Here is a 57132-nt window from a genome sequence, read left to right on the forward strand (position 1 = left end):
CGCGCACTAGCGCCGGGCGCACGCAACGCTCGGTGCTCTGCATGCCGCTGTTGCGGGGCGGATCGCTGGTTGGCGTCGTCTATCTGGAGAACAATCTCGCGCCTGGCGTCTTTGACCCGAGCCGCGTCGCCGGCCTTGAAGTGCTCGCGCCGCAGGTCGCGGTTTCCCTCGAAACCGCCCGCCTGTACGAAAGGCTCGTCGAGGAAAGCGAGCACCGCCTGAATGCGGAAGTCAGCCTGCGCTACGCGCGCGACGAACTCGCGCGCACCTCGCATCTCACGGTCATGGGCAGCGTCGCAGCCTCCATCGCCCACGAGGTGAACCAACCGCTCTCCGCAATCGCCACTTCGGTCGACGCCAGCCTGCGCTGGTTGCAGCGCGCCACGCCCAATCTCGAGGAAGTCGCGGCGGGCCTCGACCACATCAAGAGAACGAGCTTGCGTGCGGTCGAAATCATTCGCGCGCTGCGCGCACTCGCCAAGCAGGCGCCCGCGATTCTCGCGCCGCTACGCATGGACGACGTCGTGCGCGACGTGCTGGACCTGCTCCAACCGGAAGCACTAGCGCAGCAAATCCGCGTCGTCACCCAACTGGAAGCCGGCGACGCGATCGTTCAGGCGGATCGCGTCCAGCTGCAGCAGGTGGTGCTCAACCTGTTTACCAACGCCGTGGAGGCGATGAGCGAAACGGTGCTGGAAACGCGCACGCTTGCGATCTCCACGAGAGTGAGTGAGGGAAAGGTCGTGATGTCCGCGCGTGATCGCGGCACTGGAATTCCGGCAGACGTCCTCGAGCGGATATTCGATCCGCTCTATACGACGAAGGCGTCGGGCATGGGGATGGGCCTGGCGATTTGCCGCTCCATCGTCGAGAGCCATCACGGGACGCTCGATGCCTTTAACGTGGAGGACGGCGCCGAGTTTGTCATGACGCTGCCTATCGCCTGGCACGATGTCGCACCCCGGCGCGCGCGCAGCATTAACATTCAAGACTTTCCCGGTTACGCGCGTTAGCCTCCTGTCTGTTCGGATCCCACGCAATCCGGGTTGAATCGTGAAATCAGCGACATTCTTGAACCAAGAGCTAGCCAGCGAAGTCTTCACGGTCTATGTCGTCGAAGACGACATAGTCATGAACGAGGCCATCTGCCTGCTTGCGCGCTCCGTTGGCGTCGATGCACAGGGCTTTCTGAGCGTGCAGGACTTCCTCACTTGCAAGCGCAGCACGGGGCCGAGTTGCCTCGTGCTCGACATTCGACTGAGGGGAAGCAGCGGGCTTGCGCTGCAAGACCTGCTCAAATCGGAGCATGACCCGATTCCGGTGATTTTCGTCACCGGTCATGCGGATATTCCCATGAGCGTGCGGGCGATGAAGGCGGGCGCCATCGACTTCCTCACGAAGCCGTTTCGCGATCAGGATCTGCTCGACGCCATTGCGATCTCGCTGGAACGCGACGCCGCAAGGTTGACCCGCGAGCGGCACGATAACGATGTGCTCGCGCGCTTCGAAGCGATGATCGAGCGCGAGCGCGAGGTGATGGCCGCCGCCGCGGCCGGTAAATTGAGCAAGCAGATCGCGGACGAGCTTGGCATTAGCGAAGTCACCGTGCGCGTCTACCGCAGCAGTGCGATGCGCAAGATGCGTGCGCGTTCGTTCGCAGAACTTGTCATTCTCGCGCATCGGCTGGGGATCGTCGTGAAGGACGACCGGACGCGCCTGAATTGAAGGCTGAAGCGTGTCGGCCAGTCGTCACGCGCTTTCGCGCCCCATTCGCGACGCGCAGCAAGCGAGCACCCCAAGCAGCACGAGGGGCAAGATGAGCGCCCAGAACGAGCCCATCAACCAGCCCAGCGCCCCGCCGCCCGCGCCCAGCGCGAATGCGAGGACCGGCGGCAGCGTGCGCACGAGCCGCGTGCGCGCTTCGCCCCGGTCAATGTGCGCCGTGCCGGGCGCGAGCAGATCGAATGCGTCGATCACGGCCTGCGTGACGTTGCCCGTCATCACCGTGTTCGCGGCCACGCTGCGCGTCGCGAGCCGCGCGTGGGCGTTCTGCACGCCCATGCCGGCCGCGCCCAGCAGCCCGCAAACGATGGTCAGCGGCGCATTCGCGTTCGTGATGGGCGCAGCGAATAAGCCTGCGAGCATGAAGGCAACGAGGAAAGCGATCTGCAAGAGGTAGAGGCCCACCGCGCGTGTGCTTTCGGGGCGCTCGCGCAGTGTGTCGTCGAGCAGGCGCGCGACAACAATGCCGCTCACGAACGCCGGAAACGCCAGCAGCTTGATCGAAAGGCCGTTGCCCGCACCCGCGAGCCCTGAACCGATCAGGATGAAGTTGCCGGTGACATGTGCGGTGAAAAGACCGTAGAGGGCCACGAAGCCGAGCGTGTCGACATAGCCCGCGATGAAAGCGAGCATGCCGTTCTCGCCCAAAAGCGATTCGAGCACGCTTCCCGCGAAGCGCGCTCGCGTGTTTAGTGTTCGTTGTTGCACGATGATTCGCTCGTGAGTGTGATGGATTTCATGGACGACATGTCGCGTTCTCCAAAAAACAGCGCGGCCCCTGCATCCTCTACTCCAGCCAGGGCGAACCCAGTATCTGCCCGCAAAAATTGATGCGGCGATAGTTGGGGTCGATCCGGTCCAGCACGTCGGCGCACTGATTGCCCACGGTGGTCTGTGGCCGAAAAGCGATGCCGCGCCCGAAGGCGCGAATGACTTCCTGCTTGTAGCCTTGCCCGCGAGGAAACGCCGCAAGCACGCTTGCCCGCTCGTGCTCCGTGTACAGATGCAGGTTCGCACCGATCAGATCCGTGCGAACCGCCGCCGCGAGCAGATCCGAAAGCGGCGTCACCCGCGCCGGAATGCCAGGCGATGTATGCAGGGCGATCGCCAGCCACGCGTCATGCTGCTTCTGGCTGTTCACGCCGTAGTGATGCAGCAGATGCCGGGCCGCGTCCGCGCTGTCGATTTCATAGCGCAGCGTCGAATGCGAATACGCGGGGCTCAGGCCCATGTTCGCGTACATTGCACTGACGTAAAGCGAATCCGTGTCGCATTCCATGCCCGAGCGCTGCGCCCTGAGCATCGCGAACATGAACACCCGGTTGGCGTGCCCGAGCAGAATGGGCGGCAACGTGGCCCATGCGCTTTCCACAGCCGCGGTCGCCACGGGCGTGCGCGGAATCCGCACGCCAGCGACTTCGCTGACGGTGCACCACGACGCTGTTTGCATAGAAGTCCTTCCGGATGTCCCGATCGTTATTTTCGGTGGTTGACGCAAGCGCGGCGCGAGTGACGTCGATGCGTTTCATCTCAGCGTGCTCCCGTTCAAAACGCGAAGCAACTGCAACCCAGCGCGCCCCAGAACCCGTTCAGGTCCGATACCGGGGCGTTGCTGCTCCACGCCCGGCCATGCGCGTGCTGGTGAATGCCGCACAGGTTCACGCAAGCATCGCTGCACGACTGCGCGGGCACGGCGGCATGAAGCGCGGTTGCCGGCTTGTAGCGCGCATAGCTGCCGAATTCGGCCACGGGCGACCACGACGGGCTCACCGGCAGCGCGGGCGGGCTCAGTGCGTCGAACTCCGCGGCGGCATAAACGATGCGTCCGCCCACGACCGTCAGCACCGAAGTCAGATGCTTGATCGACGCTTCCTCGATCGTGAAGAAGTCGTCGCTCAGCACGGCGAAGTCGGCAAACTGGCCCGGCACGAGTGCGCCCTTCCTGGTTTCGTCGTTCGAGAACCAGGCGCTTCCCACCGTGTAGCGGCGCAACGCTTCCATGCGCTCGAGCCGGTCGCGCTGCGCGTACATCGGCGTGCCGCCCACCGTGCGCCCCGAAACGAGCCAGTAGAGCGAAACGAAAGGGTTGTAGCTCGCCACGCGCGTGGCGTCCGTACCCGCGCCCACGGGCAGGCCCGCTTCCAGCATCTTGCGTACGGGCGGCGTGTGGGCCGCCGCTTCGGCGCCGTAGCGCGCGATGAAATACTCGCCCTGGTAGGCCATGCGATGCTGCACGGCAATGCCGCCGCCCAGTGCCGCAATCCGCTCGATGTTGCGGTCCGAAACCGTTTCGCAATGGTCGAAGAACCAGCGCAGGCCGTTGAAGGGCGTGTCGGCGTTCACGCGCTCGAACACGTCGAGAAAGCGGCTGATCGACTCGTCGTAGGTCGCGTGCAGGCGCCACGGCCAACGGTTCTGCACCAGCAGGCGCACCACGCCTTCCAGTTCCTTCTCCATCTCCTCGGGCAGATCGGGGCGTGGCTCCAGGAAGTCCTCGAAGTCGGCGGCCGAAAAGACCAGCATTTCGCCCGCGCCATTGACCTTCAGGAAGTCGTCGCCTTCGCCTGGGCGCGTGGCCTTAACCCAGCGCGCGAAGTCCTCGATCTCGCGCTTCGCGTTCTGCGTGAAGAGGTTATAGGCGATGCGGATCGTGAGTTGCTCGCGGCGCGCGAGTTCCATGATGACGGCGTAGTCGTCGGGGTAGGCCTGGTAGCCGCCGCCCGCGTCGATCGCGCTCGTCACGCCGAGGCGGTTCAACTCGCGCATGAACTGGCGCGAGGAATTCATCTGGTCGTCGATCGGCAGCTTGGGGCCCTTGGCAAGCGTGGCGTACAGCAGGCCCGCATTGGGTCGCGCGATCAGCATGCCGGTGGGGTTGCCGCGACGGTCGCGCTGGATCTCGCCGCCCGGCGGATTGGGCGTGTCGCGCGTGTAGCCGACGGCGCGCAGCGCAGCCGCGTTCAGCAGCGCGCTGTCGTAGAGGTGCAGGATGAATACCGGCGTGTCCGGCGCGATAGCATTGACCTCTTCAAGCGTGGGACCGCGCTTTTCGGCGAACTGGAATTCGTTCCAGCCGCCTACCACGCGCACCCATTGCGGCACGGGCGTGCGCGCGACCTGCGCGCGCAGCATCTCCAGCGCGTCCTGCAACGAGGGCACGCCATCCCAGCGCAACTCCATGTTGAAGTTCAAGCCGCCGCGAATCACATGCAAGTGCGAGTCATTCAGGCCGGGAATCACGGTGCGGCCGCTGAGGTCGATGCGGCGCGCGTCGTCGCGCGCCCATTGCATGACGTCGCGCCCGTTGCCGGACGCGACGATCTTGCCGTCGGCAACCGCGAGCGCCGTGGCGAACGAGCGGCGCTCGTCCTGCGTCGCGATCTTGCCGTTGTAGATCACCAGGTCGGCAATACGCCGAGGTTGATCGGATGCGCTCATCGACGCTCTCCTGTGTCTTGAGGGAGTTCTTTTGCAGTCCGAATATCGCATCCGAAAAATCGTTGCGTCTTCAAGGACTTCGCAGGCACCCCACTCTATGGAATCTGCAACTGAAAGTCCTGTGTAAAACCTGAAGATTTATGACGGCTTTTCGAAGCGCGAGGCGACGCCATTCAAGCCGCGGCGCATAGGCGGCGCGGCTTGAATCACTTTCCCTTCTGCTTCTCAGGCAGGATCGTCAGGCCTTGAGGAAGGCGAGCAGATCCGCGTTGACCTGATCGACGTGCGTGCTGCACATGCCGTGCGGCGCGCCCTGGTAGATCTTGAGCGTGGCGTTCTTGACGATCTTCGCCGAGAGCTTCGCCGAGTCGTCGATCGGCACGATCTGGTCGTCGTCGCCGTGCAGGATCAGCGTGGGCACGCTGATCTTCTTCAGGTCGTCGGTGTAATCGACTTCCGAGAATTGCTTGATGCACTCGTACTGGCCTTTGATCGAGCCGGCCATGCCTTCGCGCCAGAATTCCTGCACGAGACCTTGCGAGACCTTCGCGTTCGGGCGGTTGAAGCCGTAGAACGGCGTGGCGAGATCGAGGTAGAACTGCGAGCGGTTCGCGGCCACGCCAGCGCGAATGCCGTCGAACACCGACATCGGCAGACCGTTCGGGTTGTTGGCCGTCTTCACCATGATCGGCGGCACCGCGCCGATCAGCACGGCCTTGGCCACGCGCTTTTCGCCGTGGCGGCCAATGTAGTGCGCAACTTCACCGCCGCCCGTCGAATGGCCCACGAGCATCGCGCCCTTCACGTCGAGCGCGTCGAGTACGGCGGCCAGGTCGTCGGCGTAGGTGTCCATGTCGTTGCCCTCGGAGGGCTGGCCCGAGCGGCCGTGCCCGCGGCGGTCATGGGCGATCACGCGGTAGCCCTGGTTCACGAGGAAGAGCATTTGCGCGTCCCAGGCGTCGGCGCACAGCGGCCAGCCGTGCGAGAACACCACCGGCGTGCCCGTGCCCCAATCCTTGAAGTAGATCTGCGTGCCGTCCTTGGCGCTCACATAGTTGCCGCCGTGATGATGGCCCGTGCCGTGCGCATGCGCGGGCGCCCCGGTCGTGGCGGCCGCCGCGGCCGGCAGGCTCGACATGGCGGCCATGGCGCCGGCCACGCCCGCGCCTGCGGAAAGGATGCGGCGGCGCGAGGTGAGAATGGTATTCGTATTGATTTGTTGCGTAGTCATGTGTTCTCCGTCGTTGCTTCGCCGCGGAAGGCCCGGGCGAGCTCACTGCGTTCAGGCTGATGAGCGATGGGCGCACAGACCCTGAAACGTCGAACGGTCTGCACCCCGATTTCGCTACCGCAGCTTAGCGACGCGGAAAAGCCATGTCTTTTGTGAAACCTGAATAATCCTGAAACCGCTCTTCAGAAAGCCGAGTGCGCGTGTTACCCACGCGCTACATGGCGTCGGCCATGTCGACGTCACGCAGCCCCGGCGTGTCGAGCTTGCGGCGCAGCGCGGCCAGCTTGCGCATTTCGGGCAGGCGCGGGCCTTCTCCCTGTTCTCCCTGCGCCGCTTGCTCGCCGCCGAAGCGCTCGAACGGCGCGAGCAACGCATAGGCATCGCGAAGCGCGCCCTCCTGCACCATCGACTCGCCGAGATCGAGCGCCGCGCGCAGTTCGAACAGCCATGCGCCCTGCTCGCGTGCGAGCGCCATCGCTTGAGCAAGCTTGCGATGCCCCGCGTCGATGAGGCGCGCGCGCGTCTTGTCGCCTGAAGCGTAACCCGCCCGCGCACGCGCGAGGTCCACCTGGGCGCTTGCCCGCATCAGTTCGGCCTCAAACGCGTGGTCGCCATCCGCGGCAGTGCGCCGCTGCGCCTCGTCGATTGTCGCGAGCGCCTCGTCGAGCCGCCCTTCCAGCAACAACGCTTGCGCGAGCGAAACCGTCAGGGCCGAGGTCAGCCTGCGGAACCCACGAGCCTCCAGGCTCGCCAACCCCGCTTCGAGCCGGGCGAGCCCTTCTTCGCGGCGGCCCGCCTCCAGCGCCAACTGGCCCGCGAGGCATTCGCCGTAGTCTTTCCACACTTCGAAACGGTTGAGCGCCGCTTGCGAGCGCAGCAACGCCAGATGGCTCGCCGCGAGATCCGACTCCCCGCACGCCAGCGCAATGGGCACCGCCACGACCGCAAGCAGATGGCACAGCGAAGGCTCGAGCATGTCCGCGCGCACGAGGTTGATCGCGCGTTCGATCAGGTCGAGCGCGAGCGCGGTTTGCCCCTGCATCCACGCGATGCGCGCGAGCGTGCCCGTGCCGAAGATGCGCGGATCGATGCCGAGGTCGGTGTCGGCGCGGCTTTGCGGCCCGCTCAGCTCGAGCGACGCGAGCGTGCGCTCCAGCCGGTCGCGCGCCTGTTCGTGTTCGCCGAAGCAATGCAGCGATGCCGCCAGCGTCGCGCTCGCGCAAAGTTTTTGCCACGCCGAACCGCCCCGCAATGAGCGCGCCTCGAAACGCGTGGCGAAGCGCAGCGACGCATGAATGTCGCCCGCGGTCATGGCCGCATTCCACAGGCCCCACATGGCGCGCGTCTCGAAGACGGCGTCCGCACAACCCGTGGCCCGCTCCAGCACCCGGCGCCAGAGCGCGGCGGCGTCGGCCGCCGCGCCATCCGTCATCAGGAGCGCGGCCGCGTATGCGGAGCACACGCGCATTTCGCAGGTGGCGTCCACGGCGCCCTTGGGCAGCGCGTCGAGCGTTTCGAGCGCCCGATGGGCGCGCTCGCGGCATTCGTGCACCAGCGAGGCGTCGAGCAGCGTGCCCACCAGTGAGCCCGCCAGCGCCACACCCAGCGCCGCATCGCCATCGGATGAAAACGCCCAATCCCACGTGCTGCGCGCCGCGTCGAGCGAGGAATGCGCTTGCGCGCTCTTGCTTCGATGCGGCACGAGGGCCGAGCGATCTTCGATCTGACGCTGCAAATAACGCAGATGGCGCTGCGCGACGCGCTGGACCTCTCCTTCGTCGTGGAGTTTTTCCATTGCATAGGCGCGCGTCGACTCCGTGAGCCGGTAGAGCGCGATCGCACCATGAAACTCGACCGTGAGCAGCGATTTCGCGGCCAATTCGCCGAGCGCCGTAATGGCCACCGCGATCGGCACGCCGGGTTCGGTGGCCACGGCGCAAACGGCGTCGAAGGCGAATGTGCCGGTGAAGAACGCGAGGCTGCGGAACAGCCCCTTTGCCTCAGCGTCGAGCAGCGCATAGCTCCAGTCGAAGGTGGCACGCAAGGTCTGGTGGCGCGGCAGCGCAAGGCGCAAGCCGCCGCTCAAGAGATCGAGCCGGTCATCGAGCCGCGCCGCCACGCCTTCGATGCCGAGCGTCGCCACGCGCGCCGCCGCAAGTTCGATCGCGAGCGGCAAGCCCTCCAGTTGACGGCAGATGTCCGCCACCGCCCGGACGCTGGCCTCGTCCCCCGCGCAACGCGGCGCGATATCACGCGCGCGCTGAAGAAATAGCTGAACCGCGCCATGATCGAGCATGGCTTCGACGGTATCTTCCGTAGCGGGCACGGCCAGCGGCTCGACCCGATAGACGGTCTCCGCGCGGATGGTGAGCGGCTCGCGGCTCGTGACGAGCACGCGCAGCCAACGCGCATGGGCGACGAGATTTTCGACAAGCTCCGCGACTTCATCGACCACATGCTCGGCGTTGTCGAGCACCAGCAGCACGCCCTCCGGCGGCATTCTCGCGAGCAGCGCGCGCGTGTCCTGCAAGACTTCGGCGGGGCTCACCTGAAGGGCCAGTGCCATCGTAGCGAGCATGGACTCGCGTGAATTCGCGGAGGCCAGTTCGACGAAGCAAACGGTATGGGCGAACTGCGCCTGCGCGACCTCGGCGATGCGAATCGCCAGCGCGGTCTTGCCGATGCCGCCTGCGCCGACGAGGGTGACGACGGCCGACTCCGCCAGCTTCGCGACCACGTTTTCGACATCCGCGTCGCGGCCCACCAGCGCGGTGGGGCGGCCCGGCAGAGTCGAGGCGAGCGCGCCCTGCGGCGCCAGCGGCGCTTGAGGAATGAGAATATAACCGCGGCCCGTGACAGTTTTAATCAGCTCGCGATCGGCCTCTAACGCCTTGCGCAACGCCGCGATGTGCACTTGCAGGCGGTTTTCCTCGACGATCTGGTCTGGCCAGACCGAGTCGATGATGTCGTCTTTGGTCACGATCGAGCCATTGGCCCGAAAGAGCACTTCCAGAATGTCGAACGCGCGCGCGCTTATACGCAACGGCAAGCCGTTGCGCAGAATCTCACGTTGCTCGAAATTCACGAGCAATGCGCCAATTTTGATCATGGACGTTCCCTTGAGCCGCCGGACGGTGCGGCACGATCACTGCCAATTCTGCCTGGCCGAGCTTGCCATCAAAGATCACACGACCGGATTGTAAGCATGATGTAACGCGCGAGTCTTGAAGAAAAATGCACACCGGGCGGCGAGCGCGCTTTGCATGCCAACCCGCTTGAAACAGGGGATAAAATCATCGTATGCACCGTTTTGACGCAGAATTTGATGACTTTTGAACAAGGCGGCTCCAACGCCGTCTTATCCGGCTTCCGAGACACATTAAAAATCAACAGGATGGATCCGGCTTAAGATGGGTCCGAACTGCGTCGCCACAAGGCCTGACTTGCTCCCGATTGCCTCCCGTCCCAATCGAATCGGTTTATTGGACTGCATTTAACGTGGCTGCTCTAATTAAAAAACTTTAATCTTCAGACGTGTTTTAGCGCCCGCAACGCCAATCGCGAGTTCCGATATAATCGACCCGAGTTATTTTTGACTTACGGCGAATGCCGCGAGCGCGGTGACTTCACGCCGGTTGCGCCACCGTACGAGCCATTCCGCACGAGGATCCGCCCAATGCAGCTCGCTAACGAAATCAGCCCGTCTCGCGCCGCTGCGCCAGTCAAGCGCGACGGGCTCGGCTGTACCGCGAGCCGGTTGCGCAAGGACCTGCATATCGGCAGCGGCGACCTCCAGATCTACCGAAAGGGCATGGACGACGCCCGGGCGGAGCGCGTCTCGACCGAGGCCTGCGATCGCGGCTTTCTGGCCGGCATTGCGTTGCAGGGCGGGCATCGGCGCAATCTCTTTCGCGGCGCACGCAGCGAAGAACGTCGCTTCGATTCGAGCTCGATTTATATTCGCGATTTTTCCGAGCCGTATTCCGCTGAACTTCACGGCGATTTCGATTTCGTTCTCGTCGAGTTATCGCCCGAATTCCTCGCCCGTCTCGCCGACGAACACGGCAGCCCCGTGATCCGCGGGCTCACCTGCTCGCCGCGGAAAAAAGACACTGTCCTCTATCACCTTGCGAGCGCGCTGGCTACAACCACCGGCACGTCCGGGCCGTTGAACAAGCTGTTCGTCGACCACGTCGGCCTGTGCATCGGCTTCCATCTCGCGCGTCAATATGGCGACTTCGCGCATCACGAAGCGCAGTCCAAAGGGACGCTCACGCCCGCACAGGAAGCCCGGGCGAAGGAGCTTCTGCTGCTGCGCTCGGACAGCGGCAACTCGATCGCCGACATTGCGAGCGAGTGCAATCTCTCGCGCGCCTATTTCATTCGTGCGTTTGCGCGAACCACGGGTCGCACGCCGCATCAATGGTTGCTCGAACAGCGCATTACCGAAGCGCGCGTGCTAATCGAAACCACGGAAAAGTCGCTCGCAGAAATCGCCATGATCTGCGGCTTTTCGGATCAAAGTCACCTGAGCAGGGTGTTCCTCAAGATGTGCGGTGCGACGCCCGGCGCGTGGCGGCGCGCCGCCAGGACCTAGGGCCTGCTCGCACGCGGTAAGTTGCGCGCCACGCAATCTGGTGTTGCGCGGTCATGGCATTCTGTTCCCACGCCTTCCCGTATAGCCTCCATACGACGCATTTTTGTCTGGAGCACGTTTCGTGGAACGCACACAACTCGTACTTGCGTACGACTTCATATGCCCCTGGTGCTGGATCGGCCATCGCAACCTGAAGGCCGGCGCAAAGATAGCGGATTGCGAGAATCGCTACGACACCATCTTTTTGCCTTTCGAACTGAACCCGGGAATGCCGCGTGGCGGCATGAACCGCCGCGCCTACCGCACGCGCAAGTTCGGCAGCCTCGCCCATTCGGACATGCTCGATGCGGCTGTGACGGCGGCAGGCGTGGCGGCCGATGTCCATTTCGACTTCAGCCGCATCGAACTCACGCCCAATACGCGCCTCGCCCATCGCCTGATCCATCACGCACTCGGCGCGGGCACGCCTGGGCAGGCCGAACAGCTCTACGACGCCATCTTCGGCGCGTACTTCGCGCAGGGCCGCGATATCGGCGAGCTCGCCACGCTGGTTGATCTCGCGGCGAGCGAGGGCTTCGACGCCGACGCGGCACGCACCTACCTCGACTCCGACGCGGGCGACATCGACGTCAAGGCCTCGCGCGTGAAAGCCGACGCACTCGGCATTCGCTCGGTCCCGACGATACTCGTCGACAAATTCATCGTGAACGGCGCACAACCACCGGTTGTTTTCGCCAAGGCGCTTCAAGGGAGATTCGCATGAGCCGTGATACCCAACCGCACGCCGTCGTGGTAGGCGGATCGCTGGGCGGACTCGTCACCGCGGCGGCGCTGCGCGCGGCCAACTGGGACGTGACTGTGTACGAGGCCTCGGCGCATGAACTCGAAAGCCGCGGCGGCGGCGTCGTGTTGCAGCCCGATGTGACGCATGCCTTCGAATTCGCGGACGTCCCCGTGCCGCATCCGCCGGGCGTGCTTTCCGGCGACCGGATCTACCTCGACGAATCGGACCGCATCGTCAGCCGCTTCTACATGCCGCAAATGCAAACGTCGTGGAGCCTGCTCTACAAGGCACTCAAGCGCGCGCAGCCGGACGGCACGTTGCACGCTGGCGAGCGATTTACCCGCTTCGAGGACGATGGCGAGCGCGTCACGGCGTACTTCCAAAGCGGCCATCGGCACACGGCCGACCTGCTGATCGGCGCGGATGGCGTTCGATCGACGCTGCGCACGCTGCTCGAACCCGACACGAAACCCCGCTATGCCGGCTATGTCGCGTGGCGCGGACTGGTCGACGAACCGGACCTGGCCGCCTTCGCCGCCGACACATTGCGCGATCGCTTCGCGTTCTCGGACGGCGTGGGACACTCCGCGCTCGCCTACATGGTGCCGGGCGAGGACGACTCCACCGAGCCCGGCCGCCGCCGCTGGAACTGGGTCTGGTACCGCCGCTACGACACCGATGAACTGCAAGACCTGCTCGTGGATCGCAACGGCGTGCAACGGCCATTCTCGCTTCCGCCCGGGACTGCCAAACAAGTGGACATCGACCGCCTGAAGGATGAAGCGCAAACGCTGCTCGGGCCGACGTTCCGCGCGCTCGTGCATGCCACCGACATTCCGTTCATGCAGCCCATTGTCGACGTGCAGACGCACTCGATGCGCTACGGCCGGGTGCTGCTCACCGGCGACGCCGCTTCGGTTCCGCGCCCCCACACCGCCGGCAGCACGGCCAAGGCGGCCGCCAACGCTTACGCCATGGCGCGCGAACTGGAGGCGGCGCAGCAGCCGCAGCACACGGGCGAAGGCGCGCTCGACCGGGCGCTCTCGCGCTGGAACGCGGAGCAGATGCGAGTGGGCCGCGCCATGACGACGCGAGGCATCATGCTCGGCAACCAGTTGATGCGCATTCCCGCGCACAGCGTCTGAACGTCCGGATGGGTGACGCACATGAAAACTGCCATTGTCGGCGGCTCGATTGCGGGTTTGGCGGCCGCGCTGACGCTGCGTTGCGTCGGCCACGACGTAACGATATTCGAGCGCACGGCCGCCGGCATGCGCGGCCACGGTGGCGGCGTTGCGGTCCTACGCCAGATGATGCGCTTTCTGGAGCAGCACGGTCATGCTACGCGCAAGACGCTTGCCGTGCCGGTCGAGTGGCGGCGATGGCTGGCTTCAGATGGCTCTCTCATCGACGAGGGCCGCGAAATCGTGCCGTTTTCGTCGTGGGACGCGGTCTATCGCTCGTTGAGCGAGATGCTGCCACCCGATGTCGTTCGATATGGCGAGCCGGTCACGAACGTGCGAAACCTGCAAGGCAGCGTGGAAATCGAAATCAACGCACGCGAAATGGTCACCGCCGATCTGCTGGTTGCGGCGGACGGCGCAGGCTCCGGCTTGCGCGCCGTGCTTTTCCCTGATTATCAATCGTCGTATGCGGGCTATCTCGCGTGGCGCGGCGTGGTTGAAGAAGCGCAGCTTCCGGCACATCTGGTCGCCGAACTGGATAACAGCATCACGCTCCTGCGCGAACGGGATGCGTTGTTCATGACGTTTCCCATTCCCGCACTGGATGGGGCGATCGAACCGGGCGAACGGCGATTCAACTGGCTGTGGTATCGAAACGAACCCGACGCAGCGCTAAGCCGCTATCTAACTGATCGCGAAGGACATCGTCACCATGCCTCCGTGCGCCCCGGAGGGCTTTCGGCCGAAGCTACGGCGTACCTGCACGATTGCGCACGCGAAAAGCTGCCGCCTGTCTTGCAGCAATTGATGACGCACACGCAGGCACCATTCATTCAGGCGATTTTCGACGCATTGAGTCCGTCGTTTGCCGTGGGACGCGTCGCCCTGGTGGGCGACGCCGCATGCACGGTCCGCCCGCACACGGCCTCCGGCACCTCCAAGGCGGCCGACGACGCGATCACGCTTGCACAAACCTTGAGCGGCCTGAACCCAGCCGACAATGTCGAAGCCGCGCTGGCAACGTGGGCAACGGCGAGGCGCACGCAACTCGGCCCGCTCATCGCGCGAGGCAAACAACTAGCGCAGTCGTTCGGCCTCGGCGCAAGCACGCAATAGCGTGATCGCGTGATGCAGTCGCGTCAGTCGATCAATGCTCTATTCCACCCGGCCCTCGATGAACTGGAGAAACGCCCGCACTTTTCGCGAGAGCCGCCGGTTAGGCAGATACGCCGCATACGCGACTGCCTCGTCGCCGTGCGGCGTCACGCGGTAGTCCGCGAACAGATGCATGAGTCGACCCGCGTTGATATGTTCCCTGACCTGCCATTCCGGCAATAGCGCGAGCCCCTGGCCCGCGAGCACGGCCTCGAGCAGCATATCGAGACTATTGGAAACGAGCCGCCCTCGCACGTTGATTCGTTCCTGCTCTCCCGCTCGCATGAACGTCCACGTTTGACGGGCGCGATAGCTGCCGCCGTACGCGATGCGCAGGCATTGATGGTCGGTCAGTTCGGCGGGCGTGAGCGGCACGCTGTAATGCTCCAGATATTCGTGGCTCACCACTACCACGCGTGGATTCTCCGCCAGCTTTTTCGCTATGAGATTGGGGTTATCGGAAGGCAGGCCGATGCGGATGGCGATATCGATACGCTCCAGCGCCAGGTCGATCATGTGATCAGCGACGACAATGTCGAGCGCTACATTGGGATGCTCGCGCAAAAACGCTGCAAGGTGCGGCGCGAGCACGACGCGGTTGTAGGTCGTGGGAACCGTGATGCGCAGCGTGCCGATTGGTGCCGCGCCGCTGTCGAGGATGCTTTCGTCAGCCTCCGTCAATCCGTCGAGCACCTTGGATACCTGCTCGACATAGCTCGCGCCAGCGTCGGTCAGGCTCACGCGGCGTGGCGTGCGCGTGAGCAGCGCCGTGCCGAGTTGCGCCTCCAGGGCGTCCATCAGGCGCGCCACCGACGAGGTGGCGACCCCCATGCGCTTTGCCGCTTTGGCGAATCCTCCGGCGTCCGCGACCTCGAGCAGGGTCTTGAGGGCTACAAGTTTATCCATGGCTCCATGACGCGCATGCTGCGCAATGACTTTGTGATGGGGAGGTTACACCCTAACGCCGCGCGGTTGTTGAATGCGTGTAATGAGCAATGCGGGCAATACACTTTAAGGAGCCCGTTACGAGTTCCTTAAATCGTATTGCGCACCGCGCAACCTCATGACCGATTCCATGCATATTCACTGCGCGCTTCGAGATCGATAGTCTTACGGATACTGCGCGCCCGTATAAGGATTGGGACAGGCGCATGAAGAGACCATTGCAAACCAGACCGGATGGAATGATGAAACGCATCGGAAATGTCGAAATCGATCTCGTGACGAGAAAGGTCTATCGGGCAGGATCGGAAATGACGCTGGGAACACGCGCTTTCGACATTCTCGAAGTCTTGATTCTCGCGGATGGCAAGCTCGTTTCCAAGGATGAAATCCTGCAAAAGGTGTGGTCGGATTGCGTGGTAGAGGAAAATAACGTGCACGTACACATTTCCGCCATTCGCCGCGCATTTGGGAAAGACCGCGATCTGATCACCACGGTTTCCAGGCGTGGCTACCGCTTGAAGCAATGCGAAGCCACTCCCGGAACCGGCGAACCCTCGCGCGCAAAGACCGAAGCAGCACGTCATAACCTGCCCCGCACGCCCGGCAAAGTGCTGGGCCGCGAGCACGCCGTGGCGACGCTGTCGGCGCGCGTGGGCGAAACACGGCTTCTTACGCTGCTGGGAGCGGGAGGCATTGGCAAGACGCGATTGGCCGTGGCTTTGGGGTTCGAAGCACTGCCAAACTTCAGCGACGGGGTATTCCTTGTTTCGCTCGATTCCGTCTCGTGTATCAAGGAGATTGTCGCGAAGATCGCAGAGGCAACGCTTGCAGGGTCGGCGCAGCGTGCACATTCTCTTGCATCGTTAGCGCAGGCGCTCACTGCAAAGAAGGCGCTCCTGATACTCGACGGCTGCGAGCTTCTGGCGGATGCGGTGGCGCACTGCGTGGACGCCGTCCTGAAAGACTGCCCCGGCATCCACACGCTTGTCACGAGCCGCGTGCCGCTGAACCTCTCTTATGAGGCGCGGGTGATCGTCCCGCCGCTCTCGTCTTTAACGCTGGTTGCGGCAGCGAAACGCGCACCCGAATGCGGAGCGGTCGAGCTATTTCTCGCGCGTTTTTTTGCATTGAGTGGAGGTAATAGCATGAGCGAAGCCGGCATGGCCGCCGTGCGAGAAGTGTGCAATTCGCTCGACGGTGTACCGCTCGCCATCGAACTCGCCGCCGAAGCCGCTGCGATAGCCGGACTCGATGCTTTCGCAGGCGATTTCGAGCAGCGCATCCTGGCGCTCGAGTCGCGCATGAAGGATTTTTCCGCGCATCAGCGCACGCTGAAGGCGAATTTCCTGCGCAGTGAAAATACGCTCTGCGACCTGGAACGCGTGGTCCTGCGGCGCCTGGCCGTTTTCCCACGCGCTTTCGATGCGAGCGAAGCCGTTCGGATCGCGGCCGATTCTCAGCACGACGCTGCGTCCGTGGAGCGTGCGCTTGCGTTGCTTGCGGAAAAGTCGCTTTTGCTGCGCCGGCAAGAAGGTATGAAAACACGCTTCGAAATGTTCGCGCTGACGAGAATCTTTGCCGATGAGCGGCTCGCGGCATGCGGCGAAGCGGCCGACATGCAGCGCAAGTTCGATCGGCTCCGCACAGAGCAAGACGGCCCTGCCGCCAGGGTGCGCATCGTCGCAAATCATGCGTGGCCCTTCGCAGAAAGCCAGAGCCGGGTGCTCACCCCGGCTTGACGGTCTGCCCTCTCACTTGCCGGCCGCGACGGCGTTGAGCGCTTCGAGCATGCTCCCGGCGTCCCGATCGCCGTCATAACGCCGGCCGTTGATGAACAGGGTCGGCGTGCCGTTGACGCCGCTGCGCAAGCCGCCGTCGAAATCGCCTTGAATGCGTTCGTCATACGCGCCTTCAAACGCCGACTTCAAGTCGCTCGCGTGAATGCCGATATGCGAGGCGTAGGTCGCGAGCGCTCCGTCGTTCAGCGCACTCTGGTTTTCATAGAGTACGTCGTGCGCTTCCCAGAAGCGTCCTATCGCCGCTGCGGCCTCCGACATTTCGGCTGCATGAAGCGCGTGCGGATGCATCGAAGCGAGCGGAAATTGCCGGAACACGAAGCGCAGACGCTCGCCCATCGCTTGCTGGACTGCCTTGATGACGGGATACATCGCGCCGCAATACGGACATTCGAAGTCGCCGTATTCGACGAGCGTGACCGGCGCATCCGCAGCGCCCTGCACATGATCGGCGTGCCCAACGGGCGGAGTGAGATGGCTCATGACAGGTCCTGTTGCGTGGTGGAGACGAGATGCTGGAGGGCGTCGAGCACGCCGTCCACGCCCGGATTGATGCTGATCGGCGAGACTTCCGACCAGCGCACGACGCCTTCCCCGTCGAGCACGAAAAGCGCCCGTTCGCTCACGCCTTCCGCCGCGCGATACACCCCGTAGCGGCTGGCGACCGCCCCTTTGGGCTCGAAGTCCGCCAGCAGCGGAAAATGATAGCCGCGTTGCGCGGAAAAGGCGGCGTGCGACCACGCGCTATCCACGGAAATGGCCACGAACTGCGCGTTGTACCGCTTGAACATGTCGAGTGCGGCGTTGAACAAGCCGAGTTCGTCGCCGCAAACCGGACTCCAGTCGGCCGGGTAAAAGGCGATGATGACCGGCGCGCCGCGCAATTCCGACAACGACATTTTCTGGTCCGGCGTGGCCAGCAACGTGAAGTCCGGCGCTTGCACGCCGGGCTGTAGCGGTGAAGCGAGGTTTTCGGCAAGCAACGTGTTCATGTTCTGAAATGCTCCTGATGGGCTTCGTTGAGTTGTCGCATGGTGCGGCAACCGATGCGTTCCAGAATATCGCCGGGCTCGGCAGCCTCGCAATTATGCAATCGCATCGTGGTCTCACGAGAAAGTTAAAGTGACCGAAACCTTCGTATAACGGTCGGGCCACAAAGTCGCGTCCCGCCGCCTTCGCTTAACGACACGCAAATTTGAAGTGATATATGCTGCCGTTCGGCTCCAACCGTCGGCGTCCGCTTTTTCTGAGCTTCTCCCTATCACTCAACGCACCAGGCATCGTGACCAACGTCGAATTTTTCCACTATCTGCTCTTGTTGATCTGTGGAGCGGGCGCGCTGACATGGCTTGCCGAGCGCATTGCCATTCCTCCTGCGGTCGTGCTGCTTTTTGGCGGCTGCGTGATTGCGGTCGCGGGCAAGCGCGTGCCGCAAACGGACCCGGATCTGCTGCTTGCGGCCATCATGCCGCCGCTCTTGATGTCGAGTTCTTTCTATACCGCGTGGAAGGAGTTTCGCGAGGAACTGGGCACCATCGTCTCGCTTGTGCTGGGCGCGGTGACCTTCACGACGGTTGCCGTGGCGGTCACTGTCCACACCGTCAACCCGGCGTTGCCGTGGGCCGCGTGCTTCACGCTCGGCGCAATCGTCTCGCCGCCCGACGCCGTGGCGGCGAAAGCGATTCTGCAGCGTTATCCCCTGCCCGCCAGACTCGTGGCCGTGCTCGAAGGCGAAAGCCTCGTCAATGACGCTTCGGGCCTGCTGCTGTATCAAATGGCCGTTTCGGCGGCGCTCGCGGCCACCATCACGTTCGCGAGCGCGACGGGCCTGTTCGTCGAGTTGATCCTCATCGGCATCATCGTCGGCCTGCTGTGCGGCCACGTCATGTGCTGGGCCCTGCCGCGCCTGCGCGAGCCGATGCTGGGCATCGTCGTCACCTTCGTGATGGCGTGGGCGAGCTACGGCATCGCGGAAGCCGTGGGCGGCTCGGGCGTGCTGTCGGTCGTGACGTGCGGGCTCGTGCTGGGCATCCGACAGCACCGTGTGTTCAGCGCCGACCTGCGCATCAAGGCGAAAGCGACCTGGGAAGCGGTCGTGTTTATCCTCGACGCGCTAGTGTTCATCATGATCGGCCTCGTGCTGCACGAGATCCTCGCGCGCGTGAATCACGAAAGCGCCGTGGTGATGGCCGGCTTGCGAGTCGCGCTGCCGGCAACGGCGGCCGCTATTGTCGCTCGGCTGGTCTGGGTGCTCGCTGCGGTCTGGTTGCCAAGCCGTTTGCGCGCGCGCCGTTCGGGCGGCGAGGCATGGTCGTTCGCCGAAGCGATCGTCATGGGTTGGGCGGGCATGCGCGGCGTGGTCAGCCTGGCGGCGGCCATCGCGTTGCCGGAGAACTTTCCGGGGCGCGACGTGATCGTCTTCAGCACCTTCCTGCTCATCATCGCCACGCTCGTCGTGCAGGGCGGCAGCCTCGCCCCGCTGATCCGCTGGCTCAAACTACGCCCCGCCACGCGCCATACGATGTCCGAGCACGAAGCGCGCGCCCATTCGTTCGGCGCGGCGCTCGACGCGGTGAAGGACATGGCGAAACAGGGGCTGCCTATTCCGCGTGCCACGCTCGATCGCCTGATCGCCGAATACAAGGTTCGCGTGACTGCGAACAAGGGCGCGCACCTCACAGGCGGCTTGAGGATCGAAGAGCGTGCGCAGCTCTTGCGCGTAGAGCTCGAACTCGTCGGCGTGACGCGGGGCGCGTTGCTAGATCTGCATCGCAACGGCCGAGTGGACGACGCCGTGCTCCATCGCATCGAGTCGGAGCTGGATTTCGAGGAGATGCGGCTCGTTCGTTTGCTGGAGCCCTGAGGCCACGGAGACCGCTGGGGCCACTGAGAGGATAGCGGCGCGCCCCTCACGAAGCCGGCACTCGCCGCGTAAGATCGAACGCGACGAGTTTGCCCGACACGACCAGCAACAGGCCGACCACACCCAGCAGGGACCAGCGGTAGCCTTCGTAACCTCACTGAACTACGACCGTCTCGATCGGGAGCCGCTACACCGAGCAGCAAGCGCCCCGGTCGGAGCCAGCGCATCCGACGAGCATCAGGTAAGCGGCGACACCGATCATCAAATCTGGTCACCACGAGCGACAGCGCCGACCGGGCATGCATCTATCTCGATGCGACACTCCCTTAGGTAAGACCGAACTCCCGGAAAACACATCAGTACTGTATTCCCATCATAACCGTAGGAACGCACCCCCGCGTCGCCCCGACGTTCTCCCGGCGCTACATAGCTGCCCTCTCGGGTGAACTCGTGCGCCCCGAAGGTCAGACAGCGAGCTTCCGGTGTCGGCCGGTTTCGGTCACTCGACCGCGGTACGTAAATCGCCGACAATCTGTCGATCGAAGTTGGCGAGTTCCGACCTATGCGACCAGACATTGCAACTGCCCTAGATGCACCCGTTTCGGTGCTTGACGAAGAAGAACAAAGGTTTGTTCAAAGCATCCGTCAACATGGATGGTTTCGCACGCAGATTTTTGCGGAATCCAACTATCCCGAGTTCTCATTCACAACAGGGTTCTGGATAGGACACGGGTTCCCGGAGATCATCGTATTCTCGATGCCACCAAACATTGCACACGATGTCCTTTGGCACATCTACCGGATGATCTCTACCGGATCGCCGCCGCCCATTGGCGAGCTGACATCGACGATATATGCCAATTCGGATGCGTTGCTCCTGCCCGTAGACAGGAAACACTACCAAGATCATCTTGGATGGAATCGTTGGTTTTATGGGGGCGACGAATTTCCATGCCTGCAACTGCTCTGGCCGAGCAAGGAGGGTGTGTTTCCCCGACATCCCGATGCAGGCGAAGCTTTGAATCTTGCTCAACCTGATCTGACGTGCAGCGCATCATCATTGAGCTGAAAATCGGCCGGGCGATACTGGATTGCAAGACGGTGGTTATGGCCGACCGCATCGGGCAAGGGTCGGCCACTTGAGACATTCGACACGGTCGCCTTGATCGTCGACAATCGCGGTTTCGCCATCAAGGAAATCGCGGTTATGGTGTCTTGGGAAGCCGTCGGCGTGGTCGCCGAGGGGCAGCAAATAAGCCTCTCGGGTTTGAATCCATGGAGTTTCGATTGGAGGCGGTCGTCTGAACCGCCAATCGAGTTGCCGCATCCGCAGTATCGAACGCAACGGCATCTGGCGCGAGTCTTCGAGATCGACTCAGGGTCCGGCATCCTTCGCTTTGCTGCGGCGGAAGTTTCGGAGGAGGTTTGGGCTTTCTATCAGCTTGGCGCCCAGTAAGTGCTACATCGGCCGCTCTTCCGCGCTCCTGTCCCGGGTCGGCCAATTCTGGATATTCGGCGGCGCCGCTTACTGGCATTGCTTTGAGAATATTCCCCTGTCACGATAGCTGGATTCAGTTACAAAACGATCTGCCGAAGGCCGGAGCTTCGATATTCAGCCACTGCAGACGATGCCTACATGACGTTTGAGCGATTGTGGTGAGAGCCAAATGGGACTATCGACAGCAGGGTTAGCTTTCCAACCAACCTCCTCTACTCCTGACGACGAAGAGGAGATGATACGTCGAGCCTTTGGAAAAGCATTTCATGCTGTTTCGGCATCTGAAGTTCGAGGCTCTCATGACGTTCGAGTACTAGGCAACATCGCGGTCGAATCGAAGAACGATGCGATCTTCATTTATAACGGCGAAATTGCTGAGCGAATTCTGTTTAAAGGGGAAGCGGTCGAGTCGACGCTTCTCTCCGCACTCGGAACCCCAGAGCTTGCCGTTGTCTTTTGCCACTATGACTCGGGCGGTTCATTCGGTTACGTCATCTTGGAAGACGGCATGCGGATTCGTTCCCGAATCCATACACTAGATAAGACAAGTGATGAAGGAAACCCAATGGACTTTGAGCTTTCGTGGCTGAAAGCTAGGCTGTTTGTCGAGGAAGAAGGCGAGCCACCGGTTTACCGGAACACTGAGACTGGGCAGACCTCGACGGAAGCTTATGTTACGGCAAACATGCTTGATGTGGCCATGAAAACACTTTTTGGAGTATGCCCCTGGGACGAGTGGAACTATAAAAGCAAATTCAACTATTACTGCACGGCGCTGGCGGCGGAGCCTGCCAAGATAGCGGTCAAGAAAACGCGGTGGAAATTCTGGTAAGTGAATTGCTGCCAGCCCCCTAGACGTTTTCCTCTTCCTCAAAACAACAGCTCAATGACCGCTTCCGGAAAATGTCTATGACTGCTCGGGGTCGGTTATGCCTGTTGCATAAGATGAGGACCGGGGACGAGAGGCGTGCCCGGTCGTGGGACGCAGTGCGGCCAGTTTCGGTCACTCGCATTAGATGCGCAGATCGCTGACAATTCGGTTGCTGAGGCGGTCACGGTCTCGTCGATCTGGCCGCACTGTTAGACTCGTAGTTGCTTTTCGTAAGGTGCGGTGATGCAGCAGGAACTGCTCGAACTAATTCAACAGATGACCGCGCACCAAGACGTCGTTAGCTCGGACGATTCGATCTCTTGGCAGGCACATCGCCAAGCGGAACTGCTTTCCGACATGACTTTGGTCGATGAACTCCATGCGTACCTCGGTCAGAGCCTAAAAAAGGAGCAGCGAGCAGCGGCTTACTTCATCATCGGTAAAATCGGAAAGAACTGTCTCAGCGAAGAGTGCGCGTCGCGCTTAATCGAATACTCGTCAAAAGAGCCGGACAAGTATGCGCTGGCAAGTCTCCTTGAACGGCTTGCCGATATCCCGAAGCCGGAAAGCGTCGATGTCAGACCACTGTTTCCTTTTCTCAAGGATAAGCGATGGCTGGTGAGGCATTCCGCAATTCAGTCACTTAAGCGCTGCACAAGCGACGAGGCTGAAGACAAGTTGCTGGAGATTCTCGCAACCACCTCAGATCCCTATGACGTCATATACTGCCACGCCACTCTTAATCAGATTGGCACGCGCAAGGCGTTGCCCGCTCTCACTCAAAACCTAAGGTCTCGAAAGCGCGATGTGAAAGTGTCGGCTCAAGCGGCGATCGAGGCGATTAAGGCACGTGACGGCCAGCCTGTCGCGAAGGCCGGTGATGGGTCTGCGCCTGCCCGAAGTTAGAGTTTGAGAAGGGTGATTCAACGTCCGTTTTGGGATAGTGCGGCCGTACGCTCTGGGTCGGTTATGCCGTTGCGTGAGATGCTGGCCGGGGGGCGAGCGCCGTGCCCGGTCGTGGGACGCAGTGCGGCCACAAGCGGTCCTTCGACACCGCCGCGGAAATCGTCGACAATCTGCATATCTTCTTTATCCGCGGTGTTGAAGAACCTAGATGGAATCGCACGTAATCCAGTTTACGGAGAAAGAGCTTAGCCACTGGGCTGGCATGGGTGAATATGTACTACTACCGCCGGACGGCAGCTACGAGATAGCACTGAAATACGAAGGGGAACCGCCGCATGGTGACTCGTACCACACCGCCATAGTGGGCGGCCGCCAGTTGCCCGGCTACGCGTGGGGCTGCATATTCTCGATGTCCGCTTGCTCGGGTTTCGTAGCATTCAGTTGGATGGAGCGTAAGTTCGAAAGGCTGACGACAATCGTCGATGTGAGACGCAGCTTGTACTTTGTCCTGCCCATGTATATCTACTATCCGTGCATCGAATGGCCCGCAGTTCTACCTGGGCCAGCCTCCGGGCCGGAACACTACGCATTCGTTGGCTCCGAGGTCTGGAGAGCGTTTTGACGCCGCCATGATCGCTATATCCGGCGCCGCTCATATAGCATCAGTCGGCCAGGGGCGGTCATTGGGCTAGTGCTCCCAGATGAACGACAATCTAGAACGTGCCAATGGCAACGCTGCTTGTCAAAATTCCACCACAGAAACCTGAGGCACCCTGATGCAACTCGTAAGCTATCTCGGCAAAAATCTGAAGAGCGACTCGGTCATCGAGGTACTAGAGCACTTTGACATGGACGTTGTCTATGATTTCGACCGCCTACACGAAAACACTGCTGATAGCTTCAGTTCGTCTGCGAAATCGGCGGGCTTTGAATTCCGATTCGACGAGACGCAACGTCTCTCGGTCATCTGGTGCTACATCCGACCTCGCTCCGGCTTTTCCGCGATAAGTAGTGACGTCATTGGAGTTCCCTGCTTCAACGCCTATGCCGCAGCCATGCATTTCGCAACGAGCGCTGGCATCAAGACGTCTCAGGCGAAGGATGGAGCTGCGTGGATTCGATTTGAACAGCAGGGTGTGTGGACTCACTATGAGTTCTCAGACGACCAATTGTCGCTCGTGACACTGACGCTTCCATAGCGACACGCCAGTGTCCGCTATATCGGGTCGGGTTATGCCGTTTGTATCGCGCGCACGCCCGAGACGATCATCGCGTTCGGTCATCTGGCGCTGAACGGCCATTTTCTGCCGGTCGACATCGGTGTTTGGATCATCGACAATCTGTAAATTCAAGGCTGCAGCAGCAGCACTACAACGGATTACGGGGCGCATATGGGCTTACGGAGATTGCTGCTGAAAGGCATCGTCGCTAGTGTTGTCGGCGTAATTGGAGCCCTTTGCATCCTGCACGAAGATAGTCGCGCGCGTGCTGACGTTCTTATCGATCGGCCGCCTGCCGATGTCTGGAAAGTCGTATCAAACAGCGCCGCGTATCCCGATTGGAATCCCTTCATTACTCGGGTTGACGGCGAGTTCAGGGAAGGAGCAACAATCCGCATTGTGCTAGGCACTGGACCGGATTCGATGGTATTCAAACCGACTATCGTGCGCGTTCGTCCGGAACAAGACCTTTGCTGGCGTGGCAGTGTATGGATTCGCGGTGTCTTCGACGGTACACATTGCATTCACCTGACAGCCGTAGCCGATGGGACCCATCTTGAGCAAACGGAGTCCTTCTCTGGATTGCTTGTTGGATGGTTGACGAAGGACGTGATCGAGGAAACTCGGCGAAACTTTCAGGCAATGAATGCCGCGGTCAAGCAGCGCGCGGAATCTAAAACGCCTTGAGCGCCCGCGCCCGCTTCTCGTGCGACTCCGCACAAAATCCTTACTCCCACCGATTTACCTGTAAAAGTTGAGGCAATTATGTCGAAACACCCGCGCGCGTTGCTTAAGGCTGCCGATATCGAGGCGATGACGCCGCAGCGTTCTGTCCATCCATTAAACGAAAAGGCCGTACGCCTCAAGAAGTCGCTCGGAGACATCACGGGGATCACGCAATTCGGCTTTCATTTGGTGACACTCATGCCCGGGCACGAATCCGCCGAATATCATCGGCATCTCTATGAAGAGGAATGTGTCTACGTCCTTTCAGGGGCCGGGGAGGCAGCCATCGACGGCCAGGTGTATGAAATCGGAGCGGGAGATTTCTTGGGGTTCGCACGGGAAGGCGCCGCCCACAATCTTTCGAACACTGGCGGCATCCCTCTGGTATTAATCATCGCCGGTCAGAGGTTGGAGCACGACGTTTGCGATTACCCGCGCAAACGCAAGAGGCTATACGTGGCCGGCCCCAATGAGGTACTCGTTGACTTTGGCCACGACGGCACAGAATAAATATCGTCCATCGAAGTCGCGCCGACGTTCTGCACTGTTTACAGCACCATTCGTGCAAGACGAGCGACTCCCGCCAATTGTCTGATTCGACCTGGCTCGAAGATCGCCGACGATTTGCGGCCCCCGGGGCGCGGCCGAACGGCCGCTTCCAGCAAGTCCGAGCGTCCGTAACGGGTCGGTCAGGGTCATCTGGCCGATGCGGCGGACCACCGCGTTGACGTCAGTCTCGAATGAGGTACCTGTCGCGGTTTTTCGCGTCCTTGATTCCAGTTAGGTGCACGCCCCCTCCCCGACCACGTCGCTCCCGTTTTCGGGTCGCGGTATTTGGGGGCCACCACGCCGCCGGGTCTTGGCGAGCGTCCGCTCCGCCCGCGCCCGAAGATATCCCGCTTGGTAAATCCGTATTCGGTGACCTTGGTCCTGACGTCCGCAAGCACCTCCTCGAATTCCGCTGCGCGTGCAGCAACCGTTTGCTCCTCAAGCACGGCCATTTGTGCTTTCAGTTCCTTGAATGTCGCCAAGATTCGCCCCTCCACTTGACACGGTGATGGCGATCATAGCTTGCGTGAATTCGGCACGGTCGCAAACTAGCCACTGACTAGCCTGACCCGGATACAGAATCCGCCGTTGTCGGTCTACCGCTGGCAACGGAACACCAGAACGGTTCGTACACACATGATCGCTTCGCACCGTCCGATAGGAGCGGCCGAAGCTTCCCCTAAACGATCGTCTCGATCCCCGATGGCTCAAGGCTTTTTGCGCCACCGGGTTCGGACGATTCGTGAAGATGCATAACAGGGGAAGTAAACGGGCAAGGCAGCGAACGGCGGAACGGTGGAGGGCCTAAGAAGCCCACCCAGCAAGGGCTTCCGTGACCCTAAAGGCACACGCTGGAGCTTGAGGGAATAGCGAATGGTGGGCCGGGTGGCATTCCCCATCGCCCCACGGTTTTCTCTCAACCATGCTCGAGGATCCTCTCGCATCCAGCCCCAGTGATCGCGAACGACACTCGGAGCGAGTGAAGATTTGTCACGTTTAGAGAGGAACACTAGGCCGCAACTGGTTGCGACACAGGTTCCCCAGCTGTCGCTACGCTCTCGCGCCGGCTTCCGCAATAGTGTCCCCAGTCTGCCATCATCTGGCGCCGACGCTCGAGCTGGTCGCGACGCCGGTAGGCCGCCACCGTCTGCGATACGATGACGTGAGCCAGAGCTTCCTCAGCGAGCGAATCGGGGTAGTCCGTACATTCAGCAACCCAGTCGCGGAACGTCGACCGGAAACCGTGTACGGTGATTCCGTGTCGTGACATGCGTCTCAGAAGCGTCAGCATCGCCATGGTCGACAACGGACGCCCTTCCTTGCAACCCGGGAACAGATAACCGTATTTTGACTTTGGCAATGCGCTGCGCACGATCTCGACAGCTCGATCACAAAGCGGTACGCGAAGCGGCCGCCCGCTCTTTGTACGATCACCAGGAATTGACCACGTGCGGGCGTCCAGGTCAAACTCCTCCGGCCGCGCGAAACGCACCTCGTTCGTGCGCGTCGCTGTAAGGATGAGCAGATGCAACACACGTGCCGCCTGCCGGGGACGGTGCTCAAGCTCGCGGATAAACGTTGGCAAGTCCTCCCAAGGCAGGGCAGGATGGTGGTTCGCCTGCGAGCGTTTCTTCGACCGCGGCAACACAAGCTGCAGGTGGTCAACGTAGCGTGCCGGATTGCTGCCGGTGCTATGACCCGGTACCGTCTCTGCGTCGAGAATCGCCTTGATGCGGCCGCGTACACGACGCGCAGTCTCCGCCTTCTTCGTCCAGATCGGCTGAAGGATCCGCACGATCATCGCGGTGTCAATGTCGCGTATCCGGACGTCGCCGATCACCGGATATGCGTATGTTTTGAGCGTGTTACCCCACTGCTGAACATGCTTGCGATTTCGCCACTGGGGTTCGTGCGCGCGGATAAACGCTTCCGTTGCTTCACGAAAAGTCACGTTGGCGTCCGACGATATATCGAGCAGTTGCCTTCGCTGCTGTTCACGCCGCGCGAAAATGGGATCGATCAAGTCCCTAACCATATCGCGGTGCCCGGCGGCCAGTTTCCGCGCCTCGCCCAGAGAAACTCGCGAGAGTGGACTGAGCCCCATCTCCCGCATGCACCCGTGCAGTCTGAACCGGAACACCCATGAACGCGCACCGCTGTCCGCGATTTGCATATAGAGGCCACCGCCATCCGCGTAATGGCCCGGCGCCACTTCCTTCGCGACCCGCAGCGCGCTGAGTCGATGCAATTGACGTCCAGCCATGTTGCCCTCCCTACCCACAAACCCACATTGCTACCCATACTTCGTGAGGAAATTGTGAGAGACGTCAACGGTAGCCGCAAGCACAACGTTACCCATAAATCGCTTTAAAATCAGCAACCTGCAGAACGTCAGCGGAAGATAAGTGTAGAGTTCATCAATTGATGTCGCGCTGGAACAACCAATTCTTGTCGCTTTGAAGGGTGAAATCCACCTTAACGACGACTCAAAACCGCACAAGACAAGCAATTCCTGTCGCATCAGCACATGGCCGCTTAAAAGATCGGCGCTCCGCACCTTTTTGTCCGTTTCCAACGCTTCTCGGTATGGTCCGGCGATTGCCGCTTCCGCTGGCTCGGACTGCATCCCAACGACGTCTTGTGTCCAACGATGAGGTATCGCCGTCAGGAGGTGGACACGATATTCCCAAGAACTTTACTGACCTCGAGATGGTTTGCACATCCGCTTACCGCTGCCCGGCGGTTTGTGGCAGATTACTTCCCGACGCGGCCTGCAGTAGTCGAACCGGGGGCACCAGTCGGACGCTAGACGGGCAGCAGCCCAAAGCGGCCGTCGTGACGGCGCCAAGCGATGTCCGCTCGAGGCGGGTGTTGCGCAGACCCTGCTGGGCCACGCCCCGGTGCAGACGACGGCAGCCTATGCGCGTATGGGACGAGCCCAGTCGTAGGCGTTTGTGGAGGCGAGTTTCGGGTCTTCCGCCACCGTTCCTGCCGAGCCCAAAGGACGCATAACTTCGTAACGCGGAAAGGCAACCTACTCAGAACGAGCGTAAACTCTTCTTCAGCAGTTGAATCCGTTGCTCTTTGTCCCGCCATATCGCCGACGCCGGTGCGACGCGAGGCGAAGCGCAACAGCGCAACGGTCCACAATTGCGAACTGCATATTTCGGGACTTTACGATGTATGACATAAGTCCAGACTCTCCTTCTTCGCTTATACCGCAACTGGTCGCCGATCCGGACTTCAAGAATCCAGGCCACGACCGCTTGTTGCTATGGCTCGTCCAGCATCTCCCACAAATCGTCAGGCGTATGTACTCACCGCCATGGTCGAGCCTCGTCGCAGAACTTGCCTACGCAAAGTGCCCAGACAGCATCCGGAGTACCACGAGCACTCAGCAAGCGGTAAATGCGCCCGATGATCTGAAAGCCTCGAAAATCTACCGGCGCCTACAGCCCCAGTTATTTGCACGGAACATTATGCAACTTCTTTTCGACATCGAGACATCTGAAGACAAGAGGACGCCGCTCGGCTATGTCGACATGACTGTGCAGGTGAAGCTACACAAAAAAATTCAGGTCTGCAGTCGCACGCCTGTTCCCTGCTTAACCGCACACGGGATGCGACACCGATCCGAATCATGGGACGACGCGCGCATCGTCCCAAAGTTGAGAGACGGTGAACACTCGCTTAATCGATGGGGATGTACAAAACGCACTGACAGATACTTCTTCGACGTCCGTTATCGTCGACCACCAAACAGTGTCTTGATCCGAGAAGTTCTCACAGTCTCACGACTTCTGCCTGATCACGTGCCATGCCTCTTTACAACCGACATGCCCGCGCTAGAACGTTGCGCGCTCAATAGGATCGGGATCATTGTCATTACATGGGCCGATTTCAACTACGCCGATCCAACGCTCGAATAGAGACAACGCTGGATGGACGCTCAACAGCGCCATGCGAGACTGTAATACAACGACAAGAGTGCGCTAACCTGCGTTCTGGCTATCGTACGATAACGAGAGTTTGCCTTGGTCGGCATAACGTGCGGTGGCTTGACATCCCGCATTTGCCGCATGCGTGGGAATGCGGCTTCCTCATCGGAACCACGTCGGCAACCCTTCTTTTCGGCGACCTCTTCACTCAGGGCGGCTCCCTCACCCAGCGCTTATCGAGAGCGACATCTTTGAACCGAGTGATGCGTTCCGTCGGCGCATCGAATATCTTTCGCACGCGAGAAACGCCGAGGCCATGCTGGAGCGCCGCGCTGCACTTGAGCCGACCACGCTCGCCTGCATGCACAGCATCGCGTGGCACGGCGCAGACGTCGCCTTGCTGCTGGGATCCGCTGACAGTGTTGAAAGCGACCAAGCGAAATCCTGAACTACTGCGACGCGAAATGGTGAAGAGGAAAAAGATTTGGAAACATCGCGTCGCGAGTGAAAATAAAAATCAATACGCATTAATTCCTTGCCCGAAAGAAGTCGCCAAGCCGAACCCTGGTGATTTCTTCGTAGGTATCCTAGAGTCATCAGGTAGCCGCAGCTTGTTGCAGACCATCTGGATGAGATTGCACGATCCGAAACTAGCGTGCGCGCTCAATCGAGCCTATCGCACGGTTGGCTTCGTTCGCGCGAAATGAGCGAGGCGGAGAAACTCAAATGCTTAGCGATATCGAGCACGCATGCATCATGAATCATTTGCGGATCCTGCTTGGTCGCGCCGACTTCGCGTACGGCTACTTTGAGAGAACTCCAGGCGAGATATTCTACGCAACCGAATACAAGCTTTGGCCGCCAATCGTAAATCTGATCCAGGGGCTATGCGGCCGCGGATTTTCACCAAAAAACTTTGTTGTCTGCAATAGCACATCGAATTCACCTGCAACCATGATGTGTATGGGCATGCTTGAGTATTTCTGCGCCATTTACCGGTTTAATGACACCCCTGTCTCGCTGATATCGCTCGAAGAAGACGAAATACAGGAGGTTGAGGACCCGGACAGCGATGGTGCCGTGCAGGATGCATATAAACGTGTGCTGACCACCCGCTTCACGCCGTTTGATCCTAAGCTGGTGCTCGACAGAGACTACCTATCCAGATGTGCGAACCCGGAAACCGGCGCCGTGCCAGGAGTTGACGTCATTTCGGGAAACGCTACGCATATTCATCGCCTCTATATGGCCGCGGCATACCGTAGAGCAGGGCATCGCGGCTATTTTCTCGGACATCCTGCCGATGGAGTCGGAAAAATACTAGACCACGGACACAGCATTGCTGCCCTGTTGGTCAATTCACAGGGCCGCGTGCTCGCGATAGCTGAAAACATGAAAGCGAGCAACGCAACCTATCACGCCGAGGTCAATCTGGTTCAGGCGTACATGTCAAAATTCAATTCGCTCCAAAAAGGACGGGAAGGCGTCGTCGCTATATACACCACGTTAAAGCCCTGCAAAATGTGCGCGGCGATGATCGCGCATGCGTTTCCTTACTGCAAGGTGATTTTTTCTCAAGATGATCCGGGTACTCATGCCGAAGACGTCGATACACCAGCACTCGGAATGCACCAACTCTCGCAGATGGGCCCCACCGTCAAGACCTTGCAGATGTATGACCCCAACCAGATGACCGGCAAAAAGACTGGCGAAATAGCGCAGGCTCTCGACAGTACATGGCAGAAACACAGGGCAACGAGCGAATTCAAGGGTTTGACGAACGCACTTGATACGAGGACAGCTGGCTATCAAATGCTCTCTGCGGCACTGTCAATAGACAGAAAGCTGCAGCGATATGCACAAGGAAAGAGTGTCAAACATCCAGAAGTCGTCAAGGTGCTCAAGCATCTTCAACCAATGCTAGAGAAGCTCTGAGTAACACCGTGCTTTTTCGCGGAGCGCGGACGCCGTTCCCCCTTCGCGCTACGTGCCCAGCCGCCCCTTCCGCTCAGTGAGCATCGTGCGGAATTTCACGAGTTGCTGACGCATACGATGCAGGGCAAGCACGGCCTGCTGGGCTTCGGTTTTTACGGCAACTGCCTTGCAGTCCACCTGGGTGGCCATCCAGATCGCATGCGCGTCGGCAGCATCGTTCTTATTACGGATGTTGAAAGCCTTGACGAACTTCCCCGGCATCAACTTGACCTGGTGCCCCATTTCAATCAACCGCCGAGCCCAGTGCTGTGATCCGCCGCATGACTCCATCCCGACGAGGCACGGCTGCCGATTCGCAAAGTACTGAAGAAACGCCGCCCTCTTGACCGACCGGTTCACGACCTCACCGGTGTCCGGGTCCACCCAGTGGACCTGCATCACGTTTTTTGCAATGTCCACGCCCACAATCGTATGCGCCATGACAGATCTCCTTCGGTTCCTTGAGTGAACCATTATGATCAGCCTGAATCTCAGATCGATGGCTTTTTGCTGCCAGCGATCGAGCCGATCGCGCGAAGCCTGCGATTAGGTGGGGGCGTTCATATCATTCAAATTTCAAAACTCGTCCTCTAGCTCGCTTCTTGTAAGCGTTGGTTCATGTAAGTTTGTTCCTGTTTTGCAGGTAATTTTGTTCTCTAGCAGCCTCGCGAGCTTTCCGAAGCGTCGTGCTCGTCAGTCACCTGCTCGGTGAGCCAGTACACTTCACGCTGCCGGATAAAGCCGATAGATCACGAGTACGGCTGGTCCGAGCCGGTCATGATCGCCGCGGTGTTGCCGCATGCGTCATCAGGAAAGGCCAGCAGTTCGGAGCGCTTGGCGGAAGTGAGCAACTCACGTCGAGGAATTCTTGTTGGTCTCCACGTCGCTATTCTGCTTTCTGGTCCAGTCGCTTCGGGGCGGAGACGCCTGCGCGGTGTCGAAAAGGATACAAAATTGGTTGAACTGTCGGCCGAAGGAACAACTTCGCTTGAACTTTTTGCAAGCAATTTTGTTCCCGATGGCCAGTTGTAGCCGCTAATTTCCGGCCGCCTCGCGGTAACAAAATTGCTTGCACCGACGCGAGTAGCCGCAGCGCGCGGCTGCGGTCCAAACCTGATCGAATGGATACGGATGCACAACAGATGCAACGCTACAACCCACAACTGCTGCGCTTGAGAACACGCACGCCGCTACTCGCATAGCGCGATCGAGTGATTCCCCTACAGGGGGGACGCACGGCGGTGAAACGTATTCGCCATCATCAGCGCCGATGTCGCTGACCACCTTCGAAGTTGGCGCGATACTCACGAAGTCACCGAACAGCCAGACCAATACCTCCAAAGCGCTCGGGCTAGCGAATCCAAACCCGATCTATCCTATGCAGGACGTTGACAGATCACCCCGTACCAGCCCAGACCGCGGTAGGTCTCGTAGCCCGGTGTTGCTGCGAACGAAACGATCGTGCCATCTGCCGTACGATAAAAGCCCGTTGCCCTGCCATCAGTCTGCAGACGGAAGCGCTCCTCGAGAACACCTTTTTCGTCTGACGCAGCAATCACACGAAACGACGAATCAACGATCATGCAGCGCGTGCGTCCCCATTCCTCTTCACTCAGACGAACCCCTTTAACAACTGCTGCAGCCTGCGGTGCCCAATCGAAAAAAATCACCAGCGCACCCAGTACCCGGCCGTTCACCGCGCCTCCTTCGCGAATTGCAGTCGAGTAAGTTGCAACCTGTGCGCGGTCAAGCGCCGCGATTGTCTCGACGTCGGAAGCGGCGTAGTCCGCACCCGAGCCGGTCTTCATAGCTGCCCGCCACCACTCCGCGCCCGCTACACTGCGACCGCGCACCGGATGGACCGCGTGACGGCCGTTGGCGACTATGACTCCGTCCGCGTTGACCACCCAAATATCGCGGTACACCGTATAACTATCGAGAATCACGGACAGACGACTGCATGCATGGTCGGCAGACGCCGAGCTCTCGCTTGCAAGACATTCGACCACTGCGGAATCTGTCGCCCACCAGCGCACGTCGCACGAACGCTCATACAGATTGCGGTCGACGATATCGATCATGTTGAGTGCGAGGTCAGCGCAGCGCTGGCCATCGAGGTAACGCAACCGCTCGATCATGCTGTCGCCAAGCTCGGTCAGCCTCGTGAGTGATCCCGCCAGCTCCTTGTTCAGTCCTGTGGTGATGTCGGAGATCCGCTTTGATACGTGCTTCACCTGGTTCGCTACGACAGCAAAGCCTTTGCCTGCGTCTCCCGCCCGGGCCGCCTCAATCAGTGCGTTCAGAGCGAGAAAGGTGGTTTCACGGTTGACGTCGTTGATGTCGCTGATCTTGCCTGTGGCAAGACGCCTGACCTCATGTGTCAGGTCAACAATGGCTTGCGGATTTGACATACGCTCCCGGCAGTGTGTGTTTCGCGTTGTAATGAGTTGTGAGGCGGGGTTTCACTGTCGTGACGCGGCTGTGTGAATGTTCTACCCTACGCACGGTCGCGTCACGATTGCCCACTCCTCATGCAATCAGAAAATCAGAACTGATGTCGCAGGCCCACTGTGACTGCCACCTGCGTACCTGTCGACGACGGCGACAGGGTATTGATCATCGCGTCAGCGAGCACCGAGTCCGCCGGTGCACCATGAACTTCCTGATAAACGCCTTCCAGGTAGACGTCAGTACGCTTGCTCAACGAATAGTCTGTCTGCAGCATGACCGAATTCCATTTTGGAGATGCGTTCGTCGCACCCTGGTTATAAGCACCATCAGTGAACGTATACGCGCCGGATATGCTCCACGCAGATGTCACCGAGTAGTGTACGTTCACCTCGTAATTGTCCAACCGCAGTGTGCCGCCAAGGGGCAGATAGCTGCCGAGGCCCAGAGAAATGACACCCGACATGTTGTCGATCTGCGTATGGCTCCACAACAGCCCGACAGTTGCGGGGCCGAACGTGTAATTTCCGCCGAAGCCCCAGATGCGCTGGCGCTCCGCAATGAAGTTCGCGCTGCCGTCGCCTTGTGCAATCGCCCCGTTGGGATTTGTGCCGGTTACGCCGCCGCCAGCGTTATTGAACTGGAGGTACCCCGCAGCAAGGTTCACCGGACCCTGGGCATACCCTACGCTGAAGCCATAAGCGCGATTGTCTGCGAATCCGCCCGCCTTGTTGCTGAAGGAATACATGCCTTCCAACGTGACGCCAGCATACGTGGGACTCACATATTTGACCGAGTTGTTGACGACTACGGAATCAGCGGCGAGGTTGTCGTTCTCGAACGGATGTGCAGCGAGGTTGCCGCCCCATGTGTTGCTTCCTGCAGAGATCGGTCCGAGCTGGTCGTTCAAGACGTCAAACTGGCGACCCAGCGTCACAGTGCCGAGATTGTCGCTTTGCAGCCCAACCCAGGCCTGAGAACCAAAACCGTCGCCTGGGAAAGCCTGGGTGCCGTTGTTCAGGTTAAAGCCCTGCTCCAGTTTGAAGATCGTATGGAGACCACCTCCCAGATCTTCAGAGCCTTTGAGGCCGAACACCGTATTCTGGGTAGAACTGGTTGCCATTTGCCAGTTGCTATGGCCGGTCTGGTTGTTGGTATAGATGACTCCCGTATCGATAAGTCCGTACAGGGTCACACTGTTTTGCGCATGTGCAGAAATCGAAAATGCGCTGATCACCCCGATTGCCAGTAGGCTTTTTTTCATGCCTTATCCCCAAATGATTGCATAGAAATGGAACAGCTTCTTTTGAATTTCACTTCCCTATTCGCAACGTACTATCAAGGTTGCTCGGCTTACGCCGATCTGGTCCCTGCATCAAGAGGCGTTTCCCGATCGCAGTTAAACAAGGACGATGGCCGCGAACTGACCTAAACTGGATTCGCCAGAAGAAAGCTCAAAAAATCCGTGTCAACGACGCGCTCGCGCCACATTCCGAAAAGGCCAACCGAAAGTATCAGACCAAACAAAAAAACTGACTCCGCATCCTGCGCCAACCCATCTGTAATGCCTGACGATATGTTCGGTGAATGCGAACGTTGCCAGAAAGCCGAACTGAGATATGAGAACAACCAATACGGCAAGATGCTGCTGATTATTCATTTTCATTAGCTGGCGGAAATTCGATTGCTCGAACGCGGCCCGACCTCCTCACTCGCCCGCCCAAACTTCGACATTGCGGGCGCGTATCGAAGCACACAACCGCATGCCATGAAGTAGCGGGGGGCGTTCCGGCACGTGTCGTAGCCTGGCCGCTCTGATGCGCCTGTCCACCAACCCCAGGCTTGCAGGTGCGCGCGGGCGCCCGCCTTGCATGGCGCAGATGCCTGCAGGCACGGGCTGCCCCAGAAGACAGGATGCCCGTACCCGCTGGCCTTCTCAACGTGCAACCGTTATTCGACTGCCTCGCCATGCAGAACCAGGTCCAGGCCTTCGCGTTCTTCTTCTTCCGTCACGCGCAGACCCATCACTGCGTCGATTGCCTTGAGCAGGACAAACGAGACCACCCCGCTGTAGATCAGCGTCGTTGCGACACCCTTGAGTTGCAGTATCACGTCACCGTCCGCGCCGCCGATATCCTTCACCGCGAACACGCCCGTGAGGATCGCACCCACGATACCGCCCACGCAGTGCACGCCGAACGCGTCGAGCGAATCGTCATAACCGAGTTTGTGCTTGAGCCACGAAGCCGACCAGAAGCAGATCACGCCTGCAGCGACACCGATTACCAGCGAACCCGTCACACCAACGAAGCCCGAAGCCGGCGTAATCGCCACCAGACCTGCCACTGCACCCGACACGATACCGAGCACCGACGGCTTACCCTTGGCGATCCATTCGGCGAACATCCAGCCCAGTGCAGCCATTGCAGTTGCGACCTGCGTAGTCAGCATGGCGAAGCCGGCACGGCCGTCAGCCGCCACTGCCGAACCTGCATTGAAGCCGAACCAGCCTACCCACAGCATTGAACCGCCGATCAGCGTCAGCACGAGGTTGTGCGGCGCCATTGCCTCCTTGCCGTAGCTGGTGCGCTTGCCGAGCACCAGACAGCAGACCAGACCCGCGATACCCGCGTTGATGTGCACCACCGTGCCGCCTGCGAAGTCGAGGATGCCGGCGCTGGCGAGCCAGCCCGTCGGCTCCCACACCATGTGCGCGATCGGCGAGTAGACGATGATCGACCACAGCGACATGAACACGAGCATCGCCGAGAACTTCATGCGGTCGGCAAACGCACCGGTGATGAGCGCCGGCGTGATGATCGCGAACGTCATCTGATAGACGAAGTACACGGTCTCGGGGATGGTTGGCGCGAGGTGGCTCACGGTGAGCGTCGTCGCCTTGTCGCCCTTGATGTAGTTCATGCCTTCAAGGAAGATCCGCGAGAACCCGCCGATGAATGAGCCGCCCGGCGTGAACGCGAAGGAGTAACCCACCACCGTCCAGATCACCGTGACGACGCATGTGATCGCGAAGCTCTGCATGAGCGTCGCGAGCACGTTCTTCTTGCGGACCATGCCGCCGTAGAAGAGCGCGAGGCCCGGGATCGTCATGAACAGCACGAGCGCCGTGGAAGTCAGCATCCACGCGGTGTCGCCCGAATTGATCTTCGACGAATCGACAGAGAACGGCTCGGTCGGGGCCACCGGAGCTGCGGCGCTGGCCGCTGCGGCTGCCGGTGCGGACGCCGAAGCGTCCGGCGCCGGCGCGCTCGCGGTAGTATCAGAAGCGGCCGCCGAGGCGGCTGAAGCCGCTAACGCGTCATCCGCGAGGGCAACTCCGATGCCGCCCGTTATCAGCGATCCAGCCATCAACAAAGACATTAACAGTTTGCGCATTTCTCTTTCCCCTTGTCGCGGTTACTTATAAGGCGTCAGCGCCGGTCTCACCGGTGCGAATCCGAATCACTTGTTCGATCGGCGTGACGAAGATCTTCCCGTCTCCGATCTTGCCGGTCCGCGCCGCACGCTCAAGCGCTTCAATTGCCTGATCGACGATGTCGTCCGAGACAGCAGTCTCAATCATCACTTTCGGCAGGAAATCGACGGCGTACTCAGCTCCCCGATACAGTTCGGTGTGTCCTTTCTGACGCCCAAATCCCTTGACTTCCGTCACTGTGAGTCCAGCGACGCCAAGAGATGACAAGGCTTCTCGAGCATCATCGAGCTTGAATGGTTTGATCACTGCACTTATTAGCTTCAATTTGCCTCCTCGTTGATTTCGCAACCAGACGTCGGCCGCCAATAACGCTGGCTCAGCGCAGGATCTTTAAAGCAAGGGGCATGCCAAACTCATGGCAGAGCGAAAGCGTGCAGGATATCGGAGGCGCTGTGTTTCGACTCCTTCGTCGGGCAGATGGTAGTGTGAAGACGAGAACAAAATCCGGTGGCAGGACGGTCAAACGTTTTCCTGAAATCACTTAGGCACACTCATTGATTGTACGTCTGCACCAGATGCGAGCGCGCTTTCTGTCGCTTACCTCATAGAGTGCACGCTTGCCCCGACTTGCCCCTGCGGTTAGCAGCAGATCACCACACCTACCTGTCCTCGATCCGCTCCAGCCGGTACCCATAGCGGTAAACCGACATCAGCCGGTAGCCATATTCAGGCCGGAGCCCAAGCTTTGCACGCAGCATCGAAACGTGCGTGTCCATCGTGCGTGAGGGTATGTCAATGTCCCGCTTCCAGATGGCTTCGAGAATGTACGCACGCGATAGCGGTTGACCCAGATGCCGGAAAAGCAGCAACGCCAGTTCAAATTTATTGCTCGTGGTCGTTCGATATATTGCGGTCCGAATTCGCTCAGCAAAGCCATCCCGTGTGATCGACACGGTGAGGACATATGCACTGGCTATGCCGATTATCGCCGCCGCTAGGCCAAGGACCAGCATGAGATTGCGCGCCGATTCGATAACCTGCCCGCCTGCGCGCCCCGCTCGTTAACGAGGCGTCGCTGCAATTTCACCAGATCCGTAACGTTTCGCTAGAGACGCACGGGCGTCGGCACGATCTCAGTGTTCATTAATGCCGTCGCCTGATCGCGGCTCCCTTGCGCTAGCAACTGGGCCACCTTGGTAAAGGATCCCACATAGGCAGCTCGCGACTCCCTGATCTTTGCCAGCAAATCTCGTCCATCGGCCCTGTCCACGAGTTTGTCGAGCGTCGCGAGCGCCCGGTCGATCACAGCCTTGTTATCCTCTATTTCTTGATAGATAGTAGTGATTCCGCTTGGCTCGTTCGTGATGAACAGTTACACCTGACACTACCGACATGAAATTGATGAATATAGAAAAATGAGAAATTGCCCGACCGCAAAACGTCGATTGGGATACGTACGTACCACCCTCCCATCCTGCGTAGCTGCTCCAATGGAGCGGCAGTGATCGGCCGTGACATCGAGGCACGGCCGACCAGCTGCAAGATCATTGTTTATACGGGAAAATCGCGTGGATCACAGAGAGGCCTTCAGCAGACGACCCATTTCCGACGGGTTGCGCGTCACCTTGATGCCGCACGCGTCCATGATTTCCAGCTTCGCGTCGGCCGTATCCGCACCGCCCGAGATCAGCGCGCCGGCGTGGCCCATGCGCTTGCCCGGAGGCGCCGTGACGCCCGCGATGAAGCCAACCACCGGCTTCTTCATGTTGTCCTTGATCCACTCAGCGGCGTTCGCTTCGTCCGGACCGCCGATTTCGCCGATCATGATCACGGCGTCCGTATCCGGATCGTCGTTGAACATCTTCATGACGTCGATGTGCTTCAGACCGTTGATCGGGTCGCCGCCGATACCGACTGCCGACGACTGGCCGAGGCCGATCGCGGTCAGCTGGGCAACCGCTTCATACGTCAGCGTGCCCGAACGCGACACGACGCCGATGCGGCCCTTGCGGTGAATGTGACCCGGCATGATGCCGATCTTCAGCTCGTCCGGCGTGATCGTGCCGGGGCAGTTCGGGCCGAGGAGCAGCGTCTTGCGGCCTTCGCGGCGCATACGGTCCTTGACTTCGATCATGTCGCGGACGGGAATACCTTCCGTGATGCAGATCGCGAGATCGAGGTCGGCCTCGACGGCTTCCCAGATCGCAGCAGCAGCGCCTGCCGGCGGCACGTAGATGACCGAAACGGTCGCGCCGGTGGCGTCCTTCGCTTCACGCACGTTCGCGTAGATAGGAATGCCTTCGAAATCTTCGCCGGCCTTCTTCGGGTTCACGCCAGCGACGAACGCTTCGCGGCCGTTTGCGTACTCACGGCACGCGCGGGTATGGAACTGACCGGTCTTGCCGGTGATGCCCTGCGTGATGACCTTGGTGTCTTTGTTGATCAGAATCGACATGTATTGACCTCTTTTCGTTTGGCGCCGCGCGTCGCGTCATCCGCGCCTTGCGTTGCGGATTTCGCGCCGGCACGCCGCCATTCGTGTCCGGTGAAAATTACTTGCCTTCGGCAGCCGCGACGACCTTCTGCGCGGCTTCTTCCATGCTGTCTGCCGAAATGATCGGCAGGCCCGATTCGGCCAGCATCTTCTTGCCGAGGTCCTCGTTCGTGCCCTTCATGCGCACGACGAGCGGCACGTTCAGGTTCACGGCCTTCGAACCAGCGATCACGCCTTCCGCGATCACGTCGCAGCGCATGATGCCGCCGAAGATGTTCACGAGGATCGCCTTCAGGCCCGGGTTCTTGAGCATGAGCTTGAACGCTTCCGTGACCTTCTCGGTCGTGGCGCCACCGCCCACGTCGAGGAAGTTCGCCGGCTCGCCGCCGAACAGCTTGATGGTGTCCATCGTCGCCATGGCGAGGCCTGCGCCGTTCACCAGACAGCCGATGTTGCCGTCGAGCGAGATGTACGCGAGGTCGAACTTCGAGGCTTCGATTTCAGCCGGATCTTCTTCGTCCAGGTCGCGGTAAGCGACGATTTCCGGATGACGGGACAGTGCGTTGGAGTCGAAGTTGAACTTCGCGTCGAGCGCGATGACCTTGCCGTCGCCGGAGACGTTCAGCGGGTTGATTTCAGCCAGCGATGCGTCGGTTTCCCAGAATGCCTTGTACAGGCCTTGCAGGATGGCGCGGGCTTGCGGAATCGAAGCAGCCGGCACGCCGATCTTCGCGGCGAGGTCGTCGGCCTGAGCGTCGAGCAGACCCGTCGACGGCTCGACGATGACCTTGTGGATCAGTTCCGGGTGCTTTTCGGCGACTTCTTCGATGTCCATGCCGCCTTCGCTCGAACCCATCAGAACGATCTTTTGCGACACGCGATCGACGACGAGGCTGACATACAGTTCCTGCTTGATGTCGGCGCCTTCTTCGATCAGCAGACGGTTGACCTTCTGGCCTTCCGGACCGGTCTGGTGCGTGACGAGCTGCATGCCGAGGATCTGGTTCGCGTATTCGCGGACCTGCTCGATCGTCTTGGCAACCTTCACGCCACCGCCCTTGCCGCGGCCGCCAGCGTGGATCTGCGCCTTGACGACCCAAACCGGACCGCCCAGCTCTTGAGCGGCCTTGACCGCGTCATCCACCGAAAACACCGGGATGCCGCGCGGGACCGCGACTCCGAATTTCCGCAGGATTTCCTTACCCTGGTACTCGTGAATCTTCATGCGTGATTCCCTTCAGTCTGAGAGTTGGATTGAGTTGTTTCGATCGAAAATTGCGAGAGGCGTTGCCCTGTACAAGCCGCAACGGAGGCGAGACAACCGATTGGTGCACCAAGAGCGAACCGCGTGAAGCCGGTCGTCGACAAAGCACCCGTCTCGGCGCCAGCCCATTTTCATATGTCTGAGAACGGTAATGGAAATCCTATCGGGACGCCACGCGGATCATTACCTTGCCTTCATTAGCACCGCTAAAAAACAGCTTTACAGATTCAGCCGCGTGCTCGAGCCCGTCCACCAGGTGCGCACGATGCTTCAGCTTGCCCTCGGTGAACAAATCGAGGAGCACTTCGTCGAACTCGGCGTAACGATGTTCGAATTGCGAAACGACGAATCCTTCCATCCGCGCTTGTTTGATGAGCATGAGCGGAAGATTCTTGATTCCGTATGCTTCGCTCTCGGTAGCCAGGTCATACTGCGAGATTGCGCCACAGACCACAATGCGGCAACCAACAGCCATATTTTCTAAGACAGCGTCAAGCGTCGCCCCCCCGACGTTGTCGAAGTAAAGATCGATGCCGTCGGGACACTCGCGACGAAGCGCTGCATCGAGTGGCTCAGACTTGTAGTCAATCGCACCATCGAGTCCCAACTCGTCGAGCAACCTGCGGCACTTCGCCTCACCGCCGGCAATGCCGATCACGCGGGCGCCAAATGCCTTGGCTATCTGCGCCGCAAGGGATCCCGTCGCCCCCGCTGCACCCGACACCACCACAGTGTCCGACGGACTGAGCGCGCCCACTTCGAGAAGACCCACCGCGGCCGCACGCCCGATGTGCGAAAAGATTGAAAGGTGCGTTTCCAACGGAACGCCTGGTGGCAACTCGATTTTCTCAAGCGCGTCGGGACGGGCAACCGAGAATTCTTCCCATCCCCATAGTCCCTGCACGAGATCTCCTCGGGAGAAGCACCCCGACCCCGACTGAACGACCTCACCCACGGCCATGCCAACCATCACGCTGCCTACTCCGAGTGCCGAATGGGAAGATGCAGGATCGAGCCTGAGCCAATTGCGACTACTCGGGTCCAAGCTCAGCAATAGCGTGCGCACGAGAACCTCTCCGCCCGCCTGACTCGGCCTCTCTCGCTCCTCAAGCTTCAGACAGCTAGGGTCATAGGCGCCTCGCGCCGGCTTGTGGACAATCCACGACTTTTGCTTCATACGTTCTCCATGCACCGCTCGGTTCCGCGATCGCTATTCCGAAATTCTCAACAAATAGGCGAACAAGGACGCTGCCTTATCGCGGTTTAATGGGTGTGTCCGACGGGAGACCGCAGACATTCATCGTCGGACCGGAGGCACCGTGTCACGTCCTCGTTCACCCTCGACCGTCTCACATCGCCCGATGCTTCGTGCAACAGGCCAAGGCCGCGATTTTCGGCGGCCCGTTTAGCCGCGCGTATGGCATCGTGAAAATTACTTTCGGCTGCAACTCGAACTCGATCAACGCTCACGACCCATTGATCGAACGCATAGCGCCACCGAACTCTGCGCTCTTCGAGAAGCACGCAAAACCAGCGCCAAATCGAAGCGTCCTCCGCATTGGCCGCGGCAGCCGCGTCAAGGCGGGCCTGCTGCATCGTATCCATCGTTCTGTTCCGCCTTAGATAGCTCCGATGGCGATTTCGACGAACCTCAGTTGATCCGCTCAGTCAGTTCGGGCACGGCAACAAACAGGTCGCCGACGAGCCCGTAGTCGGCCACGCTGAAGATGGGCGCCTCAGCATCCTTGTTGATTGCCACGATCACCTTCGAATCCTTCATCCCGGCCAAGTGCTGAATCGCACCCGAGATGCCCACCGCCACATACAGTTGCGGTGCGACGATCTTGCCAGTCTGGCCCACCTGGTAGTCGTTCGGCACATAGCCCGCATCCACGGCCGCGCGCGAGGCGCCCAGCGCCGCACCGAGCTTGTCGGCCAGCGGCTCGAGCACCTTGGTGTAGTTCTCGCCGCTCCCCAAGCCGCGGCCACCCGACACGATGATGTTCGCGCTCGTGAGCTCCGGGCGATCGAGCTTCGTCACTTCGCGGTTCACGAGCTGCGAAATGCCACGGTCACCTGCGGCTTCGATCTTGTCCACCGATGCGCTGCCGCCTTCGGCCGCTACCGCATCGAAGCCCGTCGCACGCACCGTGATGACCTTGATCGCGTCGCCGGATTGCACCGTGGCGATGGCATTGCCCGCGTAGATCGGACGCTCGAACGTATCGGCGGACACCACAGCCGTGATTTCGCTGATCTGCGCCACATCCAGCTTGGCCGCCACGCGTGGGGCAATGTTCTTACCATAGGCCGTTGCCGCCGCCACGATGTGCGAGTAATCCTTCGCAATGTTCAGCACCGTGGCTTCGACGTTTTCCGCCAAGCCTTGGGCCAGATGCGGCGCATCGGCCAGCAGCACCTTCGCCACGCCCGCGATCTTGGCCGCTGCCTCGGCGGCGCCATGCGCATTGTGGCCGGCGACCAGCACGTGGACGTCGCCGCCAATCTTCTGTGCGGCAGCAACTGTGTTCAGCGTCGCGCCCTTGATCGACGCGTTGTCATGTTCCGCAATTACCAGAATCGTCATTTCGTCTCGCTCCGCGCGTAATCTCACAGCACCTTGGCTTCGGTCTTCAGCTTCTCGACCAGCGTCTGCACGTCCGGCACGATCACGCCGGCGCTGCGCTTGGGCGGCTCGGCCACCTTCAGCGTCTTCAAACGCGGTGCCACATTCACGCCGAGGTCCTCGGGTTTAATCGTTTCCAACGGCTTCTTCTTCGCCTTCATGATGTTGGGCAGCGTCACGTAGCGGGGCTCGTTGAGGCGCAGATCCGTCGTCACCACGGCAGGCAGCGTCAACGTCAGCGTTTCCGCGCCGCCGTCCACTTCACGCGCAACCGTGGCCTTGCCGCCTTCGACCGTCACCTTCGAGGCAAACGTCGCTTGCGGCAGATTGGCCAGCGCGGCGAGCATCTGGCCCGTTTGATTCGAATCGTCGTCGATCGCCTGTTTGCCCAGGATCACGAGCTGCGGTTGCTCCTTATCGACGAGCGCTTTGAGCAGCTTGGCCACAGCCAGCGGCTGCAGATCTTCGTTCGACTCGACCAGGATCGCGTGATCGGCACCGATCGCCAGTGCCGTGCGCAGCGTCTCCTGGCATTGCGCCACACCGGCCGACACCGCCACCACTTCCGTAGCCACACCCGCTTCCCTCAGACGCACCGCCTCTTCCACGGCAATTTCGTCGAACGGGTTCATCGACATCTTCACATTCGCAATATCGACGCCCGCGCCGTCCGACTTGACCCGGACCTTGACGTTGTAGTCGACCACGCGTTTCACTGAAACCAACAATTTCATCTCAATCACCGTTCATTGAAAAATGCAAAACCCTCCGAGGGCTCGGAATTTCTTACTAAACGACGGAAACTTCTAGCTGCTCCTCAACCTGGCGGCGTTCGGATGCCACCGTTCCTTCAGTGCTCTGCCGCAACACGAAGACTGATACCGCGTCGCCTAGATTTTTTGCTTGCTCCTGGAGTGACTGCGCGGCGGCGGCCGCCTGTTCGACAAGCGTCGCATTCTGTTGCGTCGCCTCGTCCATCTGCGATACCGCCTGCCCGACCTGCTCGATCCCGCGGCTTTGCTCGTCGGACGCGCGTGCTATTTCGGCAACGATATCTGAGACGCTGCGGATGGCCTGCTTGACGTGCGTCATGGTTGCGCCCACGTCCGTAGCTTGCCGAGCACCCTCCTGGATCATCGCCACAGACGCGCTAATCAGTTCCTTGATTTCCTTAGCCGCAGCCGCAGACCGTTGGGCAAGGCTGCGCACCTCACTGGCAACGACTGCAAATCCGCGTCCCTGCTCGCCGGCGCGCGCCGCTTCGACTGCGGCGTTCAAGGCAAGAATGTTTGTTTGAAACGCAATGCCTTCGATCACGCCAGTGATATCTGAAATCTTGGACGAGCTGCTGGCGATTTTCTCAATAGTTCCAACCATGCCTTGTACTGCTTCGTTACCCGTGTCGGCTAGACTGGCTGCGCCAGTCGCGAGATCATTCGCCAGCATTGCATTGTCTGCATTCTGCTTCACGGTCTCTGTCAGCTGCGTCATGCTCGCTGCCGTTTCCTCCAGCGACGAAGCTTGTTCTTCAGTTCGTGAGGAAAGTTCCATATTGCCGCTTGCGATTTCGTGAGACGAACGCCCGACCGAGGCAGCGGACGCCAGTATGCGGCGAACCGTCGACGATAGCTGCTCATCCATCCTTTTCAGAGCCGCGAGCAACTGACCGAATTCACCTCCGCAGTCGACGATTAAATTGTTCTCCAGCTTGCCGACAGAGATGTTACCGGCGACACCTATTGATTTTTCGAGGGGGCGCGAGATCGAACGCAGGAGATAGACACTTATAGCGATTGCTGTGAGTAGGCCCATACCCGACATCGTCAACGCGAGAATCAGCGTTGTATGATAGGTCGCATGCCCCTGGTCGGCCCATTTTCCCGCTTCAGAACGTGTAACATCGACGCCATCATCAATGGCAGCCGTCAGTGCTTTCCAGACCGCTTCATCGGCGACGATATACTTTTCCGCAGTATCTCGGTCGCCGGCCGCATAGGCCGAAGCAATCTTCGCGTCACCGTCCATGATCCGAGGAAGTAACGCCACAATGCGGTCGGCCACAGCGCGTCCTTCGCCACTCGCAGCCCCACTGGCGTAGTAGTCATTCCACGCCTTATGCAGGAGGTCTTCATCTTCGCGAATTGCATCCGTGAACGATGAGACAGTGGACGCATCGGTCGTTGCCTGTATGCGGCGCAACTGTAAGCGTATGTCCAACAGCGCCTTGCGCATGTCGCCGAGGTTTGCAACAGGAAGCGCGCCTTTGAGGTAAACCTCCGCGACACGTGTATTTAGCCTGGATAGTCCGATAGCGCTAAAGAAACTCATCGCAGCCAGCATAACAACGCAGACAGTCGCACCCACAATGACCGTGAAGCGCATCGTTCCTATCATGCCTTTCATAAGTTATCCACAGTTTCCTGCAAGGCCAAGGTTATGGCGCGCGCACAGGCATATTCGTGCACGCCTGTGCGGTCAAAAGTCATACCCTTTCGTCGGTCTTCACCGGCTCCGGTCTAGTGACGAACGCATCGCTTAAGAAATTTCCCGCGGGAAGTCCGTTCGCTAGAGTGAAGGTGTGCCGCGCTGCGTCGACCATCATCGGGTTGCCACAGGCGTAAACTTCGTGCTGCGAAAGATTCGGGAAATCCGCAGACACGGCCTCATGCACGAAGCCTTTGCGTCCGGTCCAACCGGGCTCGTCGCCCGACAGAACCGGAACGAAGCGGAAGCCGGGATGGGCCTGCTCCCACGCGCATACCTCGTCGTATGCGTAGAGATCGCCAAGACGCACGCCTCCCCAATAGAGCACCGCGCCACGTTGCTGGATGACCGTCTCATGCGCCTTCAGCATCGCCGCAATCGGCGCGTAACCCGTTCCCGAGGCCAGGAAGATAACGGGCGCAGACGAATCTCGTAGCATGAACGTGCCAAATGGTCCCTCGATTCGCAGCATGTCACGCGGCTTCAGGGAGCGGTAGACGTGGTTCGAGAAGCGCCCGCTTGGCACCGCGCGGACATGCCACTCGATCGTTCCGCTCCCGTCGGGCGCGTTCGCCATTGAGTAGCTGCGCCGCGTCCCATCCCGCAAGACCACTTCCACATACTGCCCCGGTTGAAAAGCAAAACCCGTTTCCGTTGGCACTGCCAGCCGCACGCAGGCCACGTCCTCGCTCACGCGCTGGACCTCCAGCACCCGCGCGCCTGTCTGCAAAACACGCTGTCCCGGCGTGGACGCGACCTCCTGGGCCTCGATGGTGACATCCGTCGTGCAGCGAGCCTGACAGGTCAAGACATAACCGTCGCGCACGCCTTCCGGCTCGAATCCGCTCGGATAGCGCGCGTCGGACAGGACGCGCGCCTCGCACGCGTTACATTGGCCACGCCGACAGCTATGACGCGGAAAGTAACCGGCAGCCAGCGCGGCGTCGAGCAGGCTGCCTTCGGCGGAACACGGAATTTCGACACCTGCCGGCTCGATTCTCAGCTTGAATGCAGTCATGGCACTATCCGGTTACTCGTTCGGCCTCTTTTGCCTTGAGCAGATCAAGCGCAACGTCCACAATCATGTCCTCCTGGCCACCGACCATACGACGGCGGCCAAGTTCAACGAGGATGTCGACGGTCTTGAGTCCGTACTTTTTTGCGGCAACTTCGGTGTGACGCAGGAAGCTCGAATAAACACCGGCGTAACCGAGCGCGAGCGTTTCGCGGTCGACTCGCACCGGCCGATCTTGCAGCGGGCGGACGATATCGTCTGCAGCGTCCATCAGCTTGTAGAGATCACAGCCATGGTTCCATTCGAGTCGAGCGGCCGCCGCGATAAATACCTCGAGTGGCGCGTTGCCGGCACCCGCCCCCATCCCTGCAAGACTCGCATCAATGCGATCACATCCTTCCTCTACCGCCACGATGCTGTTCGCGACCCCAAGGCTCAGGTTGTGGTGTGCATGAATGCCGGTCTGCGTTCGGGGATCAAGTACGTCTTTGAATGCGCGGAAGCGCTCGCGGACGTCGTTCATGCCAAGGGCACCGCCCGAATCCACGACGTAGCAGCACGTCGCTCCATAGCTTTCCATGAGCTTTGCCTGCTGAGCCAGATGCTGCGGCGTCGTCAAATGGCTCATCATCAAAAATCCCACCGCTTCCATCCCAAGCTTGCGCGCATGCTCGATATGCTGTCGCGAGACATCGGCTTCGGTGCAGTGGGTTGCAACACGCACGATGCGTGCACCGGCATCATAGGCATTGCGCAAGTCGTGAATCGTGCCGATGCCAGGCAAAAGTAGCGTCGCGACCTTGGCATGCTTGACCGTCCCCGCCACTGCCGCTATCCATTCGAGGTCGGTGTGTGCGCCGAAGCCATAGTTGAAACTCGATCCTTGCAAACCATCGCCATGAGCGACCTCGATCGAGTCAACTTTCGCCTCGTCGAGCGCCCTGGCAATGGCGACGGCCTGTTCCACGCTGTATTGGTGACGAATCGCATGCGAACCATCGCGTAGCGTCACGTCGGAAATGTAGAGCTTTTTGTCAGATGTCATGCCGTCTCTCCCTTCAGGCAGTGGTACGGGCGACCATTTCGGCGGCCATGCGTTCAGCACAGGCCATCGCCGCGGAGGTCATGATGTCGAGGTTGCCGGCATAAGACGGCAGATAATGCGCGGCCCCCTCCACTTCGAGGAATACCGAGGTCTTCAACCCGCTCATCCGCGCGCCGACCCCGGGGATATTCAACGGTTGAGTGGCGTCAATGCGGTCAAATTGGACCGTCTGCTTGAGGCGATAGCCAGGTACGTAACGGTTGACGGCAGCCACCATTTCCTCGATCGACTGCGCCACGGCATCCTCGTCGGCCGGCTCTGACAAGCAGTACACCGTATCGCGCATGATCAGTGGCGGCTCGGCTGGATTCAGGATAATGATCGCCTTTCCCTTCGTCGCTCCACCGATCTGCTCAATCGCCTTTGAGGTCGTTTCAGTAAATTCATCGATGTTCGCGCGCGTACCCGGGCCTGCCGATTTGCTCGAGATCGACGCGACGATTTCGCCGTAGTGCACTTTCGCGACACGAGAGACGGCGGCGACCATCGGAATCGTCGCCTGTCCGCCGCACGTGACCATGTTGACGTTTAGCGCATCGACATGCTCATCAAGGTTCACAACCGGTACGCAATACGGACCAATCGCTGCCGGCGTCAAGTCGATCATTCGGACGCCAGGCTTGAGCCGACGTAAGAACGCGTCGTTCTTCACATGCGCGGCGGCGCTTGTCGCATCGAATACGATGTCGATTTCGTCAAACACCGGCAGACGGGTCAGCCCTTCGACGCCCTCGTATGTCGTGGCTACGCCCAAGCGCGAAGCACGTGCGAGGCCGTCAGATGCACGGTCGATACCGACCATCGCCCCCATCTCGAGATGCTCGCCATGTCGCATAATCTTGATCATCAAATCGGTGCCGATATTTCCGGATCCGATGATCGCGGCCTTCAGTTTCTTTGCCATTGCTCGTCCTTCGCTATTGCGTTCAATGAGTGTTGGTGGCGGGAAAGATGACCGAGGCGCCCCCGCCAAATAATCGCTCGACCTCGTGCGCTCGCAACGTCAACACCCTCCGTTGATTGATGTATCCCTTGTCCGTAATCTCGCCCCTCTCCTGGTTCGGCGGACAGTCGACGATGATTGCGCGTGCGACTCGGCTAGCAGACCCATGACCTTCGTTGAGCGAGGAGAGCGCGGTTGCAATCCTTCTTCGGACTTCTGCATAGGCCGCTAATTGCTTCCCCGTCATCGCACGCGCGTCGTCTCCGACCAACGTGTGCAACGCCGGTGACGGAAAAACGAGCAGGCCAACTTCATCGCGATCATGTCCAGCCACAACAACGTCCCGCGCGTACGGCATCAGGGCGGCAACGGCACGCAGGCGCAACGTGCCGACCGATACCCGGCTCCCCGTGGTCAGCTTAAAATCTTCCGAGATGCGTCCATCAAACAGAATGCCAGCGTTCGGATCTGCGGGATTGGCCAAGCACCCTGCATCCCCTATCAAATAAAATCCTTCCTCATCGAATGCCTTGTCTGTTAGCTCCCGCGCATGGAGGTACCCGCGGAAGACGTGTTGGCCGCGCACTCGCATTTCGAGCTTGTCACCGTTCGGTACGAACTTAATTTCCGCGCCCGGAACCGGCACACCGAGATTGCCGGGCTCGGGATAATGGAAGTGCAGGCTGGTGATAACCGGTGAAGTTTCCGTCGAGCCCCACGCCGAACTGAACAGTGGCGGCGCATCGCGATGGCGTTCAGCGGCCGATTTCAGGCGATCCCATAGCGGCTTTGGCAACGCAGCGCCCGCGAAAAAGATCGCCCGCATATTCTTGAAGAAATGCCGTGCAAACGTCTCGTTTTGCTCGAGATGGGGCAGCAACACATCGAATCCGCGTGGCACGTTGAAATAGAGTGTCGGCGACAGTTCGATTAAATTACGCACCGATTTTTCGATCGACCCAGGCACGGGCCGCCCATCATCGATATAGAGGGAGCCGCCATTGCGCAGGATCATGTTGAAGTTGTGGTTGCCGCCAAATGTATGGCTCCAAGGCAGCCAATCCACGACGATCGGTGCGGCGGAGTCAACAAACGGCCAAACCTGAGCGATCGCCTCCTGGTTTGCACAAAGCATTCCGTGCGTATTGATTACGGCTTTCGGGATGCCCGTCGAGCCTGACGTCAGTAGGTATTTCGCGTGCGTATCCGGCATGACGCGTGCGTGAGCCTCCATGATGGCTGCCGTTTCCCGCGTCTTGCGCAGGCAGCCGAGATCGATCCCACCGTCCGGTACATTCCGCGAATACACGAGCGGGCATTGCCTGCCGCTAGCCTGCATTGCCCTGCCATAAACTTCTCCGTCGTCGGCATACATCAGACCCGGATCCAGCACATTCAGGAGCGCGTTCAATTTGCTGCAATCGTGCGCTGCCCTCGAATAGGCTGCCGATATGAACATCACCGGCAAGCCAATATGCATCGCGGCCAGCACCACAAGCGCAGCATCTTTGCTGTTATCCGATAGAACGACAATGGGCCTCCCGGATGCCAGGCCGATATCGAGCAGGCCTTGGGCGATCGCGCCCACCTCTGCTCGCACTTGCGCATACGTCAAACGGCGCCAGCCCGCACCGTCGTCAGTACGCTCCGCCAGGAAGACCTGTCCAGGCGTGGTGCGGCTCCAGTATTCAAGCCAGCTGCCGATGCACCGAGCGTGCGGCCTTGGCGGCATGCGCGAACGCAGAATGAAGCTGCCGTCCGGAACGTCAATGCGTTCGATATCGGGCGTTGCCAAGGCAAGCTCCGCTGACGCGTGATTCCAGCCAAGCCCGTCGGGTACATCATGCGCCGAGTTCATCGCGTCACTCCAGCGCGCAGCTCACGCGCCCCAGACCGCTGATCTCCACGTCGACGCGATCGCCCCTCGTCACCGGCACCATCGGCCCGAGCGCGCCCGACATCACGACGTCACCGGCGCGCAGGGGTTGGCCGAGCTCAGCCATCTTTTTGGCAAGCCAGTACGTCGCGCTCAGCGGATTTCCGAGGCAAGCCACCCCTGACCCGACGGAGACAGTCATCCCATTCTTCCTGAAGTCCATCCCGCATCCGGCCAGCGGGAGGTCGCCTATACGGCGCGGCTCGAGGCCGAGAACGTAGAGCCCGCACGACGCATTGTCAGCGACGGTATCGACAAGCGTAATCTTCCAATCGTCGATCGCACTGTCAACAACCTCTATCGCCGGCAACGCGTATTCCAAACCGATGAGAAAATGCCCCCAGCTCAAGTCTGGGGCATCGAGATCGCGACCAACAACGAACGCGATCTCCCCTTCGGCTTTTGGCTGAATCAGCATTTGCGCCGGCAGTTCAGCACCGCTCAAATACTCCATGTCCGCGAACAGTACGCCGTAGTCGGGCTGATCGACCCCAAGCTGCTGTTGCACAGCTTTCGATGTCAAGCCAATCTTTTTTCCACAGACTCGTGCGCCCGCCGCAAGGGCGCGGTTGGCGTTGACCTCGGCGATCGCGTAGGCATCCTGCACCGTTTGAATGTCGAAGGTCTCCGACACGCGAGCGATAGTCTTCCGTTCGGAGCGCGCCTGCCACAATGCTTCGGCTGCTCCCTCAATGCCTGGTTTCATGCCTCTCTCCTCGTAATATTCACGGACCGACGCGTGTCACGCGGATGCCCCTCGCCAGCGGCCCAACAGTGCACCGGTTTGTTCCCGTTCAGTTGTCAGCATTTCGAGGTATTCGCATTGGAGCTGCCGTACCAACTCAGCGACACTGCTCGAGCGCTCGATTGCGCCTAGCCCTTGTCCCGCCGACCACACGTCCTTCCACGCCTTTTTCCCGGCACTGATGTCGCCCGAAAAATCGATCCGTTTGCCTTCACTATTCAGAGACGCATCGATGCCGGCCGCATGCAGCGTGGGTTTGAGCCAGTTAGCAAGAACACCCGACACGGCTTTCGACTCAACCAAATCCTCAATCCGGCTACTCACCACCAGATCGCGATATTCGGCGGACGCCATGCTTTCGCGAGTCGCAATGAAGCGTGTGCCGGCCACGACGAAGTCGGCACCGATCAATTGGGCGGCGCGGATATCGCGTCCGCTCGTAATGCATCCAGCGAGCCCAAGGGGTCCGCTCCAGAATTGGCGGACCTCGGCGACGAACGCGAAAGGGTTGTAATAACCCGTGTGCCCGCCCGCGCCATGGGTAACAAGAATCAGCGCATCGACGCCTGCATCGACGGCCTTGCGCGCCAGCGTGGGCGTGACAACATCCGCCATCACGATGCCGCCGTAGCTATGCACATGCTCGCGCACGCGCGCAGGGTTGCCGAGCGCGGTAGAAACGATGCGGGGCCGATATTTCATGATCAGCGCCAGCTCTCGCTCGAAGCGATCGTAGGTGCTATGCACGATCATATTGAGCGCCCAGGGGGAAGCGCCCGGCATATCGCGCAAAGCGGATGTCACCTGCGCGAGCCATACCTCCAGGAGATCGACATTGCGAGCATTCGGGGCGGGGAAGCTACCGACAATGCCGGCTGTTGCACAGGCGATCGCAAGCTCCGGTCCGGAAACCAGAAACATCGGCGCCGCCATTAACGGCAACCGACCGGCAGGGAACAGCTCGTCGAGGCAGCCGCGGTTTGTCGCACCGTCCATCTTCGTCACGCCTCCCATATCCGTCATGCTTTGCGCGGGGGACGCCCGCGCACCTCCCACCCGCCATCGCTTTGAATGATGTTCGCCGTCGTCGCGCATGAATTGGTGCGCGAGGCGAGCAGCACGTAATGTCCCGTGTGGTCTTCCGGTTGGGCCATAAAGCCGAGCGGTACGGCGTCCGCCACGGCATCCGAGAATCCTGGGATCTCGGATAGCCGCGCGTCATGCTTGCCTAGTGATTCCGGGCCTTTGAGAGGGGTCGCAGTGCCGCCCGGGGCCACGCCGTTCACGCGAACGTCCGGCGCGAGTTCATAGGCGAGTTGCCGAATCATCCCGACGCAAGCGTGCTTCGAAGCCACATAGACGGGTCCGCCACCACCGGCATAAAAACTAGAGTTGGAGAGCGTAAAGATCATGCTGCCCCTCGTCTCACGCAATAGTGGCGCCGCAGCGTGCGCGGCAAGCAAATACCCCATTACGTTGACCTCAAACACTTCGCGGAAAGTGTCAGCGAGCTGCTGTCCGTCGGCAAACTTCCGCAGCGATGCGAAGTAGTCCCAAACGCCCGCATTGCCAATCAACGTATCGAGTTTGCCAAATGCGCTCAGCGTCGCAGCGACAGCCTCTTCGTTGGCCGTGGCGGAGCGAACGTCACCAACAGTCACCGCGACGCGGTTTCCGAACTCCTGACGTAAGGCATCCGCGCCTTGAGCACTACGCACCAGCGCCCCGACGCCCTTCGCGCCCTCCTGCAGGAAACGCCGCAGCACGGCGAGCCCGATCCCGGAATTGGCGCCCGTAATCAGCGCTACATCGTTGTCTAGCCAACCCATGGTCAAAGGAACGTATTAAGGTTCTTGGACATCAGCAGCGATTGCGTGATGACGATCTTGCGGCTCGCGATCTTGAAGCTGCCGTTGAGTTCGCGGAGTAGATCCTCGCGTCTGCCAAGTAGTAGGTCGTTGTCCGCCTCGCCGCGGCTGCGGTAATTGACAAAGACGGAATGGACGACATACTCGCCAGGCCGAGAACCGGGCAACGCCTCCACATTGCTGATCGCATGCACATGCCGGGTTGGCGGATCCTCCGCCCATGCCGACGGTTGCTTGAACCTTGCAATGCGGCGCTCCAGATCGAAGTGGTTGTCGTCGAAGTAAGCGGCACGACCCGGGGCATACGCGCCGAGTTTGTCTGCGCGCCTGCGGTTCTCGATGGCAGGCATCCAATAATGGATATCCTCTGTCATGAGCGAGAGCCAGTCGTCCCATGCCTCCGTATCGAGCAGCCGTGCCTCACGGAAGAGGAACTGCTCGATGCGATGGGCAACCTCCCGATCCACCGTGCCATCCGCCGGTCCGGCGGATACGAGCGTAGGTACCGCACTCATGCGACCTCCTTTGCTGCCTGCCCGTGGACAAATGCATTCTCATCAAGCCTCGCCGAGTCGCGTTTCGGCACGTCACTCCACGAGCGGGCCTGCATTAGATCGAGCCAGCGCCGATAGAACGCACGGTGGTTGGCCTCGTTGACCTGATTCCGGTAAACATTGCCGGGCAGGTCGCTGTCCTCAAGACGGCTGCCGCGACCAAGCCCCATGTACAAGTCCTGTTGCCGCGTGACGAAGCCCGCATTGGTACGCGTCGAAAATTCAAAATTTTCGCCGTCGTCCATCTCGAACACACCCGTCGGCGAGAACGTCATCATCGTCCCCTTAAGCCACTTGTCCTTGATCTCCTGCGGCGCGCTCTTGTTGACGATGGTCCACGTGTGCAGTTCGATCTTGCCCGGTCCTCGCGGATGCCAAACGCGGAAAGTGTTCTGCCCCGGCAGGAACGAGAGGTTCGGAAAGACGCTGACAGACGAAATCGAACCGATCATCTTGGAGCGAAACTCGCCAAGTCGCTCTGCAACTTTCGGTTGAATGCCATACAGATACTTGCGAATTTCCTTTTCGCCCAACGTAGCCGCGTTGCCGATGATGTCGAGATTGAACTCCCAGCCGTGGCCGTTGAAGTTCACATGGTACGAGTCGGGATCCTTATAAACTTCCGCAACCGGTCCGCCCAGCATTGCGCGTGCCGCCGAGTCGTGCGTCCAGAGCGCGTGGTAGATATCGCCGATGAAGTTTTCCGTCGGAATCTTCCAATTGCAGTTGATCACCGACTTGACGCAGCCGCCGACAAACTCGGTGCCCTCCCCGTCCATATCGAGGATCACATCGAGGTAATACCGGAAATCGCCAAGGTATTCGTTCAACGAGGGCGCATCCGGATCCATATTGCCGAATACCAAGCCCTTGTAGGTTGCGACCTGAGCGACGGGGTGCAGGCCGTGCTCGGCGCGATTCATTCCACTTTCGTCGAACAATTCCTGGCCGGCCATACCGCGCAGCGCACCGTCGATGCCGAAAGCCCAGCCGTGATAGTTGCAGACAAAACTGCGTGCGTTACCAGCGTCCGTGAAGTTCAGCTTGTTGCCACGATGCGGACAGGTGTTGAGGAACGCTTTGATGGATCCGTCCTTCTGTCGAACGACGATGACGTTGTCTTCGGCCATATAGGTCGTCAGATAATCGCCGGCCTTGGGAATCTGGGACTCATGCGCGACAAACAGCCAACTCCGGGCAAAGATCTTCTCGAGTTCCTGCTCGTAGATGCGCTGATCCCAATAGACCCTGCGCGACAGACGCCCGGCGTCGAGGTCGATCAGCCGGTCGAGGCCGGCAAGCGGCTCGCTAGCCGGATCCTTGCGCAGCCGCTCGCAGCTTCCGGTGCACTCATGTGTCATTTCTTCGCTCCTCAGATTGCCGACGCCGCCGCGTCCGCTTCCTGTTCAAGGTCGGCGTAAATATCGTCGCCTTCCTCGATCACCTTGTAAGTCCGCAGATCCACCGTGCATGGGAACGCCATCGCTTGCCCGGTCGAAATATGAAATTGCCCATCGTGGAGCGGGCAGGCGATCAGATCGCCGTCTACAATTTCGCCTTCCGAAAGCGAAGCGGTCGCATGCGTGCACATATCGGACGTCGCATAGAAAACACCGTCGACGTTGTAGACCGCAAGCGGGCAGCTCGACTGCTCAACCTTGCACACCTGTCCTGGTTGCAGCTGGTCTCGTTTGATCAAGAAAATCTTGTTGCTCATATCAGGAGTCCTTCTCGCTTCACTGCGGATGCAGCTGTACGAAACCCAGCCCGGTCACCCACTCCGGCACTGCCTCGTAGGCAATCGTTTCTCCGCGGGAGCCTTCGAGCGCTCCCATGGCGCAGGCCCAATTGCGGATTTCCATTCCACCCTCACCGCCATGCTCGAGGATGTACTCGTCCGACAACGCGCATAGCGCATTGAGATCGCCTGCCTCGGCGTACCCGATGATTTCGCGATCGAACACAGCGTTCACTCGCCCCATTTGGGCAGAGCCTACCCAATGACTTATTCCACCGCTGCCGATCACGACGACGCGCTCATCGATGGGGAAAGCCTCGACTGCCCGCCTGATCTGTCCGCCCAGTTCCGCGGATCGCCGTAACGTGATGTACGGATCGACGCCGCACGCCAGATAGACCGGAATGGTTTTGACATCTACGCTCATCGTGCGCAACGGATCAACGATAAGCTGCTGAGGAATCGCCACCGAATGGTCCGCTGTGAACGCGCGCGCCACCGCCCAATCGAATCCGTTTTCACGTCCGTACGTAGCGATATGTGTCGCCAACGCCTCGTTATTGCTGAACGCAGCGCGTTTGAGTCCGGGTAGCTGATCGATGGGGCCGTCGACGTCTCCGGTCGCTATCAGGTAGCTCGGCAGACACTGCGGACCGAACAAGATGTAGTGATCGCAGCCGATGATAATTACGGTGGTCGGCTCTAGCTCTTGCAGGCGCTGCGCGCACTCCGCATAGGCCTGCCAGACCGCATCGCGCTGCTGCTTCGCCGGCGCCTCCGGCGCCACATACATGACGGGATCATGCGGGACCAGAAACGCTCCTACGATTTTTCCCATAGTTGATCTACCCCTTCAGTGCCGCTGCAAAAACCGCTTCCCCGTCCTTCACATCACGCAGGCGCGACAGATAGGCCCTCATGTCGCGATTCGGCGAGAGCTCCTGCCAAAAACCCATGGTCAACATGCTGTTCACCCCGTATCGCTGAAGGCCTTTCACGTCGAACGACAAGATCATCGC

Annotated in this window: 53 protein-coding genes and 3 pseudogenes (2 of these 56 running past the window's edge); 21 read left to right on the top strand and 35 right to left on the bottom strand. The window is 60.2% G+C overall.

Annotated elements, in window-relative coordinates; all coding sequences use genetic code 11:
• Nucleotides 1-1013, top strand: the 3' end of a protein-coding gene (locus tag AB3X98_RS25480) for an AAA family ATPase (RefSeq protein ID WP_368602940.1). Its footprint begins 4219 nt before the window's first position; only the last 1013 of its 5232 coding nucleotides appear in the window; the start codon falls outside the window, past its left edge; the stop codon is at nt 1011-1013.
• Nucleotides 1014-1071: 58 nt separating this feature from the next.
• Entirely contained in the window at nt 1072-1725 is a 654-nt protein-coding gene (locus tag AB3X98_RS25485) for a response regulator transcription factor (RefSeq protein ID WP_368602939.1), read from the top strand.
• Nucleotides 1726-1749: 24 nt separating this feature from the next.
• On the opposite strand, the gene AB3X98_RS25490 is transcribed toward AB3X98_RS25485, so the two are convergent.
• The 5 genes from AB3X98_RS25490 to AB3X98_RS25510 form a co-directional block, all read right to left on the bottom strand.
• Nucleotides 1750-2415, bottom strand: coding sequence for a YoaK family protein (locus AB3X98_RS25490; protein WP_368603058.1), 666 nt, complete (start codon nt 2413-2415; stop codon nt 1750-1752).
• Between the two features lie 154 nt (nt 2416-2569).
• On the bottom strand, nt 2570-3232 hold the full coding sequence (locus AB3X98_RS25495) for a phosphohydrolase (RefSeq protein ID WP_368602938.1): 663 nt from the start codon (nt 3230-3232) through the stop codon (nt 2570-2572).
• A gap of 95 nt (nt 3233-3327) precedes the next feature.
• The gene (locus AB3X98_RS25500) at nt 3328-5220 is read right to left on the bottom strand and encodes an amidohydrolase (protein WP_368602937.1); all 1893 of its coding nucleotides are present in this window, start codon (nt 5218-5220) and stop codon (nt 3328-3330) included.
• Nucleotides 5221-5458: 238 nt separating this feature from the next.
• Entirely contained in the window at nt 5459-6451 is a 993-nt protein-coding gene (locus AB3X98_RS25505; protein ID WP_368602936.1) for an alpha/beta fold hydrolase, read from the bottom strand.
• A 214-nt stretch (nt 6452-6665) separates the two neighbouring features.
• Entirely contained in the window at nt 6666-9560 is a 2895-nt protein-coding gene (locus AB3X98_RS25510; RefSeq protein WP_368602935.1) for a winged helix-turn-helix domain-containing protein, read from the bottom strand.
• Nucleotides 9561-10127: 567 nt separating this feature from the next.
• On the opposite strand from AB3X98_RS25510, the gene AB3X98_RS25515 reads away from it, so the two are divergent.
• The 4 genes from AB3X98_RS25515 (at nt 10128) to AB3X98_RS25530 (ending at nt 14132) form a co-directional block, all read left to right on the top strand.
• Nucleotides 10128-11048, top strand: a complete 921-nt coding sequence (locus tag AB3X98_RS25515; RefSeq protein ID WP_368602934.1) for a helix-turn-helix transcriptional regulator — start codon at nt 10128-10130, stop codon at nt 11046-11048.
• A gap of 121 nt (nt 11049-11169) precedes the next feature.
• Nucleotides 11170-11811 carry a DsbA family oxidoreductase gene (locus tag AB3X98_RS25520; RefSeq protein ID WP_368602933.1) on the top strand — a complete coding sequence of 214 codons (642 nt, stop codon included), beginning with the start codon at nt 11170-11172 and terminating at the stop codon, nt 11809-11811.
• Entirely contained in the window at nt 11808-12977 is a 1170-nt protein-coding gene (locus AB3X98_RS25525; RefSeq protein WP_368602932.1) for an FAD binding domain-containing protein, read from the top strand. The genes AB3X98_RS25520 and AB3X98_RS25525 overlap by 4 nt, the downstream gene beginning before the upstream one ends.
• A 21-nt stretch (nt 12978-12998) precedes the next feature.
• Nucleotides 12999-14132 carry a hypothetical protein gene (locus tag AB3X98_RS25530; RefSeq protein WP_368602931.1) on the top strand — a complete coding sequence of 378 codons (1134 nt, stop codon included), beginning with the start codon at nt 12999-13001 and terminating at the stop codon, nt 14130-14132.
• A 39-nt stretch (nt 14133-14171) separates the two neighbouring features.
• On the opposite strand, the gene AB3X98_RS25535 is transcribed toward AB3X98_RS25530, so the two are convergent.
• Nucleotides 14172-15077 carry a LysR family transcriptional regulator gene (locus AB3X98_RS25535; RefSeq protein ID WP_368602930.1) on the bottom strand — a complete coding sequence of 302 codons (906 nt, stop codon included), beginning with the start codon at nt 15075-15077 and terminating at the stop codon, nt 14172-14174.
• Nucleotides 15078-15355: 278 nt separating this feature from the next.
• Between AB3X98_RS25535 and AB3X98_RS25540 the strand changes: the two genes are divergently transcribed.
• The gene (locus AB3X98_RS25540) at nt 15356-16855 is read left to right on the top strand and encodes a winged helix-turn-helix domain-containing protein (RefSeq protein WP_368602929.1); all 1500 of its coding nucleotides are present in this window, start codon (nt 15356-15358) and stop codon (nt 16853-16855) included.
• 12 nt (nt 16856-16867) lie between these two features.
• On the opposite strand, the gene AB3X98_RS25545 is transcribed toward AB3X98_RS25540, so the two are convergent.
• Nucleotides 16868-17395: a DsbA family protein gene (locus tag AB3X98_RS25545; RefSeq protein WP_368602928.1), complete on the bottom strand. Its 528-nt coding sequence runs from the start codon at nt 17393-17395 to the stop codon at nt 16868-16870.
• A complete protein-coding gene (locus tag AB3X98_RS25550) occupies nt 17392-17904 on the bottom strand; it encodes a redoxin domain-containing protein (protein ID WP_368602927.1) in 513 nt (170 codons plus the stop codon). The genes AB3X98_RS25545 and AB3X98_RS25550 overlap by 4 nt, the downstream gene beginning before the upstream one ends.
• 290 nt (nt 17905-18194) lie before the next feature.
• Here AB3X98_RS25550 and AB3X98_RS25555 point away from each other — a divergent pair, with 290 nt between their 5' ends.
• From AB3X98_RS25555 to AB3X98_RS25595, 9 genes are all read left to right on the top strand, one after another.
• A complete protein-coding gene (locus tag AB3X98_RS25555) occupies nt 18195-19775 on the top strand; it encodes a cation:proton antiporter (protein WP_368602926.1) in 1581 nt (526 codons plus the stop codon).
• Nucleotides 19776-20337: 562 nt separating this feature from the next.
• Nucleotides 20338-20844, top strand: coding sequence for a DUF4262 domain-containing protein (locus tag AB3X98_RS25560; protein ID WP_368602925.1), 507 nt, complete (start codon nt 20338-20340; stop codon nt 20842-20844).
• Between the two features lie 93 nt (nt 20845-20937).
• Nucleotides 20938-21231 carry a hypothetical protein gene (locus tag AB3X98_RS25565; protein ID WP_368602924.1) on the top strand — a complete coding sequence of 98 codons (294 nt, stop codon included), beginning with the start codon at nt 20938-20940 and terminating at the stop codon, nt 21229-21231.
• Nucleotides 21232-21442: 211 nt separating this feature from the next.
• Nucleotides 21443-22105, top strand: a complete 663-nt coding sequence (locus tag AB3X98_RS25570) for a hypothetical protein (protein WP_368602923.1) — start codon at nt 21443-21445, stop codon at nt 22103-22105.
• 282 nt (nt 22106-22387) lie between these two features.
• Entirely contained in the window at nt 22388-23050 is a 663-nt protein-coding gene (locus AB3X98_RS25575; RefSeq protein WP_368602922.1) for a HEAT repeat domain-containing protein, read from the top strand.
• A 208-nt stretch (nt 23051-23258) separates the two neighbouring features.
• On the top strand, nt 23259-23672 hold the full coding sequence (locus AB3X98_RS25580; RefSeq protein ID WP_368610341.1) for a hypothetical protein: 414 nt from the start codon (nt 23259-23261) through the stop codon (nt 23670-23672).
• A gap of 154 nt (nt 23673-23826) precedes the next feature.
• Nucleotides 23827-24249, top strand: a complete 423-nt coding sequence (locus AB3X98_RS25585; RefSeq protein ID WP_368602921.1) for a hypothetical protein — start codon at nt 23827-23829, stop codon at nt 24247-24249.
• Between the two features lie 207 nt (nt 24250-24456).
• Nucleotides 24457-24957 (top strand): SRPBCC family protein, encoded by a 501-nt coding sequence (locus AB3X98_RS25590; RefSeq protein WP_368602920.1) that lies wholly within the window; start codon nt 24457-24459, stop codon nt 24955-24957.
• Nucleotides 24958-25035: 78 nt separating this feature from the next.
• On the top strand, nt 25036-25506 hold the full coding sequence (locus AB3X98_RS25595) for a cupin domain-containing protein (protein WP_368602919.1): 471 nt from the start codon (nt 25036-25038) through the stop codon (nt 25504-25506).
• A 220-nt stretch (nt 25507-25726) separates the two neighbouring features.
• On the opposite strand, the pseudogene AB3X98_RS25600 reads toward AB3X98_RS25595, so the two are convergent.
• Nucleotides 25727-26027, bottom strand: a pseudogene (locus AB3X98_RS25600) (H-NS family nucleoid-associated regulatory protein).
• Between the two features lie 527 nt (nt 26028-26554).
• A complete protein-coding gene (locus AB3X98_RS25605) occupies nt 26555-27808 on the bottom strand; it encodes a tyrosine-type recombinase/integrase (RefSeq protein ID WP_368602918.1) in 1254 nt (417 codons plus the stop codon).
• 2094 nt (nt 27809-29902) lie between these two features.
• Between AB3X98_RS25605 and AB3X98_RS25610 the strand changes: the two genes are divergently transcribed.
• Both AB3X98_RS25610 and AB3X98_RS25615 read left to right on the top strand, forming a co-directional pair.
• A complete protein-coding gene (locus tag AB3X98_RS25610) occupies nt 29903-30190 on the top strand; it encodes a hypothetical protein (RefSeq protein WP_368602917.1) in 288 nt (95 codons plus the stop codon).
• A 19-nt stretch (nt 30191-30209) separates the two neighbouring features.
• Entirely contained in the window at nt 30210-31418 is a 1209-nt protein-coding gene (locus AB3X98_RS25615; RefSeq protein WP_368602916.1) for a Bd3614 family nucleic acid deaminase, read from the top strand.
• Between the two features lie 81 nt (nt 31419-31499).
• On the opposite strand, the pseudogene AB3X98_RS25620 reads toward AB3X98_RS25615, so the two are convergent.
• Nucleotides 31500-31898, bottom strand: a pseudogene (locus tag AB3X98_RS25620) (transposase); the annotation flags it as partial.
• Between the two features lie 336 nt (nt 31899-32234).
• Here AB3X98_RS25620 and AB3X98_RS25625 point away from each other — a divergent pair.
• A complete protein-coding gene (locus AB3X98_RS25625) occupies nt 32235-32489 on the top strand; it encodes a hypothetical protein (protein ID WP_368602915.1) in 255 nt (84 codons plus the stop codon).
• Nucleotides 32490-32833: 344 nt separating this feature from the next.
• Here AB3X98_RS25625 and AB3X98_RS25630 read toward each other — a convergent pair whose 3' ends face one another.
• From AB3X98_RS25630 to AB3X98_RS25640, 3 genes are all read right to left on the bottom strand, one after another.
• The gene (locus tag AB3X98_RS25630; protein WP_368602914.1) at nt 32834-33868 is read right to left on the bottom strand and encodes a methyl-accepting chemotaxis protein; all 1035 of its coding nucleotides are present in this window, start codon (nt 33866-33868) and stop codon (nt 32834-32836) included.
• Nucleotides 33869-34002: 134 nt separating this feature from the next.
• Nucleotides 34003-35169, bottom strand: a complete 1167-nt coding sequence (locus tag AB3X98_RS25635) for a porin (RefSeq protein WP_368602913.1) — start codon at nt 35167-35169, stop codon at nt 34003-34005.
• A gap of 686 nt (nt 35170-35855) precedes the next feature.
• Nucleotides 35856-37046 (bottom strand): ammonium transporter, encoded by a 1191-nt coding sequence (locus tag AB3X98_RS25640; protein ID WP_368602912.1) that lies wholly within the window; start codon nt 37044-37046, stop codon nt 35856-35858.
• Between AB3X98_RS25640 and AB3X98_RS25645 the strand changes: the two genes are divergently transcribed.
• Nucleotides 37033-37332: a hypothetical protein gene (locus AB3X98_RS25645; RefSeq protein WP_368602911.1), complete on the top strand. Its 300-nt coding sequence runs from the start codon at nt 37033-37035 to the stop codon at nt 37330-37332. The genes AB3X98_RS25640 and AB3X98_RS25645 overlap by 14 nt on opposite strands.
• Here the strand turns inward: AB3X98_RS25645 and AB3X98_RS25650 are convergent.
• The 6 genes and pseudogenes from AB3X98_RS25650 to AB3X98_RS25675 all read right to left on the bottom strand — a co-directional run bounded on the left by AB3X98_RS25650 (nt 37327) and on the right by AB3X98_RS25675 (nt 42276).
• Nucleotides 37327-37665 carry a P-II family nitrogen regulator gene (locus AB3X98_RS25650; protein WP_368602910.1) on the bottom strand — a complete coding sequence of 113 codons (339 nt, stop codon included), beginning with the start codon at nt 37663-37665 and terminating at the stop codon, nt 37327-37329. The two genes, AB3X98_RS25645 and AB3X98_RS25650, sit on opposite strands and share 6 nt — an antisense overlap.
• Before the next feature lie 335 nt (nt 37666-38000).
• Nucleotides 38001-38225, bottom strand: a pseudogene (locus AB3X98_RS25655) (helix-turn-helix domain-containing protein); the annotation flags it as partial.
• Between the two features lie 221 nt (nt 38226-38446).
• The gene (locus tag AB3X98_RS25660) at nt 38447-38713 is read right to left on the bottom strand and encodes an MCP four helix bundle domain-containing protein (RefSeq protein ID WP_368610342.1); all 267 of its coding nucleotides are present in this window, start codon (nt 38711-38713) and stop codon (nt 38447-38449) included.
• A 201-nt stretch (nt 38714-38914) separates the two neighbouring features.
• Complete coding sequence (sucD, locus tag AB3X98_RS25665) at nt 38915-39796, bottom strand: succinate--CoA ligase subunit alpha (RefSeq protein WP_368602909.1); 882 nt, start codon at nt 39794-39796, stop codon at nt 38915-38917.
• 97 nt (nt 39797-39893) lie between these two features.
• Entirely contained in the window at nt 39894-41060 is a 1167-nt protein-coding gene (sucC, locus tag AB3X98_RS25670; protein WP_321930262.1) for an ADP-forming succinate--CoA ligase subunit beta, read from the bottom strand.
• A gap of 199 nt (nt 41061-41259) precedes the next feature.
• The gene (locus AB3X98_RS25675) at nt 41260-42276 is read right to left on the bottom strand and encodes an NADP-dependent oxidoreductase (protein ID WP_368602908.1); all 1017 of its coding nucleotides are present in this window, start codon (nt 42274-42276) and stop codon (nt 41260-41262) included.
• A 191-nt stretch (nt 42277-42467) separates the two neighbouring features.
• Between AB3X98_RS25675 and AB3X98_RS25680 the strand changes: the two genes are divergently transcribed.
• The gene (locus AB3X98_RS25680) at nt 42468-42722 is read left to right on the top strand and encodes a hypothetical protein (RefSeq protein ID WP_176106426.1); all 255 of its coding nucleotides are present in this window, start codon (nt 42468-42470) and stop codon (nt 42720-42722) included.
• Between the two features lie 28 nt (nt 42723-42750).
• On the opposite strand, the gene AB3X98_RS25685 is transcribed toward AB3X98_RS25680, so the two are convergent.
• The 15 genes from AB3X98_RS25685 to AB3X98_RS25755 all read right to left on the bottom strand — a co-directional run.
• Complete coding sequence (locus tag AB3X98_RS25685; protein WP_368602907.1) at nt 42751-43686, bottom strand: electron transfer flavoprotein subunit alpha/FixB family protein; 936 nt, start codon at nt 43684-43686, stop codon at nt 42751-42753.
• A 23-nt stretch (nt 43687-43709) separates the two neighbouring features.
• Nucleotides 43710-44459, bottom strand: a complete 750-nt coding sequence (locus AB3X98_RS25690) for an electron transfer flavoprotein subunit beta/FixA family protein (protein ID WP_368602906.1) — start codon at nt 44457-44459, stop codon at nt 43710-43712.
• A gap of 55 nt (nt 44460-44514) precedes the next feature.
• Entirely contained in the window at nt 44515-46128 is a 1614-nt protein-coding gene (locus AB3X98_RS25695; protein WP_368602905.1) for a methyl-accepting chemotaxis protein, read from the bottom strand.
• A 79-nt stretch (nt 46129-46207) separates the two neighbouring features.
• On the bottom strand, nt 46208-47227 hold the full coding sequence (locus tag AB3X98_RS25700) for an FAD-binding oxidoreductase (RefSeq protein WP_368602904.1): 1020 nt from the start codon (nt 47225-47227) through the stop codon (nt 46208-46210).
• A gap of 4 nt (nt 47228-47231) precedes the next feature.
• The gene (dmpG, locus tag AB3X98_RS25705) at nt 47232-48269 is read right to left on the bottom strand and encodes a 4-hydroxy-2-oxovalerate aldolase (RefSeq protein WP_368602903.1); all 1038 of its coding nucleotides are present in this window, start codon (nt 48267-48269) and stop codon (nt 47232-47234) included.
• A gap of 13 nt (nt 48270-48282) precedes the next feature.
• A complete protein-coding gene (locus tag AB3X98_RS25710; protein ID WP_133187382.1) occupies nt 48283-49233 on the bottom strand; it encodes an acetaldehyde dehydrogenase (acetylating) in 951 nt (316 codons plus the stop codon).
• Nucleotides 49234-49255: 22 nt separating this feature from the next.
• Nucleotides 49256-51130 (bottom strand): feruloyl-CoA synthase, encoded by a 1875-nt coding sequence (locus AB3X98_RS25715; RefSeq protein WP_368602902.1) that lies wholly within the window; start codon nt 51128-51130, stop codon nt 49256-49258.
• A 4-nt stretch (nt 51131-51134) separates the two neighbouring features.
• Nucleotides 51135-51914: a 2-keto-4-pentenoate hydratase gene (locus AB3X98_RS25720; protein ID WP_368602901.1), complete on the bottom strand. Its 780-nt coding sequence runs from the start codon at nt 51912-51914 to the stop codon at nt 51135-51137.
• Nucleotides 51915-51950: 36 nt separating this feature from the next.
• Nucleotides 51951-52949, bottom strand: a complete 999-nt coding sequence (locus AB3X98_RS25725; protein WP_368603056.1) for an NAD(P)H-dependent flavin oxidoreductase — start codon at nt 52947-52949, stop codon at nt 51951-51953.
• A gap of 23 nt (nt 52950-52972) precedes the next feature.
• Complete coding sequence (gene hcaB, locus AB3X98_RS25730; protein ID WP_368602900.1) at nt 52973-53782, bottom strand: 3-(cis-5,6-dihydroxycyclohexa-1,3-dien-1-yl)propanoate dehydrogenase; 810 nt, start codon at nt 53780-53782, stop codon at nt 52973-52975.
• A gap of 2 nt (nt 53783-53784) precedes the next feature.
• Nucleotides 53785-54336, bottom strand: a complete 552-nt coding sequence (locus AB3X98_RS25735; protein WP_368602899.1) for a 3-phenylpropionate/cinnamic acid dioxygenase subunit beta — start codon at nt 54334-54336, stop codon at nt 53785-53787.
• Nucleotides 54333-55736, bottom strand: a complete 1404-nt coding sequence (locus AB3X98_RS25740; RefSeq protein ID WP_368602898.1) for an aromatic ring-hydroxylating dioxygenase subunit alpha — start codon at nt 55734-55736, stop codon at nt 54333-54335. The genes AB3X98_RS25735 and AB3X98_RS25740 overlap by 4 nt, the downstream gene beginning before the upstream one ends.
• A gap of 11 nt (nt 55737-55747) precedes the next feature.
• Nucleotides 55748-56092 carry a non-heme iron oxygenase ferredoxin subunit gene (locus tag AB3X98_RS25745; protein ID WP_368602897.1) on the bottom strand — a complete coding sequence of 115 codons (345 nt, stop codon included), beginning with the start codon at nt 56090-56092 and terminating at the stop codon, nt 55748-55750.
• 19 nt (nt 56093-56111) lie between these two features.
• The gene (locus tag AB3X98_RS25750; protein ID WP_368602896.1) at nt 56112-56951 is read right to left on the bottom strand and encodes a hypothetical protein; all 840 of its coding nucleotides are present in this window, start codon (nt 56949-56951) and stop codon (nt 56112-56114) included.
• Between the two features lie 7 nt (nt 56952-56958).
• On the bottom strand, nt 56959-57132 hold the 3' portion of the coding sequence (locus tag AB3X98_RS25755) for a hypothetical protein (RefSeq protein ID WP_354123140.1). Its footprint extends 123 nt past the window's final position; only the last 174 of its 297 coding nucleotides appear in the window; its start codon lies beyond the right edge, outside the window; the stop codon is at nt 56959-56961.

It is taken from the genome of Paraburkholderia sp. BR14312, assembly GCF_040948675.1.
Taxonomy (GTDB): domain Bacteria; phylum Pseudomonadota; class Gammaproteobacteria; order Burkholderiales; family Burkholderiaceae; genus Paraburkholderia; species Paraburkholderia nodosa_A.

What these genes read in the sequence shown, in the direction of transcription:
- AB3X98_RS25630 (WP_368602914.1), bottom strand. Translation starts at nt 33,868, where the DNA reads ATGTCAAATCCGCAAGCCATTGTTGACCTGACACATGAGGTCAGGCGT.
- AB3X98_RS25585 (WP_368602921.1), top strand. Translation starts at nt 23,827, where the DNA reads ATGCAACTCGTAAGCTATCTCGGCAAAAATCTGAAGAGCGACTCGGTC.
- hcaB (WP_368602900.1), bottom strand. Translation starts at nt 53,782, where the DNA reads ATGGGTTGGCTAGACAACGATGTAGCGCTGATTACGGGCGCCAATTCC.
- AB3X98_RS25725 (WP_368603056.1), bottom strand. Translation starts at nt 52,949, where the DNA reads ATGGACGGTGCGACAAACCGCGGCTGCCTCGACGAGCTGTTCCCTGCC.
- AB3X98_RS25500 (WP_368602937.1), bottom strand. Translation starts at nt 5,220, where the DNA reads ATGAGCGCATCCGATCAACCTCGGCGTATTGCCGACCTGGTGATCTAC.
- AB3X98_RS25750 (WP_368602896.1), bottom strand. Translation starts at nt 56,951, where the DNA reads ATGGGAAAAATCGTAGGAGCGTTTCTGGTCCCGCATGATCCCGTCATG.
- AB3X98_RS25515 (WP_368602934.1), top strand. Translation starts at nt 10,128, where the DNA reads ATGCAGCTCGCTAACGAAATCAGCCCGTCTCGCGCCGCTGCGCCAGTC.
- AB3X98_RS25530 (WP_368602931.1), top strand. Translation starts at nt 12,999, where the DNA reads ATGAAAACTGCCATTGTCGGCGGCTCGATTGCGGGTTTGGCGGCCGCG.
- AB3X98_RS25495 (WP_368602938.1), bottom strand. Translation starts at nt 3,232, where the DNA reads ATGCAAACAGCGTCGTGGTGCACCGTCAGCGAAGTCGCTGGCGTGCGG.
- AB3X98_RS25580 (WP_368610341.1), top strand. Translation starts at nt 23,259, where the DNA reads ATGGAATCGCACGTAATCCAGTTTACGGAGAAAGAGCTTAGCCACTGG.
- AB3X98_RS25510 (WP_368602935.1), bottom strand. Translation starts at nt 9,560, where the DNA reads ATGATCAAAATTGGCGCATTGCTCGTGAATTTCGAGCAACGTGAGATT.
- AB3X98_RS25710 (WP_133187382.1), bottom strand. Translation starts at nt 49,233, where the DNA reads ATGGCAAAGAAACTGAAGGCCGCGATCATCGGATCCGGAAATATCGGC.
- AB3X98_RS25605 (WP_368602918.1), bottom strand. Translation starts at nt 27,808, where the DNA reads ATGGCTGGACGTCAATTGCATCGACTCAGCGCGCTGCGGGTCGCGAAG.
- sucC (WP_321930262.1), bottom strand. Translation starts at nt 41,060, where the DNA reads ATGAAGATTCACGAGTACCAGGGTAAGGAAATCCTGCGGAAATTCGGA.
- AB3X98_RS25685 (WP_368602907.1), bottom strand. Translation starts at nt 43,686, where the DNA reads ATGACGATTCTGGTAATTGCGGAACATGACAACGCGTCGATCAAGGGC.
- AB3X98_RS25615 (WP_368602916.1), top strand. Translation starts at nt 30,210, where the DNA reads ATGCTTAGCGATATCGAGCACGCATGCATCATGAATCATTTGCGGATC.
- AB3X98_RS25695 (WP_368602905.1), bottom strand. Translation starts at nt 46,128, where the DNA reads ATGAAAGGCATGATAGGAACGATGCGCTTCACGGTCATTGTGGGTGCG.
- AB3X98_RS25535 (WP_368602930.1), bottom strand. Translation starts at nt 15,077, where the DNA reads ATGGATAAACTTGTAGCCCTCAAGACCCTGCTCGAGGTCGCGGACGCC.
- AB3X98_RS25545 (WP_368602928.1), bottom strand. Translation starts at nt 17,395, where the DNA reads ATGAGCCATCTCACTCCGCCCGTTGGGCACGCCGATCATGTGCAGGGC.
- AB3X98_RS25720 (WP_368602901.1), bottom strand. Translation starts at nt 51,914, where the DNA reads ATGAAACCAGGCATTGAGGGAGCAGCCGAAGCATTGTGGCAGGCGCGC.
- AB3X98_RS25675 (WP_368602908.1), bottom strand. Translation starts at nt 42,276, where the DNA reads ATGAAGCAAAAGTCGTGGATTGTCCACAAGCCGGCGCGAGGCGCCTAT.
- AB3X98_RS25715 (WP_368602902.1), bottom strand. Translation starts at nt 51,130, where the DNA reads ATGAACTCGGCGCATGATGTACCCGACGGGCTTGGCTGGAATCACGCG.
- AB3X98_RS25525 (WP_368602932.1), top strand. Translation starts at nt 11,808, where the DNA reads ATGAGCCGTGATACCCAACCGCACGCCGTCGTGGTAGGCGGATCGCTG.
- AB3X98_RS25625 (WP_368602915.1), top strand. Translation starts at nt 32,235, where the DNA reads ATGATCGCCGCGGTGTTGCCGCATGCGTCATCAGGAAAGGCCAGCAGT.
- AB3X98_RS25635 (WP_368602913.1), bottom strand. Translation starts at nt 35,169, where the DNA reads ATGAAAAAAAGCCTACTGGCAATCGGGGTGATCAGCGCATTTTCGATT.
- AB3X98_RS25640 (WP_368602912.1), bottom strand. Translation starts at nt 37,046, where the DNA reads ATGCTGACTTCCACGGCGCTCGTGCTGTTCATGACGATCCCGGGCCTC.
- AB3X98_RS25735 (WP_368602899.1), bottom strand. Translation starts at nt 54,336, where the DNA reads ATGAGTGCGGTACCTACGCTCGTATCCGCCGGACCGGCGGATGGCACG.
- AB3X98_RS25740 (WP_368602898.1), bottom strand. Translation starts at nt 55,736, where the DNA reads ATGACACATGAGTGCACCGGAAGCTGCGAGCGGCTGCGCAAGGATCCG.
- AB3X98_RS25700 (WP_368602904.1), bottom strand. Translation starts at nt 47,227, where the DNA reads ATGACTGCATTCAAGCTGAGAATCGAGCCGGCAGGTGTCGAAATTCCG.
- AB3X98_RS25490 (WP_368603058.1), bottom strand. Translation starts at nt 2,415, where the DNA reads ATGCTCGCTTTCATCGCGGGCTATGTCGACACGCTCGGCTTCGTGGCC.
- AB3X98_RS25575 (WP_368602922.1), top strand. Translation starts at nt 22,388, where the DNA reads ATGCAGCAGGAACTGCTCGAACTAATTCAACAGATGACCGCGCACCAA.
- AB3X98_RS25540 (WP_368602929.1), top strand. Translation starts at nt 15,356, where the DNA reads ATGATGAAACGCATCGGAAATGTCGAAATCGATCTCGTGACGAGAAAG.
- AB3X98_RS25560 (WP_368602925.1), top strand. Translation starts at nt 20,338, where the DNA reads ATGCGACCAGACATTGCAACTGCCCTAGATGCACCCGTTTCGGTGCTT.
- AB3X98_RS25570 (WP_368602923.1), top strand. Translation starts at nt 21,443, where the DNA reads ATGGGACTATCGACAGCAGGGTTAGCTTTCCAACCAACCTCCTCTACT.
- sucD (WP_368602909.1), bottom strand. Translation starts at nt 39,796, where the DNA reads ATGTCGATTCTGATCAACAAAGACACCAAGGTCATCACGCAGGGCATC.
- AB3X98_RS25745 (WP_368602897.1), bottom strand. Translation starts at nt 56,092, where the DNA reads ATGAGCAACAAGATTTTCTTGATCAAACGAGACCAGCTGCAACCAGGA.
- AB3X98_RS25595 (WP_368602919.1), top strand. Translation starts at nt 25,036, where the DNA reads ATGTCGAAACACCCGCGCGCGTTGCTTAAGGCTGCCGATATCGAGGCG.
- AB3X98_RS25550 (WP_368602927.1), bottom strand. Translation starts at nt 17,904, where the DNA reads ATGAACACGTTGCTTGCCGAAAACCTCGCTTCACCGCTACAGCCCGGC.
- AB3X98_RS25505 (WP_368602936.1), bottom strand. Translation starts at nt 6,451, where the DNA reads ATGACTACGCAACAAATCAATACGAATACCATTCTCACCTCGCGCCGC.
- AB3X98_RS25690 (WP_368602906.1), bottom strand. Translation starts at nt 44,459, where the DNA reads ATGAAATTGTTGGTTTCAGTGAAACGCGTGGTCGACTACAACGTCAAG.
- dmpG (WP_368602903.1), bottom strand. Translation starts at nt 48,269, where the DNA reads ATGACATCTGACAAAAAGCTCTACATTTCCGACGTGACGCTACGCGAT.